Raw genomic sequence first — 57,671 nt, forward strand, 5'->3', positions numbered from 1 at the left:
GTAGTTGCCAGCAATCCTACGGTGAAAGCTTTTTACCAGGAAATGGAAATCGCCGAAAAAAACAAGAAAGTTGAAAAATCACTGGGGCTGCCAGATTTCAGTTTGGGATACACCAATCAGTCTTTGATAGGTATGCATACCATTAACGGACAGGAAAATTTTTATAATTCAGGAAAACGCTTTCAGTCGGCAACAGTAGGAGTAGCGATTCCATTGACATTTGGAGCGACGAAAGCAAGAATTCAGGCACTTGAATATGAAAAACAGGTTGCAGAAACCAATGCTAGAATGCAGCAGAAACAGCTTTCCGCTCAGTTGGAAAATGCTTTAAGCCAATATCAGCAGGATTTACAGCAATACGATTACTATACAGGCCAGGCACTTCCTAATGCTGAAAAAATTGTAAAAGCAGCTCAGCTGGGATATAAAACGGGGGAAATTTCCTATGTAGAATATCTTTTTGCCCTGCAGACTGCTACAAATATTCAATTAAAATACCTGGAATCTATCCAGCAGGTGAACCAATCTGTCGTTACTATTAATTCAATCATCAATAAATAACATGAAACTAAAACACAATATCATATATCTTACAGTCACGGCTCTTTCCATCATAAGCTGCGGAAAACAGGAAAAGGCAACGGAAAAGGCAGATATTAAAACCGAACAATCGGAAAAAGGACATGACGAGGAACCTCAAACCATAGCTTCTCTTACAGAAGATCAGATGAAATCTGTAGGAGTTGCTTTGGGAACTATAGAAATGAAAGAGCTGACATCCACGATAAAAGCTAACGGTTTACTGAGCGTTCCCAATAGTAATAAAGCAACCATCACTTCCCTGTATGGAGGAATCATCAAAACCATCAATATTCAGGTAGGAAGTATTGTGAAAAAGGGGCAGGTCATTGCCACCATTGCCAATCCGGAATATATCCAGCTTCAGGAAGATTATCTGACTACCAATAGCCGAATTACCTATGCAGAACAGGAATACAGAAGACAGAGAGAGCTTTTTGATAATGATGCAGGCGCAAAGAAAAATCTTCAGAGTGCTGATGCTGAGCTTAAAACCTTAAGAACAAAAAGAGCATCTCTTTTGAAACAGCTTCAGATGATGGGAATAAGCCCGGGAAAAGTAAGCAATGGAAACATGAAATCCGGTTTGGTGATCACAGCGCCCATCAGCGGAACAATCAGCAGTATTACAGCACAGATCGGAAGTTATGTAGATATTTCTTCTCCCGTTGCTACTGTGATTGATAACGGTTCTATCCATCTCGACCTTCAGGTGTTTGAAAAAGATCTTCCTAAAATGAGAGTAGGGCAGATTGTTCATTTTAAACTGACCAACAATCCGGAAACCGAATATGACGCAAGAATTTACAGCATAGGATCTTCTTTTGAAAACGAAAGTAAAACCATCTCTATGCATTGTGAAGTAATTGGAAACAAATCCGGTCTGATTGACGGAATGAATATCACCGGAATTGTCAGCCTTGATAAAAGCACAACCCCGGCAGTACCTACAGAAGCCATTGTAGAAGCAGATGGAAAATACTATGTGTTTATTCAGACCGATAAAAAAGTGGAAGAAGAACATGAAGAAAAAGGAAAACCACATCCGAAAACCTTAAACTTTGAGAAAATAGAAGTAGTGAAAGGAACGTCGGATATGGGCTATACCGCGATAACTCCGGTTGGAAATATTCCTGACAATGCAAAAATAGTAGTGAAAGGAGCATTTTTCGTGAATGCCAAACTGGTGAATTCAGGAGAACACGAACATTAATGAAGGCAGCCGGAACCAGTAGAATATCGTTTTTTATCCTTATATTAGAGCTGTTTACGGAATTTTTATTGAATAGAAACGGCAGAAAAAAAGCAAAGAGTATCTCACCGAATTTTTAATAAATGACCTGATTATGTTACTAAACAAAAAAATATCAGTCTGGTATTTCATCCGTGAAATAAAAACCCAAATTCTGTTCATCGGAATATTTGCCATCGCTATTGGTCTTCTGGACGAATTACCATGGTTTCGTAAGATCTCACTGCCTTTGAATATTCCCGCATTGCTGGGAACTGCGGTGTCATTACTGTTGGCATTCCGTACCTCCCAATCCTACGAAAGATGGTGGGAGGCAAGAACAGTTTGGGGAGCCATTGTCAATGATTCCAGAACTTTTGTGAGGCTTATCATTCAGTTTATGCCGGCAGGAGAAGACAAAGCAATAAAAGAGTTTGCTGAAAGACAGATCATCTGGACCTATGCCCTTGGAGAATCACTGAGAAAACTTCCATTTTCTGAAAAAGTTCAGCAGTATCTGGATCAACATCAGATCAAAGCTGTCAATATTCTCAATGCTATTCTGGATGAACATTCAAGACAGCTGAAAGAAATGGCAGTATCCAAAGGATTGACGGATTTCCAGCAAATGCAGCTGAATGACATCATCACAAGACTCTGCGACAGTATGGGAAAATGCGAAAGACTGAAGAATACCGTTTTCCCACGGTCTTACAGTGTTTTAGTTCATATTCTGATCTATGTTTTTGCGGCCATCCTTCCGTTTGGGCTTGATGATTCACAGCTGTTGGTAGAAATTGCCATTACTTTCCTGGTTCCGGTGACATTCATTGCTATTGAAAAAACATCTATCATCATGCAGGATCCGTTTGAAAATGGTCCTGTAGATACTCCAATGACTTCTCTGGCGCAGACCATAGAAATCAATATCAGACAGATGATTGGTGAGCAGAATGTTCCACCCAAAAAAGAGAATACATCTTATTATGAAATGTAATTAAACCATACCCAATATGGAAAGCACACCAACACAAACCGTTTCTGCAGGAAGCAGACATAAAAAGAATCTCCTGATTGTTCTCTGCCTTAGCGGAACCTATCTCATTGCTGAGGTAATAGGAGGAATCATTACCAATAGTCTTGCACTATTAGCGGATGCAGCCCATATGCTGACCGACGTGGTAGGATTATTGCTGGCATTTATTGCCATTAAAATAGGAGAAAGAAAAGCAGATCCATCCAGAACATACGGTTATTATAGAACAGAAATACTTGCAGCAGTAGTGAATGCTGTGGTTTTACTGGGAATTTCAATCTATGTTTTGTTTGAAGCCTATCAGCGTTTTCAGAACCCGCCGGAAGTACAAAGTAAATCCATGCTGATTGTAGCCGGAATCGGATTGATCGTTAATATTGTCGGAATGGTGATTTTAAGAAAAGATTCAGAAGGCAGTCTCAATATGAAAGGTGCGTACTTTGAAGTTCTTTCAGATATGCTTACTTCTGTAGGAGTTATGATCGCAGGAGTAATTATGCTGACCACAGGCTGGTATTATGCCGACCCGTTGATTTCAGCAGCAATCGGACTGCTGATCTTCCCAAGAACATGGAGACTTTTGAAAGAAGCTATTAATGTTTTGCTGGAAGGAACCCCTAAAGATGTGGATATTCATGCACTTCGTCAATCTTTGGAGAAAACTCCCGGAGTGAAGGGTATCCATGATCTGCATGTGTGGTCACTGACATCCAGTGTCAATGCGATGAGCGCACACGTTGTAAAAGAGAACGGGTATTCCCAGAATCAATTATTAAAAACATTGACAGATACAACGATGGCTGATTTTAAAATCAGTCATACCACTTTTCAGATCGAAGAAGAAGGCTATGAAGAAAATGAAGTCCATCTGTAACCATTTAAAAGCGTACAATGAAAAAAGATATAGAACACAAACTTATTGATAAAAACACCAAACCTACCAGCATGAGGATTTTGGTATATGATTTCTTAAGTTCTCAGGAAACGGCTTTATCCCTTTCTGAAATAGAAAATCATTTTGAAAATGCTGACCGAATCACGATCTACAGAACATTGAAAACCTTTGAAGAAAAAGGAATTGTTCACAGCATTCAGGAAAACACAACTACGAAATACAAACTGTGCGAAGATGATTGTGATGAAAAAACACACAAAGACTGGCATCTGCATTTCTACTGTAAAATATGCAAACAGACTACCTGCAAAGAAGATATTTCCTTCCCTGAAAATATCCAGACCAATTTCAGGATTGACGAAATAAGACTTTTTGCCAAAGGAATCTGCGAAAACTGTCTTGAAAGTTTGCAATAGCATTGCATCAGTCTCATCTTTACATTTGTATAAAAATATTCAGTTATGGAAAAATGCTGTAGTACAACCCCGGAAAAACCAGATACAAAAGGACACCAACATCATCACGCAGAAGGAGGCGGACATGACCACGATGGGCATGATCACTCTCACGACTCAGGAGATCAGACGGTTTTCCAGATGTTTCTTCCTGCCATAATATCCTTTATCATCTTATTATTGGGAATTGCTTTTGATAACTATATAAAACCTGCATGGTTTACAGGCTGGGTACGGTTAGTATGGTTCCTGGCAGCTTATATTCCTGTAGGATTTCCGGTATTGAAAGATGCTTATAAAAGTATCATTAAGGGAGATGTGTTTTCAGAATTCTTTCTGATGAGCATTGCAACCATTGGTGCTTTCGCTATCGGAGAATATCCTGAGGGTGTAGCAGTAATGCTGTTTTATGCCGTAGGAGAAGTATTCCAGTCTATGGCGGTAACAAGAGCTAAGGGAAATATAAAAGCATTATTGGATCAGCGTCCTGATGAGGTAACGATTATGGAAAATAATCAGCCCAAGACTATGAAGGCCAAAGAAGCTAAAATTGGAGATGTCATCCAGCTGAAACCCGGTGAAAAACTGGCGCTGGATGGGGAATTGCTTTCAGATTCCGCTTCATTCAATACCGCAGCTTTAACGGGAGAAAGTAAACCCGATACCAAAAATAAAGGCGAAGTGGTTCTTGCCGGAATGATCAATATGAACAGTATTGCTCTGGTAAAAGTAAATACAGCTTATGAAGACAGTAAACTGAGCAAAATCCTGGAGTTGGTTCAGAATGCCACAGCTCAAAAGGCCCCAACAGAATTATTCATCAGAAAATTTGCGAAAGTATACACGCCCATCGTTGTATTTCTTGCCATTGGAATCTGTTTACTGCCCTATTTCTTCGTGAACGATTACCAGTTCAGAGACTGGCTGTACAGAGCATTGATATTCCTTGTGATTTCCTGTCCTTGTGCTTTGGTAATTTCAATTCCGTTGGGATATTTCGGAGGAATCGGTGCCGCTAGCCGCAACGGAATCTTGTTCAAAGGAAGTAATTTCTTAGACAGTATTGCAGAGATTCAGAATGTAGTAATGGACAAAACCGGGACCATGACAGAAGGCGTATTCAAAGTTCAGGAAGTAAGCATAAGTCCTGAATTTAACAAAGAAGAAACCCTTCAGCTGGTCAATGTTCTCGAAAGTAAAAGTACCCATCCGGTGGCAACAGCAATTCACAATTATGTTGGAGAAATCAATCACAGCATTCCTTTGGAAAATGTAGAAGAAATTGCAGGTCATGGATTAAAAGCAACGGTTAACGGAAAAGAACTTCTGGTTGGGAACTTTAAGTTGATGGATAAGTTCAACATTCGTTATGATCTTAACCACTCCAATATTGTATATACGGTAATTGCGGTGGCCTATGATAAAAAGTTTGCAGGCTATATCACGATTGCAGACAGCATCAAAGAAGATGCTAAAGAAACCGTAGACAACCTGCATAAAATGAATGTAAAGGCTACGATGCTGAGTGGTGATAAAAGTACCGTTGTAAAATATGTAGCGGATCAATTGGGTATCGACAATGCATTCGGAGATCTGTTGCCTGAAGACAAAGTAAACAAGGTGAAAGAAATCAAAGCTAAAAACCAGACTGTAGCTTTCGTAGGAGACGGAGTGAATGATGCGCCTGTAGTGGCTTTAAGCGATGTAGGAATTGCGATGGGAGGCTTGGGAAGTGATGCCACCATTGAAACGGCAGATGTGGTGATTCAGGATGATAAACCCAGTAAAATCCCGATGGCCATCAATATCGGAAAACAAACTAAAAAGATCGTTTGGCAGAATATTGTTCTCGCTTTTGCTGTAAAAGCCGTTGTTCTTATCCTGGGAGCAGGAGGACTGGCAACGATGTGGGAAGCTGTATTTGCTGATGTAGGAGTTGCATTGCTGGCTATTTTGAATGCGGTGAGAATTCAGAGAATGAAATTTTAAAAAGCAAATAATAAACACAACTCAATTATATTGAATAAAGCTCTGCTGAATTTTCAGCAGGGCTTTTGTTTTTAAACTTTAATTTAAAAAAGGTAACAGATTTTTTGTTGGAGAAACGCAAAGGTGCAAAGAAGATAAAAATTGTAGTGTTTTTTAGGACGCAAGAAAATCAAAGATTTTCAGCAAAGTTACTTCTGAATGATCAGCTTTATTCAATCTTATTATTAGCCGTATTAAATTTTATCGGAGATAAAATCCTGGCGCCTTAAAAACAGTAAACATTGAAAAAACTTGCGTCTTTGCGTTTCCAACAAAAACAAGACATTAAAAAAATAAAAAACTCTGCCAAAAATATCAGCAGAGTTTTTATTAACAAGATTAAATTGTATATAAAGAACTAAATTGTATTCAAAGTTCGGGATAATATGATGGCAGCAACAGCCACAGTTTTGTAAATTTTAACGGTAACAGCTCAACTTTCCAATGACATTCATCATAAATGGAATATAAAACAGTTTTGAAGTAGTATATTTGTAACAGAAAAAAAAATCGTTGAGGTTATTTATTTCCATATTCGTCATTTTTACCATTGCATTACGCCCTGTTTTGCCATTGGTAAACTATGCCGTGAACTATGATTATATTGTAAAAAACCTTTGTGAGAAAAGGAATGTACCACAATCCACCTGTAAGGGAAAATGCTATGTGGAAAAAGAACTGGCAAAAACAGAAAAGCAGTCCAATAGTTCCCAAACTATAAAGATTGCGGGATTAGATGTTTTTATTTCTCATGATATTCTTTCATTTTCGTCACAGCTGAACTCAGAATTACTTATTAAAGTTCCGGACTCAAGCTACTTTAATTCTCATTCTTCAGAATACTTTTCAAGGATATTCCATCCTCCGTTAGTTTAGTTTTTATTTTAAACTATATTTTTAGTTTAATAAGTGGGGATTTTCAAAATCTTCATTAATAAGCCGTTAAAGAAACATTCTGCAGTTAAAATTAACTGTTGTAAGTATAAAGGATGCATCAGTTATTCTTAAGAAATGTTGTGCTTTTCCGACTTACATTGTACCATAACTTATTTAATAGTATTAATTCAATTTAACATTACAATGAAATCTCTCATTATTTCGGCTGCTGTGCTGTCGATATCATTGCTGTCGTGTGCGAAAGAAACGCCTAAGGTAAAGCATGCAAGCCACATGGATACCTCCGGAAAGAAAATAGAAAATATACAGGTAGTGAATAAAGAAGACCCTATCTGCCACATGAAAACTGCCGGATCTACTCAAGATACTGCGGTATATAAAAATAAAACGTACGGTTTTTGCAGTGTGTACTGCAAAGATGAATTCAAAAAAAATCCTGAGAAATATGCCCAAAAATAAAAAGACCGCAAATAAAAGTAAAGTGATCATACCCATTGCGGTATTTGCATTGCTTTTTCTGGGAATCGGGGTAGGAATGGGATATTTTAAAAAGAATCTTTATACTGTCATGAAAGTTCCGGATTTTGAACTTACAGATCAGAACAGTAAAAAAGTTACCAATAAAGATATGGTGGGAAAGGTATATCTCGTAGAATTTTTCTTCAGCAAATGTCCTACCATATGCCCGGTGATGAATACCAATATGAAGGCAATCCAAAACCAGATTAATGATCCCAACTTCGGCATTATCTCCATCAGTATTGATCCGGAAAATGACACGCCTGAAGCTTTGAAAGAACATGCCCAAAGAATTGGTGCAAAATCTCCCAACTGGCATTTCCTGACCGGAGATCGTGCCTATATTGGAAATCTCGCTGATCAGTTTAATATCTATGTGGGTGACAAAGAAGATGAAGGAGAAAGCCTGAACCACAGCGGAATGATTGCTTTGGTAGATCAGGAGGGAAATATCCGTTGCAGATACAACAAAGAGAACATGCCCATTCTCTATTATTCAGGACTAAATTATGAAGATCCGGAAGGAAAAACACCTATGCTGACAGGAAAATATCACCCGGACAGAGAAATTCTGATTGAGGATATTAAGAAATTATTGAAATAGGGAAGGAGGGAAGCCGGATGTCTGAAGCTGGAAGTTATTCCAGACGATGAAGCTCCAGCAGTTTTTTGAGATGGCTGTAAAAGGAAATAGAAGTTGAAAAAGTTAGGCTATAACATTAATTACTTCCAGCTTCCATCGCCCATCCTCTTGCTTAACAAGAAAACATTGTTCAACCATAAACAAAAAAGTTATGAAGATTATGAAAATAGCTGCTTTAAGTGCAGTTTTTGCGGCTCAGTTTGCACTGGCCCAGTTTAAGCAGACACCTTTGCCGTATGCTTATAATGCTTTGGAAGGGAATATTGATGCCCAAACAATGGAAATTCATTATTCAAAACACGGTGCAGCTTATGCCGCCAATTTGAATAAGGCCATTGCAGGAACTCCACAGGAAAAAGAAACTTTGTTTCAGATTCTTTCCAATGTTTCAAAACTGCCAGCTGCTGTGAGAAATAACGCAGGAGGACATTACAATCACGAATTGTTCTGGACGGTTCTTACTCCTCAGAAAAATACCCAGCCTTCAGCAAAATTAGCAAAGGCCATCACTGAAACTTTCGGAAGTATGGATGCTTTTAAGGAAAAAATGTCTAAGGCAGGAGCAGACCGTTTCGGTTCAGGATGGGCCTGGCTTTCTGTAGGGAAAGACGGGAAATTGTTTGTTTCCTCTACTCCTAACCAGGACAATCCTTTGATGGATGTTGTAGAAGAAAAAGGAACTCCGATCTTCGGAATTGATGTATGGGAGCATGCTTATTATTTAAAATATCAGAATAAAAGAGCAGATTATCTTACCGCCATCTGGAATGTGACCAACTGGAAAGAAATCAGCAGAAGATATGACGAAGCGATAAGCAAGAAATAATCTGATGAAAATATTGTACAGCATACTTTTTACCTTCTATATGGTGCTAAGACCTTTAGTGCCCGTGGTAGAGTATGCTGTAAATTATGATTATATTGTTAAAGTTCTCTGTATCAATAAAACCAGGCCGGAGGTTCACTGTAATGGAAAATGTTACCTGAGTAAAGAGCTCGCCAAAGCCAATGATTCAGAATCTTCACCTTTTCAGAAACTCAAAAACTCTGGGCAGAAAGTTCTGGATACCTATATTCTGCCGGAGACTGCAGAGATCAACACTACTGGAAAAATTTCGTTTTTCAATTTCAATTTTACCTACGAAACAGCCTATTCTTTTCTGTTTCTTACCCATATTTTCAAACCACCGGTTTTTTAAGTTAAACGATCACTAATTAACCACAAAAGTCACAAAAGCTTAGATAAATTAAAAGCTAAGTGCTCTTATTGTGCATAAAATTTACCACTTGATCAACTTAAGTGTAAGAACTTTTGTGCCTTTTGTGGTAAAAAAACAATGCTGTTACAGCCATTCAAATTAATTCAACTTAAAAAATCAACAATGAAAATTTCTCAATTTTTATCACTATTCTTTATTGCCCTTACTGTATTCTCTTTTACAGCCTGCGGAAGCAGCAGGGATGATGACAACCCACAGGATACTACGCCTGGAAAACTTCAGATCAAATTTGAAAACGGATTTAACAATGTGGGAGATATCGTTCTAAATCAGACGGTTCAGACTTCTGCTAACGGACAGAAACATAACTTTTCTGCTTTGAAATACGTCATCAGTAATGTCGCATTGATAGATGAAAACGGAAACGAATTTAAATACAACGAAAATAATCCTGACAAAGGAGCTTTTATCGTAGATCAGGCAGATGCTGTAGCCGGAATTGTTTATCTTAATCTGGATGGTATCCCGAAAAATAATTACAAAAAACTAAGATTCGGATTGGGTGTCAGCCAGAAAGCATATTTACTGGGACAGGACGGGCAGGCTGAATTCTGGACAAAAGCCAAGCAGAAGGGAATGTCCTGGTCATGGGCGGCCGGTTATGTATTTGTAAAACTGGAAGGGAAATACGGTACAGATTCTCCTTCTAAAGAATTCATGAATCACACAGGAAATATGGGAAATACTGCAGCCAACAATACACCGGATCTTTATCGCGAAATTACATTGAATCTTCCAACAACGGCCAGAGTAACAAGTCAAATCCGTCCTTCTGTTCACATTCTTGCAGACCTGAACCAATTTCTGAGCGGAGATAAGGCACTGACTCTTACCACATCCAATGATATGCTGATGGGGTCCAACCAGCACCTGGTAGACGTTACCAACAATCTTACAAAAATGTTTAAAGTAGACCATGTTCACAATGATTAATTTTTTTATTAAAACGATACTCGTTCTTCTTGTATTGGTCTTAAGCTTCATTTCATGTTCTGATGAGGTGATTCAGCCACTGGAAAAGGATGAAGCCTATAATCTCCAGTTTCCTTCTTATTTTCCGGAAATGACTTTTGATAAATCCATCAATCCGGTGACCAGAAATGGAGTGGAACTGGGACGGAAATTGTTTTATGAAGGAAGACTTTCAAGAAATAATACCATTTCATGCGGTTTTTGTCATATCCAGGAAAATGCTTTTACCCATCATGGTCATACGGTGAGCCATGGGGTAGACGACAGAATCGGAATCAGGAATGCACCCCCCATCCAGAATATGGCTTTTTTGAAAAGATATATGTGGGACGGAGTGATTCACAATCTGAATGAGCAGCCCATCAGCCCGATTACTGACGTAAATGAAATGGACAGTTCTATACCGGAAGCTATTTCGAAAATAAAAGATGATCAGAAATATAAAAAACTGTTCAGAGAAGCTTATGGAGACGAAACCATTACAGGAGAAAGAATTCTGAAAGCATTGTCGCAGTTTATGGCTTCTTTAATTTCTGCAGATTCAAAATATGACAGATTCAGACTGGGAAAAGAACAATTGACTTCAACAGAAGCTAAAGGGATGGCTTTATTCGGGCAGAAATGTGCTTCCTGTCATAGCGGAGAGCTGTTTACCGATGAGAGTTTCAGAAATACAGGACTCTATTACAATACGGAGTTCAAAGATGCCGGACGATACAGAGTTACTCTTAACCAGGTCGACTGGATGAAATTCCGTGTTCCCAGTTTAAGAAATGTGGAATATACCGCACCTTATATGCATGACGGAAGATTTTACACCTTAGAGGCGGTACTTAATTTCTATTCGGATCAGGTGGAAGATAATGCCAATCTTGATCCTCAGCTGAAACAGAACGGCCACATAGGAATTGCCATGAACAGCCAGGAAAAACAATACATCATTGCATTCCTGAAAACATTATCGGATAAAAGTTTCATATCCAATCCAAAATTTGCAGAATAATTTATAAAAAACATGAAGAAGATTATAGTGATAGTAAGTTTGATCCTGTTTAATCAGTATCAGGCGAAAACGATTAGAGACAGTGCGTATATTGCTCCCGAAACCTTTAGCAGATTCGATTTTGATGATGATTGTGATGCCTGTGGTTGTGCAGCAGGAAACGGATCTTCCGGTTTTGAATCTTTACTGAATCCGCAGTTTATCGGGATCAAATACTTTGCGCAGCATTATAAAGCGAAAGAGAACTTATTTGTAAAAGATCTTACCCAGGATCAGTATTTCAATACGCTGCAACTTTGGGGGAAAGTTCCACTGACTAAAAAACTGAGTGTTTATGCGAGCCTTCCATTCCATTTTCATGAAAAGAAAACCATGCAGGGAGATATCAGAATCAATGGAATAGGAGATTTAAACCTGATGGGAATTTACCAGCTGATGAGCTCTAAAGATAATTTCCATCATCTGAGCGGAGGTTTGGGTGTGAAAATTCCTCTCGGGAAGTTTGATGAAAAAGGGGCATCCGGTGTCAACCCAAGCTTTCAGCTGGGAACTGGCAGCTGGGATTATCAGGCGGCTTTGAATTATAAGTTTCAGAAAAATAAAGTAGCCGTACTGGTGAATACAGATTACACCATTAAAACAGAGAACAGGAAAAATTACCGTTTTGGAAACCAATGGAATTATGCAGCAACAGGTTTTTATCAGGTTGCAGGAAATGAAAAATCTATATTCTCTGTAAAAACTGGAGTTCAGGGAGAAGTTTATGCTCAGAATAAACAGTTTGATGAAGCATTGCCGAACACTGCAGGAAGTGCCTTGTATGGAAAATTAGGTTTTGAAGCCTCTTATAAAAAGCTGAGCCTGGGAAGTGAAGTCATGCTTCCCATGTACACGCGCCTGGCGGGAGGAGATATTGAAGCTCAATCAAGATTCAGTATTTTTCTGAATATTGGAATTTAAAAGGAAACCCTTGTTGAAATCATGTTAAAGCTCCTTCGGGAGCTTTAATTGTTTATAAATCATGATTTTAGTTGGGGATTAGGAATAATTATTTATCTTTGCCGGAATTTGGTGAGCCGTAAAAAGCTCTTAAAAGGGAATCCGGTGAAAATCCGGAACAGACCCGCTGCTGTAAGCTCCGCACCAAAGTTTTTGAAGAATATATCCACTGTTTTTTTAATGGGAAGGATTTCAAAAATGGAGTAAGTCAGAAGACCTGCCAGACAATAATCGTTTGACGCTTTCGTGGAATAAAGCTTAGGACATCAATGATTGTGTGCAGTGACAGCTGTGCTTTGTCGTTGTATTCTTATACCCATTAGCGTCTTCATTACCCTAAATGAGCTAATGGCGGCAAAACTAACTACTTCTGCAATTCAAAAAGCTGTTTTCACAATATTGGTGATCACATCTCAACTTTTGTTTTCCCAAACCAAGAAAAAAGATAGTCTTCAGGAAGAGACGATTAAAGGGATCAATCTTTACAAAAAGAATTTTAAAGAAATTATTCCTGCACAAATCCTGCAGGGTGAGCAGCTGGAGAGGCTTAACAGTCATTCTGTCGCAGATGCGTTGCGGTATTTTTCAGGAGTTCAGATTAAAGATTATGGAGGATTGGGTGGTTTGAAAACCATCAACATCCGAAGTATGGGAAGCCAGCATGTAGGTGTGTTTTATGATGGAATTCAATTAGGAAATGCCCAAAACGGGCTGGTGGATCTTGGACGATATTCTTTAGACGATCTGGAAGAAATATCATTGTACAACGGACAGAAAAGTGAGATTTTTCAACCTGCAAAAGACTTCGGTTCTTCAGGATCTATTTATTTACAGCCTAAAACACCCGTATTTAAAGGAAATAGAAAAACCAATTTGGTGATAAGGGCAAAAAGTGCATCTATTGATCTCTTTAATCCTTCATTCCGATTGGAACAGAAGATATCAGACAGAGTTTCTGCCAGCTTCAGCGGAGAATTTATGCAGAGTGACGGAATTTACAGGTTCCGGTACGCGAAGAAATATCCTGATGGGCAGCAGGCGTACGATACCATCGCTAAAAGACAGGACTCAGATATCAAAGCAAAACGGTTTGAAACTTCTCTCAACGGAACTTTAAATAACGGAAGCTGGAATATCAGAGGGTATGGTTATATTTCAGATCGTGGAATGCCGGCTCCCATTGTGAATGGCCGTTTTGGTGGAAGAGGAGCCAGACTTTCAGATGAAAATTATTTCGTACAGGCCAATCTGAGAAAAAAACTGTTCCCGAAATTTGAAACACAGCTGAAAGCAAAATTTGCCTACGATTATACCCATTTTATGGATACGGTTCGTTCGCAGTCTATTATTTATACTGATAATACTTATATCCAGCAGGAGCTTTATCTTTCCTCATCCAATATTTACTCAATCACTCCCAATTGGGATGTCAGTCTGAGTGGAGATTTTCAGTACAATAATCTGGATGCCAATCTGGATAATTTTTCTTATCCTACCCGTTACACTACCTTGGTAGCATTGGCAACGACCTATCAGTGGAACAGATTCAAAATTTTGGGAAGCCTTTTAGGAACTTTTACTTTTGAAGAAGTAAGAAAAAACAAAAGACCGGGAGATGCCAGAGAGTGGACGCCTGCTGTTTTTATGAGCTATCAGCCGGAAAAAATTCCAGAGCTTACTCTAAGGGCTTTCTATAAAAGAATTTTCAGACTTCCAACCTTTAATGATCTGTATTATACCAATATCGGAAATACTTACCTGAAACCTGAATTTACCCATCAGTATGATGTAGGATTTACCTATCAGAAGAATTATACCAACCGTCTCTTTAAGACCTTTTATGCTAAAGTAGATGGTTACTACAACAAAGTACAGGATAAAATTGTAGCGGCCCCTAACGGAAGCATGTTCCGCTGGCTGATGATGAACCTGGGAATGGTTGAAATCATTGGTGCAGATGTGAATGTGCAGACAGAACTTCAATTGGGAAAAGTTACTCTTAGACCGTTGCTGTCCTACACTTATCAAAGTGCAAGAGACATGAGTGATCCTGAAGATACTTTTTACCGCAATCAGATTCCTTATACACCATGGCACAGTGGATCTTTCAGTCTGATGGCGGATTATAAAGACTGGAGTTTCAATTACAGTGCGATGTATGTAGGAGAAAGATATGATGTGAATCAGGACAATATTCAATACAATTATGTACAGCCCTGGTATACTCACGATCTCTCTGTTCAGAAAAAATTCAACTGGGCGAATCATCAGTTTAAAGTAAGCCTTGAGATGAATAATATTTTCAATCAATACTATGATGTGGTCCTCAATTATCCGATGCCCGGAAGAAATTTTAAACTTATTCTAAACTTCACCCTATGAGAAAACTAAACTTTTATTTTTTATTTCTTGTCTTAGCTTTTCTTACGTCATGCCGTACGGATGATATTATTGTCCGTCAGGAAGTGGTGGAAGGACTTCCTTCAGAAAACACAGCAATAAAAGGCTTTTACATGCTGAATGAAGGAAACATGGGAAGTAATAAATGTACCCTTGATTTTTTTGATTACACCAAGGGAACCTATTACCGGAATATTTACGCAGAAATCAATCCCAATGTGGTAAAGGAGTTGGGAGATGTAGGAAATGATATCAAAGTGTACGGAAGCAAACTTTATATCGTAGTCAATGTTTCCAATAAAATTGAAGTTCTTGATGCCAAAACGGCCAAACGTATTACTTCTATTCCATTACAAAACTGCCGGTACCTTGCTTTCAAAAACGGAAAAGCTTATGCCAGCAGCTACGCCGGACCTGTTGCGATTAATCCGAAAGCACCGAAAGGGAAAGTCGTGGAAATTGATACCACTTCTCTTTCCATCCAGCGTGAAGTAGTGGTAGGATATCAGCCCGAAGAAATGGAAATTGTGGGAAATACCTTATTTGTAGCCAATTCCGGAGGATATAAGGCTCCAGATTATGATAATACAGTCTCCGTCATCGACCTGAATACTTTTACAGAACTTAAAAAAATAAATGTTGCCATCAATCTTCATCACATTAAAAAAGATAATTACGGAGATCTCTATGTAACCTCAAGAGGAGATTATTATAATGTTCCTTCCAGTTTGTATTTAATAGATGCAGCTACAGGAACGGTCAAGAAAGATTTCCATCTCTCCGTGAGTGAAATGACAATCGTGAATGATAAACTCTATTTCTATGGAAATGAATTCAATTACAATACCCACAGCTATAAAAAGACATTTGGAATCATTGATGTAAAAACAGAACAGATCATCGCCAACAGAATTTTTGACAAAGAATATGAAGATGCTATTAAAACCCCTTACGGCATTGCCGTAAACCCAATCACAGAAGATATCTACATGACAGATGCCAGAAATTATGTATCCATGGGATTTGTGTATTGCTTTGATAAAAACGGACACTTTAAATGGAAAACGGAAGGCGGAAATATCCCTGCCCACTTCGCTTTTTTATACAAATAACCAACCTTAAGACATGAACAGAAATACCTTTACTTATTTAAAAACCGGGCTTTTATCCTTTTTCCTTTTAGGAGCGATTGCCTGTAAACATGATGATGAAGACGAATTTACCTTTAACGGCCTTGATGATTCCTATACCATTGAGCGTTTAAAGGTTTTGAGTATTCCTACCAATGCATCAGGATCGGTTACTTGGAGTATCAACGATTCTATTATTTCCCAAAACTCAGAACTTGAATTTATCAGTGTGAATGCAGATGCTTATCCTCTGACTTTAAAGATCAGGAATAAAGGAAACGAGCAGGTTTTTCATTCTAAAATAATCGTTACCAAAGAAAAGACGCCATACAGTAAATATATTTCCAAAGTATTGGAGTTCCGCCCTGCCGTAGGACAGTTTATGAATGAAATCCCGGAATATTTACCAGGGAATACTGCCGCGAATATGCTTCAGAAAGCCAATGAATCTTTGGTGGGAGGTAATTCAACCATGATTAGTCTGGGAGGATATGGAGGATATGTAGTGTTCGGTTTTGATCATACCATTCCGAATTTAAATGGACGTGATTTTAAAATACTCGGAAATGCATTCTTTGGAAATGATGCCGCGGATCAACGTTCAGGATCCTGTGAACCGGGAATTATTATGGTGGCCTACGACAGAAATAAAAACGGAAAGCCGGATAATGATGAATGGTATGAAATTGCAGGCAGCGAGTATTTCAAAAATGCTACCGTAAAAGATTACAGCATAACTTATTTTAAGCCTGACGAAAATAAAACACCTGTAGCCGGAACTGAATTCTGGCAGACCGATGTGGAATATATCAAGTGGAGTGATAACCTCGGAAATCAGGGGTTTAAAACAAAAAATACATTTCACGTACAAAGCTATTATCCTTTATGGTATACTGAGAGTTCTTACGGATTTTCGGGAACAAGACTCGCCAATAATTTTTATGATCAGAACGGTGACGGATCCTATTGGGTAGGAAAATCATATGAGTTCGGATATGCAGATAATGCTCCGAATAATGATGAAGCTTCCAATATTGATATTTCATGGGCGGTAGACAGAAGTGGAAAATATGTAAAACTTCCGGGCGTAGACTTTATGAAAATATATACAGGAGTCAATCAGGAAGCCGGCTGGCTTGGTGAAGTTTCTACAGAAGTAGCAGGAGCTTACGATCTGCATTTCAAATAATAATACAATCTATTTAAATTAATAAAAAATGAAAAAGTTTTATCTTTTTATGATGCTTTTTCTGTTTGCATGCGTATCCAATGCACAGATAAAAGTACAGGGTGTGCCCAGAAATGATATTTCAGGGATCAGTAATCTTAATACCACTGCCATCAGTTTTTCTGATATTCAGTATTGGGTAGGGTCGGGAACCAATCAGGCTGCTTTTGTAGTACAGTGGAACGACGGTAAAAATCCTGATGCGATGGTTTGGGGATTCAAATGGAACGGAAGTGCTACCGGAGAAGACATGCTGAAAGCTATTGCTAAAGCAGACCACAGATTATATACGTTGCTTTATCAGGGAACACAATTTGGATCAGCAGTCGGAGGGATTGGATTTGATCTGAACGGCCAGGGGACCAATGCCCTGATCAAAAGCGGAAATACCACTTATCCGTTATATCCGGTCAATGGTTTTGTCAATACGACAGCTTATGATTTCGACAGCTACACCATTATAGATGCTGCGAACGATCATTGGCAGTCAGGTTGGACCGTGAACGGATATTGGGCGTACTGGGTAAAGAATCCGACGGATGCAGATTTCGGATATTCCAGTGTTGGAGCTTCCTCACGGACATTACAAAATGGTTCCTGGGATGTATGGAATTTCAATGTAGGATTTAATGAAACACCTGTTTCTTCTACCATGACTCCGGTTTCTCCCTATGTAGCTTCTACAAACTATACCAACGGATATTTTATGGTGAACGAAGAATGGTTTGGTCATACCAACGGTTCTGTAAACTTCATTGATAATAACGGCCAGATCAATTACCGTGTGTACAGTAATGCCAATAATAATCAGGCTTTCGGGGCAACGACACAGTACGGAACAATCTATGGTGATAAATTTTACTTCGTATCAAAGCAGGCTGCTGATGGGGGAGATACTCAATATACTCCGGGAGGAAGATTGGTTGTAGCCAATGCACAGACTATGCAGAAAATTGCTGGTTTTAATAACATCGGAGGCGGTGACGGAAGATCATTTGTAGGTGTTAATGAACATAAAGGATATATTGGTACTTCCACCGGTATTGTTCTTTTCAATATTGATAATTTACAGGTTGGTAATTTAATTACCGGAACAGGTGGAAACGGGCAGATCGGAAATATGATCCGTACTTCACAATATGTTTTTGCCGTAAAACAGGGAGTAGGAATTTTAGTGATTAATCCTGATACCGATACGATAGTGAGTACTATTGCAGGAGGCTTCTACTCTGTGGTTCAGGCTAAAGACGGAAGTGTATGGGGAATTCAGGATCAGAAGCTGATCAGCATTAATCCTACCACTTTTGCAACACAGATCTACAATATCCCAACTACAAAGTATATCGGAGACTGGGGAGCATGGAATGCCGGAAGATTCACAGCAAGTAACAAAGAAAATGCTTTATACTGGATCAATTCAATAAGCAGCTGGAGCTCAGGAACACAGATTGTGAGATTTGATGTTACAACGAAAACATTTAACGAAAACTTTGCTGCAATTCCAGGACAAACAGGTCAGTTTAAACAAATTCCGTACGGAGCGGCTCTTCGTGTAAACCCTGTTACCGGAGAGTTGGTTCTGAATACCACAGAAAGCGGATATGGAGCACACTACCAGAAAAACTGGATTCATACCTATGATATGACCGGAGCCCTTATCAATACAAAAACTCTGAACGACTACTATTGGTTCCCTTCACTGACGGTATTTACCAATAACTCAGTTCCTGTTGTAAGTAATGTTTTCCCTTCACAGGTTACTGCAGGAAACACAACGACAATTGATCTGAAATCAATAGTTTCTGATGCAGACAATATGACGGTATCTGTTGTGAAATCTATCAAATCAAACAGCAACCCTGCCACGGTTTCTGCGGTGATTAACAATAATGATGAGCTGGTTCTGACACCACTTGTTTCAGGCACGTCTGATATTGTGATCAGCTTTAACTCAAACGGTAAATTAGTTGAAAAAACACTTACAGTAAACAGTACTGCATCAACATTAGCAACTGCTGAGGTGAAGAAACTGGAATTCAGCATTTATCCGAATCCGGTAACTGATATTCTTACGATTAAAACTCAGGAGAAAATTCAGAATGTTTCTCTTTACGATGCTTCAGGCAGAGTAATCAATGTACAGCTGAGCAATGGTCAGATTAATGTAAGTACACTTCCAAAGGGTATTTATATTGTAAAAGCTGTAACCGATAAAGCGGTATATCAGCAGAAATTAATCAAAAACTAATACTATATTGCAGATAGTAATCTTGTTATTTTAACCCCTGATCAATTTTGGTCAGGGGTTTTTATTGATCCATCAATAGGAGATGATATTAAAAACCCGGCAAGCTTTTAAAGCTTGCCGGGTTCATTCTGTTGTTATATCTTCTTTATTTGATAATCACTTTTTTAGAGTATGTTTTTCCTTCTTTTGTCTGAAGTTTCATAATATATACCCCTTGTGGCTGTTTGGTATCAAAAGTATTTGATGTCAGCTTGGAACGGAATACTTCTTTTCCTGAAGTATTGGTTAAAGTAACTTCGGAACCTTCTGCAGAAACATTTTTGTCAAGAGTGAACTGCCCGTCCTGGCTGTGAGCCATGAAATTGATGAAAGGATCTTTGTACTGGTAAGCATAGTATACTCTAAGCTCTCCACCGATGTTCAATAATCCGGAATTCACATTTATTTTAATACGGTCAAAAGGGATGTTCATCGTCATCTCTATTTCTCCTTTGCTTGGATCTCCGCTTCCAAGAGTGATCAGTTTTGTGGCAAGACTTGTGTAATCGTTATTGGAAACATCTCCATTAAATGTTTCAATAGATACCCCGCCCAATAACTGTGCAGATAGAGGAGTCCCGTTTGAACCTATCGCAAGAACAAGTTTATTGGTATTGTTCGCAATATTGGTAGTTGGGAAAATCAATGTCTGTTCTGTTCTTGCAAGAAGACCCACAGAAACCTGTAGTGTAGAGTAATCGTTTTCGTTGCTTCCTACAGCATTCTCAGGATTCAATACACCGCAGCCCAGGCATACGCCAAGCACCTGATTGGTTTGGCTGCTTGCATAGGTTTTTACAATCTGAGCAAAAGACATTGTGCTGGTTAAAAATAGGAATGATGCCAAAACTGCAGCTTTCATCGTGCGTTGGCTCAATAATAAATAAGTTTTCATATGTAGAAAATTTTGGATTTTAGTTTTTTTGTAAATTTATAAATAAAATAATTATGTTGCATATTTTATTTCATAATTATGTGATTTGTTAATAATTTATTGATATTTACAATTGATGATTTATTATTATTTAATGAAGTGGTTATTTGTACTTGACTGAAAATGAATGTGAAAAATACGGCAGGCTTGAAAAAATCTACCGCATTTAATCTATCATTTATTAAATTATTTGATTACAATTTTTTTGGAATAGGTTTTACCTTCTTTCGTTTGCACATTCATGATATAAACACCTTCCGGCTGTTTCGGCTCAAATATATTTGAGGTCAGCTTGGAACGGAATACTTCTTTTCCTGAATTGTTGAACAAAGTAATTTCGGAACCTTCCACAGGAACATTTCCACCAAGAGTAACCTGTCCGTTCTGACTGTGAACCATAATATTCATTAAGGGATCCTGGTAAGAATAATAAACTCTGAAACCACCGCCAAGGCTTAGAACACCACCTGTTAATCCGATTCTTATCCCATCATAAGGCTTTGTAGGTTTGAATTCTATTGTACCTCTGTTTGGGGTTGCGCCCAGTTTAAGAAGGCTTACATCAATTGTTCTCCGGTCATCATTGGATGTACCGCCATTCATTGTTTCAAGCGTTACTCCGCTTAACAACTGTACAGATAATGGTATGTTGTCTGTTCCGATTCCTACTACCAGCCTTGTGTCAGATCTTAGGTCAGGAAAAATCAGAGTTTGCTGAATTCCTCCCAACAGGACTGTTCCCAACACCATTGTTGAATAGTCATCCTCATTATCTCCTACAGCGTTAAGGGGATTATCAATATGACATCCCAGGCAGGCTACTCCGAATACTCCGGAGCTTTGTGCGTGTGCATAAATTCTGTTTTGTGCCAAGGACATTGTGCCGGCAGAAAATAAAAATAAAGCCATCAATCCGGCCTTTAAAGAGGATGGGCTTCCCGAAAATAAATTGAATTTCATGTTATATATTTTAAAAATGAATAGTTTTATCCAAATTTAAGGATTAATGGAAGAAGTAAAAAAAATATTTCCATTATTGGTGATATTTTTAATGAAATTTAATATGACGTTCCTGTTGGGGTGAAAATTGTACAAGAGGTCTGGTGGATAGACTATTGTATCTGAAGAAATTATCGCTTAGTTCCTTAGGGTAGGTATAATGGAGCTATAGAAAGCTTAAACCTTGGGAAGAATCCCCGAAATCTATATATAGAAACGAAAAAAGGACTTTCGAAAAAGTCCTTTTGTAGCCCGTAGGGGAATCGAACCCCTCTTACCAGAATGAAAATCTGAGGTCCTAACCGATAGACGAACGGGCCCTCTATCTTCCATTACCGAAGTAATGTGTTAGCTTTTGTTTTTATAAGTGTCAACTCTTATTGTAGCCCGTAGGGGAATCGAACCCCTCTTACCAGAATGAAAATCTGAGGTCCTAACCGATAGACGAACGGGCCGGTTAGATTTATTTAAATATAGCTTTTTCTACAGTGATCTTTATAAAACCACCGTTGTTACAGTGGTCTTATAAGATGTAAGTAGCCCGTAGGGGAATCGAACCCCTCTTACCAGAATGAAAATCTGAGGTCCTAACCGATAGACGAACGGGCCAGCTATATTGTTACGCTAATTTATTAACGTGCTTTGTTAATTTGCTTTTCAAGTTAGCTGCTTTGTTTTTGTGGATAATATTTTTCTTAGCTAATTTATCCAATAAAGCGATAACTTTTGGCAATTGTTCTGTAGCAGCAGCTTTGTTCTCTTCATTTCTTAAAGCTTTTAAAGCTGTTCTAGCAGTCTTGTGGTAATATCTGTTACGAAGTCTTCTAGTTTCGTTTTGTCTGATTCTCTTTAGTGCTGATTTATGATTTGCCATATCGTTTAAATGTGAGTGCAAAACTATAAACTTTTTTTTAAACTACCAAATTTATTTTTAAAAATTTTAATTTTCTTCTGATAGATACTTTCTGAGTTTATTTATTGCCTGTTCTATTTTTAAATTTTCTTGTTCTTTCTCTAATTTTTTGATCGTATTTCCCAGCATGATCAGTGCATTATTCCATTCTCCAGTGGTATTGGTGAAAGTAAGTTCATCAATTGTTACTTCAAAAGCAACCCTTTCTCCAGTCCTGTAAAGCCTGAAACTGATTTTATCATCTCTGCCTGTAATCCCGCCTTCATTGATTTGTAAATCGTAACTTTTTGGGTTAGAGTGGATTTTCTTAAAAAGCAATTTCGCTTCTTGTATTTTTAAATCCGGCATGATATAAAATTTGATGGTCTGCAGAAAACTGCAAACAATGATTTATCAATAATATTTTTCATCAGTGTTACCATATTGGTAGAACCAACTATGGATAAATTTTTTGCAAATATAATGCTTTTGTGACATATAACATATAGGGATTGCCTTTTTCAAATAAAAGTAATGGACTTTTCAATAGAATAACAGTAATTCTCATGCTGTCAGTATATTAAAATTCGGATATTACTTCATCTATTATACTATAATCACAAAATTTGAAACATTCTTCCATACTGCTAATGCTCAAAAAGCTTTTTTTAAATTAAAAAACAGAATGAAAAAGCTTATAAAAAAACCTTCAACTGATCAGTTAAAGGTTTGTATTTTTGTAGCCTATAGGGGAATCGAACCCCTGTTGCAAGAATGAAAATCTTGAGTCCTGACCACTAGACGAATAGGCCAAATTTTGAGGTTGCAAAAGTAGGAATTAACTTTTAAACTTCAAAATTATTTTTTTTGATTTATCTGTAGACCTTTTGTATCACCGTATTTTTGATACCTTTGGCTTCAAGTTCCTTCTGAAGTTTTACAGCATCTTCCAATGTGTATACTTTTCCATATGTGTAGTAGAATACACCGTTGTCCTTATTTCGTTCCACATCTTTTAAATTCTGGAGGATATAAGAATTCCCGTTCAGTTTATCGCCTGCATACACTTCAATCGTATAATATCCCATGCTGATTCTCTGATTAGGCATAAATCCTACGGCAAATGCATTTCTGAAACCTGCATCTTTCGCTGTTTTAAGGTTAATATCTTTTACCGAAGCCATATTGGTGACAGCATAGTAATACTTGTACTGTCCGTTTTCTTTAAGCGTAAGAATATAGTTCAGGCCTTTCAGGGCAGGATCATTTTCATTGTATTTCGTAGGTGAACTCATTAATAGAATTCTGAAATCATTTTTCAAAGGAACCTCTGCAGGTTTTTCCGGCTCTGGCTTTCTTGTTGCAATAGAACCACCGGATTTTCTGTCAATCGCCTTTTTATAATCAATTATGGCATTGTAGATACTTTCTGCAATTTCAGTCTGCCCTTTATCTGAAGCGATGTAGTGACTTTCTTCAGGGTGATTGATGAACCCGGTTTCTATCAGTACAGATGGCATGGCATTCATACGGAGAACGTGAAGGTTTTTCTGAAATACACCTCTTGAAGATCTTTTATCTTTATTCACAAAGTTATCTTCTACCAATCCTCCCAAAAGAAGACTTGATTCGAGATATTTACTTTGTTGAAGTTTCAGGGCAATTAATGATTCCGGGGAGTCCGGATTATAAGAACCAAAGATCTGCTTATCTTTTTCATCCAGGAAAATTACGTCATTTTCTCTTTTGGCTACTTCCAGGTTTTCATTATTCTGGTTGGGTCCCTGCACATACGTTTCTGTTCCATACGCTGTAGGTCTCTGGGAAGAGTTACAGTGAATGGATATAAAAAGGTCTGCTTTGCTTCTGTTGGCCAGATTGGTTCTGTCAGACAGAGACGGATACTCGTCTATTTTACGGGTATAGATTACCTTAAAATCTCTGTTTTTTTCTAACATGGCACCCACTTTTAACGTAATGGCAAGTGTAATGTCTTTTTCTGCGACTCTTCCGATGTCCGAATAAGTCCTGTTGGCTCCATGATCACTTCCTCCGTGTCCCGCATCCAGAACGATAGTAAACTTCTTCTGGGAGAAAATAAAGTTGCTGATAAGGATAAGGAGAAATGATAAAATTATTTTAAAATTTTGTTTGTGCATCTTACAGTTATAAAAATTATATTAATTTTGGGCCTTAATTATATAGTATAAAATTGGCCAAAACCGTCTTCAAAAATATATTACAAATTTTAATTATCCTAATTTTTAACAATTTTTTAGCACAGAAAACTCCTGAAAAATTGCCTAAAAATGCGGTTAATGATACTATTTCCAAAAAGGATACCATAGTTGTAAAAAAAGAAACCCTCAATGATGTTCTCCGTACAAAAGCGGATGATCAGAGAAGAGACGTTCCGAAAAAAATGACATTCCTGAACAAAAATGCTCAGGTAAAGTATCAGGATATGCAGATTGATGCAGATTATATCTCTATTGATGATAATAAAAATCTGATCTATGCAAGAGGAAAACAAGACTCTTTGGGCAAGATTGTGGAGCCTGTAATCACTACGCAGGCCGGAAAAAAATACGAAACTAACGAATTCAGCTATAATACAAAAACAAAACAGGCCATTGCCTTCAATGCAAGAACAGAAGAAAGTGAAGGGGTAATTATAGCGCAGAAAACTAAAAAATATAATGATTCCGTATTTGCAATGAGAAAAGCAGATTATACAACGGATGATTATTTTATCAAGAAAAAAGATACGGCAGCGGATTATTTTATGAGAGCTTATAATATTAAGCTGATTAAAACCAAAATAAAATCCCAGATCGTGACCGGTCCTATTCAGATGTTTATCGAACAGGTTCCTACACCGCTTTATCTTCCATTCGCTATTTTACCATTCTCAGATAAAAGAGCTGCAGGTATTCTGATTCCAAGTTTCGGGGAAAGAGAAGATGTAGGTTTCTTCCTGAACGGAATAGGATATTACCAACCCATTGGGGAACATTTTGACCTTAAGGTTTTAGCAGATATTTATACAAAAGGAAGCTGGAATTTACGTCCGCAGGTGAATTACCAGAAAAAATACCGTTACTCAGGAAACTTTACGGCAGATATCGGTACAATGGTGAGAGGAATCAAAGGTCTGGACGATTATACTAAAAACAGTACCTACCGAATCAACTGGACTCACTCGCAGGATTCCAAAGCCAATCCTTTCCTTACATTCAGTGCTTCTGTTGATATTGTAAGTACCAAGTTCTATAACAACCCGCTTAACAACAATTACATTTTCAACCAGAATGTATTGAATACTCAGCAGAACTCTACGGTAACCCTTACCAAAAGATTCCTGAAACTTCCGATGACGATTACGGGAACTGCTTCATATTCCCAGAACTTTGCGACAGGATTGGCAGACCTTCGTCTTCCGCAGATGAACGTGGCCATCAACCAGTTCTATTTATTTAAATCAAGAACAGGGATCAGACAGGGATTGCTTGAAAATATTACAGTGAATACCGGTTTCAACCTTACCAATTTCGTGAATACTCAGGAAAATGAGTTGTTTAAAAAAGAAATGTGGGATAAAATGCAGACCGGCCTTAAAAATAATATCGCATTGGCTACCAATACAACTTTGGCGAAATATTTTACTTTCAGTTTAAGTGCGAATATTGACAATGCCCTGACAACAAAAACACTGAACAGATATTATGATCCGGTAAAGAATGTAACTGTTGATGAAATCAATAAAAACTTTACAGGATATTCTACTTTCTCCACTTCCGCCAGTCTCCAGACGACACTTTTCGGAATGATGAAATTTAAAAAAGGATCTGCTGTGGAAGCCGTAAGACATATGATGACCCCGAGTGTAAGCTTTACTTATTCCCCGGATTTTTCAAGTCCTAATTTCGGATATTACAGAAACTATTATAATGCAAACGGAGCGTTGACGCCGTATTCTATTTTTGAAAAAGGAATTGTCGGAAGCCCGTCAAGCGGTATGCAGGGAGCTTTAGGTTTCAATATCGGTAACAATATCGAAATGAAAGTAAAGTCTAAGAGTGATTCTACAGGGATGAAGAAAATCAAAATTTTTGAATCTTTAAACCTTGCAGGAAGCTATAACTTTGCGGCTAAAGATCACCCTTGGTCTGTGTTCTCCATCAACGGGCAGTCTTCATTTTTCAATAATAAGTTAACGGTAAATACCAGTCTTGCACTGGAACCTTATAAAATCGAGTTCTTGCCGGGACAGGATACAGGAATAAGAACAGAGCAGTTCGGACATTTCAGTGTACAGGGATTCAATGTTCAGCTATCGTATCCTTTAAGCAGCGAAATTTTTGGAGAAAAAACAGATTATGCCAAAAAGTATTCCTCGAAAGGAGAAATCCGAAATGAAAATTATTATTTTGATGATGATCATTATGCTCATTTTGATCAGGCCTGGACTTTAAATGTCAGCGCCAATTACGCTTATTCTAAAGGATTAAGCAGGTTTGGTAATAAAATTGCATCTTTAGGTTTGGATGGAAGCATCAAACTGACTCCATACTGGAATATCAACGGAAGTACCCATTATGATATGGTGACCAAAGAATTGGCATATACAAGAATTGGTTTTTCAAGAGATCAGCGAAGCTTTACGATCAATTTCAACTGGGTTCCTTTCGGACAATATAAAGTGTATGACTTCTTTATAGGTATCAAAGCCAATATCTTAAGTGATGCCTTGAAGTACAAAGACAGAAGCTTTACCCAGCCTAATGCACCTTTCTAATATCAGATTGGCATTTGAGAATATAAATTTTATATTTGCAGGCAGAATAAATTCTAATGAAATCACTGTTGGCAGAATTCAAAGACCAACGAATATGGCAGATAGTGATTGCTTATGACCCTTAGAAAAAAATTAAATATCCGCATATGAAACAAATAATCAACACAGTTAATGCACCTGCAGCAATCGGACCTTATTCACAAGCTAATATGGCCAACGGAGTTTTGTATATCTCCGGGCAGATTCCTGTAGATCCTGCAACTGGTAAACTGGTAGAAGGAATTGAAAAGGAAACGCACCAGGTAATGAAAAACCTTGAAGCTATCCTTACTGAAGCTGGCATGACTTTCAAAAACGTTGTAAAAGCTACTATCTTTCTTAAAAGTATGGATGATTTTGCTGTAATGAATGATATCTATGCATCTTACCTGGATTCAGAAAGCTATCCTGCCCGTGAAACAGTACAGGTTTCATGTTTGCCTAAAAATGTGGATATCGAAATTTCTATGATTGCACATCAGGATTAATGAATTTTATAAGAAATACAATTGCGGTTCTGATAGGTCTTGGTATTGCAGGGCTTATTATTACTCTTGGTATAAGGGCGTTTCCGCAATGGGTAACTTTTGAGGCTTTTGCTCCGTTTGAGCATTGGCAAAGGTTTCTTTTCAGTATGAAAGATGATAAGGCGTTTTTCGGCTTCCTTTTATTTATTTCCGGATTAGGAACCACGATTGGAGGAGTGGCAACAGCAATTATCGTTAAATATGCTAAAGTAGCCTATGCTATTCTGATTGGCTTTATTATGCTTTTTATTGCCATGTTGGATGTTATTATTTTTCCTTATCATCCTACATTTTATAAGATCTCCATTTTTCTTACGTTCTTTCCGTTTTCCTGGATTGGAGGGAAGATTGTAGAAGTGATCTATGAAAGAAATAAAAAGAAAAGTATTGCTGACAAAATGAACAAGTCTAAATAAACAATAAAAAAACGCTGCAGATTTCTGCAGCGTTTTTTGTTGAAAAGAGTTAGTAGATTTCCGTATTAAACATATTTCAAAAAATAAAGTGGATAATCCAGCTCAAAGGTTTCATGGAAAATGGTAAATCCATTTTGTTGATAGAACGTTCTGTTTTCTAATGTTGTTGTTTCAACATATATGAGTTCGTTCTCATATTTACTCATAGATTCTTGTAAAAGTTTTGTTCCAATTCCTTTTCCCTGTTCACCAGGAACTACAGCCATTAACCATAAATGAACAAATTTTTCTTCCGGATGAAATTTTGCTAAGAGTTTTTCTCGTTGTAAAACTTTAAAGATATTTTCAATTCCAATACAATTGAACAGCAATTTTATTTCAAGCCAGATTTTTTTTAAACTGATCGGGAATTTGTCTAAGTATAAAATGCACGCTTTGTGATCGTCGCTGAGAAATATACTTCCATTTAGCATTGATAAATCAAATTGAAACTCCATTAATGCTTTCAATCTCTTATATCTGTTGCCAGAATTCTTTATGACAAAATTGATAGAATTGGGAATAAGAACATTTATGAAGGACTGGCATAAAATAGTAACGACTTTCTCTCTATCCTCATAGGTAGCTTTTTTCATGCATTTTTGTTTTTTCAAATATATAAAAAATAGAAGTGTGTTTATCAGTGTTTTATATGGCTTGTGTTAGTTTCTGCATTGAGTTTAGTTAACTTTTTTTCATAAAAAAACCATTCTTAAGCAAGAATGGTTAAATTTTTAATGTGAAATCAAAAAAATTCAATTAAGGCATTTTGAATCCTTTCGTATAAATTCTTCCGTAATCATCCACGAATTTCACCTGTACATTCCCCTGATATTTCTCAAGGATCTTTTCTACATCTTTCTGTGAATTGACAGGTTTGCCGTTTACCTCGATGATGATATAGTTATCTACAATTCCGATTTTAGCCATTTCACTGCCCTCAGAAACGTTTTTAGCTACTACACCACTGTTCAGTCCATATTCTGTTTTGAAACGCTCCGTAAGAGGGTCAAATTCAGATCCGATTTTTTCTGTTACGCTAAGATCGGCTTTCGTTCTGGTTGAAGTTCCTCCTTTCTGGTCTCTGAGCGTTACCGAAGTAGTTCCTTCTTTACCATTTCTTGAATAGGTTACCTGAACTTTGTCACCAGGACGCTTGCTTCCGATAGACATGGAAAGATCAGCAAAGTCTGTAATATCGTAGTTGTCTACTTTGGTGATAACGTCTCCTTTTTTCAATCCTGCATCTTCAGCACCACTGTTTTCACCAAATCCTGTAATATAGATTCCTGAACCTACTTTCAGATTGGTTTTAAACTGCTTGTTGTAAGATGCTACTAACTGATCATTTGAAAGATCTAAAGACTGAACTCCAAGGAATCCTCTCTGTACGATTCCGAATTTCTTGATATCCTCAACAATTTTTCTCGCCAGGTTAGAAGGAACGGCAAATCCGTATCCCTGGTAATATCCTGTGGTAGACTGAATCGCAGAGTTGATCCCGATAAGTTCTCCATTGGTATTTACCAACGCACCTCCTGAGTTACCCGGGTTAATAGCAGCATCCGTCTGGATGAAACTTTCGATAGGATTAGCAGCTTTTCCCTGGCTTCCCAGGATTCCGATACCTCTTCCTTTAGCAGAAACAATACCTGCTGTTACCGTAGAGTTTAATCCTAGTGGATTTCCTACCGCAAGAACCCATTGCCCTACGTCAATATTGTCAGAATTCGCAAAATTCAGATAAGGAAGCCCTTTTTCTTCAATCTTTAATAAAGAGATATCTGTATTGGGGTCTGTTCCAACCAATGTTGCAATATATGATTTTTTGTTGCTTAGTACGACTTCCAGCTTATTGGCACCTGCTACCACGTGGTTGTTGGAAATGATATAACCGTCCGGAGAGATGATTACCCCTGAACCCATTCCCGATGGCATATTATCAGGAACCTGCTGCTTTTGTCTCTGCTGGCCTCTTCCCCCGAAAGGATCTCCGAAGAAAAAGTCAAACAAATCCTGCTCTGAAGCTCTGCTTGATGTTCTGCTTTGATAATTTTTAATAGTTACTACAGCGGGAACGGTTGTTTTAGCCGCCTTTACAAAATCATCACCTACGGCTCCCGTATTCATTCCTGCGAATGAAGTATTGGGTGCTGCTGTTGTGAAATAAGATTGATCTCCATTGTTGGAGCCGTGTCCGAAATATTGTAAAGCTCCAACGGTAGTAGCTCCGGAAAGGACTCCAACTACTGCAAATGGTAATAGTTTTTTTAAAGTACTCTTCATTGTATATCTTTCTTGTTTATTAATTAATTTTCTTTTTATGTTTTTGAGTAAACAAATTTAATGTTAAATAAGTAAGCAATTAGTATGCTATGTTTCAATTTTAACTAAAATTTAACGGCTATTATATGATTTTGTGCCTTATGTCATAATTGTTAATGCCACAGTTAACAAAACTTAAAAAAAAATTAAAGAAAATATGGCAGACTTATCATACATAGTGATCTGATTTTCATTGCTGGCAGGTTACTGCTTATTGTTCGTAATTGGTGTCATAAATATACTTAATTCTAAAATTATTATCTTTGCAAAAATTTTTATTCTCACTTAAAACGTTTATAGCATGCAACTGTATAACACCTTAAGCGCAGAAGAAAGAGCTCAACTTATTGATGAAGCCGGTAAAGACCGCCTTACCTTGTCTTTCTATGCGTATGCCAAAATCGAAGACCCCAAAAAATTTCGCGACGAATTATTTATAGCCTGGAATGCCCTTGATGCTCTTGGCCGTATTTATGTTGCTACAGAAGGAATTAATGCTCAGATGAGTGTTCCTGCAGATCAGTTTGAGGCTTTTCGTGATACGCTGGAAGTTTATGACTTCATGAAAGGAATCCGTTTGAATGTAGCGGTAGACCAGGACAATTACTCATTTTTAAAATTAACCATAAAAGTCAGAAACAAAATTGTTGCTGACGGTTTGAATGACGAAACTTTTGATGTGACCAATAAAGGAATTCACTTAAAAGCTCAGGAATTCAATAATATGCTGGAAGACCCCAATACCATTGTTGTAGATTTCAGAAATCATTACGAAAGTGAAGTAGGGCATTTTGAAGGTGCCATTACTCCGGATGTGGAAAATTTCAGAGAAAGTTTACCCATCATCAATGAACAGTTACAGGATTTTAAAGAAGATAAAAACCTGCTGATGTATTGTACCGGTGGAATCCGTTGTGAAAAAGCAAGTGCTTACTTCAAACATCAGGGATTCAAAAATGTATATCAGCTGGAAGGCGGTATCATTGAATATACACGCCAGATCAAAGAAGAAGGAATAAAAAGTAAATTCATTGGTAAAAACTTTGTATTTGACCACCGCCTGGGGGAGAGAATTACAGATGATATTATTGCACAATGCCACCAGTGTGGAAAACCTTGTGATAATCATACCAATTGTGCCAATGATGCCTGTCATTTGTTGTTTATCCAATGTGACGACTGTAAAGCTGCGATGGAAAACTGCTGCTCTACAGAATGTCTGGATACCATTCATTTGCCGTGGGATGAACAGGTGAAACTGAGAAAGGGATTACAGGTTGGAAATAAAGTATTCAGAAAAGGAAAATCAGATGCCCTGAAATTTAAAAACTCAGGAGATTTAACTGATAAGCCTTTGGCAAAAGCTGAGACAAAAAATATCCGTCAGAAGATTGCTGTCAAAAAAGAATTGATTGGTAAAGCAGAGCATTACTATTCAAAATCAAAAATTGCACAGTTTTTAATTGAGAACAAAGATCTGTCAATAGGTGATAAAGTATTAATTTCCGGTCCAACAACAGGAGAACAGGAAGTTACCATTACTGAAATCTATGCTAACGGAGGGCCTTGTGAAACGGCAAACATTGGAGATCAGATTACATTTGCACTGCCATTCAGAGTTCGTTTATCTGATAAATTGTACAGAATTGTGCAAAATGCATAATTCATAGCTGTCAATACAATTATTTCTGTTTTAACAACTTAATAATTCCAGACTTACAATGACAACAAGCGGAAAAATAGAACTGATGTCTCCTGCAGGAGATTTCATATCACTTCAGGCAGCTATAGATAACGGTGCAGACTCTGTCTATTTTGGTGTTGAGCAGCTCAACATGCGTGCAAGAGCAACAATGAACTTCACGATTGATGATCTGCCGGAAATCGCCAAAAGATGTGCTGAAAAAGGAGTAAGAACGTATCTGACCCTTAACACCATCATCTATGATCATGATCTGTCTATCGTCAGAACACTTTTAGATAAAGCGAAAGAAGCAGGTCTCACAGCAGTAATTGCAATGGACCAGGCTGTAATCTCTTATGCAAGGCAAATTGGTATGGAGGTGCATATTTCCACCCAGATTAATATAACCAATATTGAAACCGTAAAATTCTATGCTCTTTTTGCTGATACCATGGTGATGAGCCGTGAATTAAGTATCAGCCAGATCAAAAAAATCTGTACTCAGATTGAAAAAGATCAGGTAAAAGGACCTTCCGGTAATCTTGTTGAAGTGGAGATTTTCGGACATGGTGCCTTATGCATGGCTGTATCCGGGAAATGTTATCTGAGCCTGCATTCCCATAATTCTTCAGCAAACAGAGGGGCCTGCAAACAGAACTGCCGGAAAAAATATACAGTGATTGATCAGGAGTCAGGTTTTGAAATTGAACTTGATAACGAATATATGATGTCTCCCAAAGACCTTTGTACGATTGGTTTCCTGAATCAGATTGTGGATGCCGGCGTGAAAGTCTTAAAGATAGAAGGAAGAGGGAGGGCTCCGGAATATGTAGCAACAGTTACAAAATGTTATAGAGAAGCAATTGACAGTATTGCGGAAGGAACGTTTTCTCAAGAAAAAGTGGGTGAATGGATGAAACTTCTGGAGACCGTATACAACAGAGGCTTCTGGAGTGGATATTATCTTGGTCAGGAGCTGGGTGACTGGTCTTCAAACTCCGGTTCCAGTGCAACACAAAAGAAAGTTTATATTGGAAAAGGACGGCATTTCTATCCGAAATCCAATATTGCAGAATTTGTGGTTGAAGCCTATGATATTTCTGTAGGAGACAGTGTCCTTATACAGGGACCTACTACAGGATCACAGGAAATGGTCATCGAAAGTATGATTGTTGATGCGAAGACAGGGGCAGACAAGGCAACAAAGTCTGATGTGATTACTTTTCCTACGAAGTTCCGTGTACGGCCAAGTGACAAATTATATAAAATTGTTAAAGCGTAATGGTCATTGCTACACTTCAGAGAGAAAAATGTATTGGTTGTAATTACTGTGTCGAATTTGCTCCGGAATATTTTAGAATGTCTAAAAAAGATGGTAAATCGGTATTGCTTAAGACTATTGATAAAAAAGACTTCTACACGTTAAAAACACCAGACCACGAAGCGTTTGAATATTTGGAGAGAGCTGCCAACGCCTGTCCTGTGAAAATTATTTCTGTAAGAATCACTTAATCATTATGCTGAAAGCTGAGCTTAGAAAAAAATATACCCAAAAAAGGAAAGCCTTGTCTGCCGATGAGGCTTTTCTGTTATCTGAGAAGATTTTTGAGAATTTCATTCAATATTTTAAGCCAAAAGAATCAGAAAAAGTACACGTTTTTATCCCGATTCCGGCAAGAAAAGAAATTGATACCCAAATCTTCATTCAATATTTTTTAGCACAGAATATCCGGGTGTATGTTCCTAAAATTGTAGCGGATAAACTGATTAATATTGAAATTTCCGAAGATACTGCTTTTGAAACCAACAGTTGGGGGATTTCAGAACCTGTTTCCAATGAAGATTCTGGCGAAAAATACTTTCATTATGTGATTACGCCTTTGTTGTATTGCGACAAAAAAGGGAACAGAGTAGGCTATGGTAAAGGATTTTATGACGGCTTGTTTCAAACTATTTCTCCCGAGGCAAAAAAAATCGGAGTCAATTATTTTGCCCCCGATGAATATGTGGATGATGTCTGGGAAAATGATATTCCTCTTGACTATTTGGTTACTCCTACCGAAGTGCTGTCTTTTTGAAGCGGTTTGGAATAAAAATCTAAAAAGTAGAATTTAAACTCTTTTTTAAGCTTTGATGTAGACAATAAGATGTATTGTGCATTCTTTTCAAAGCTTCCCAGAGACTTGTTCTTACTATCAAAATATTCCACATTAAACTTGGCGTAGTCTAGTGTATCTTTTTTATAAAAATCTTTATATACATTCAGATTGCTGACTTTCGCTGTCTTTACTTTCATGCTGTCCAGTTCTTTCAGTAATCTTTTAAATGTCAGTGAATCCGGTTTGTGAAAATAGCTTTCCATCTGGGAATAAATGACAGTATCTATTTCCGTATTTCTGTTTCCACTGAGATATAGAGTAGATAGATCAAGAAGTTCCTGAACTTTCTGTTTGGTGATGGAATTAATCGCCTGCATGCTATCCATCTGTACGGCAGGGTAGCTTTTTTCGTTGGTGCTGTTTCGTAGCTTATCGAGGTCGCTTACCTCTGAGGTTTTATTATTACAGGCAATAAATAACGTCAGAAGCACGGTGAAAATTAAAAAATTACTTATTCTTTTCATCTGTGGTAGCAATTTTAAATTTGATGGATACAATTTTACCTTTGGTATCCTTTTTCATTTCTATTACATTCAGGTTTTTCAGAGAGGTCGTTGGAGTAGTTACCAGCGTGATATATTTCTGCTTATTCAGGCTTTCTATACCATACGTATCATTGTCATATACCTGATAAATTACTGCATTGTTACTGATCAGGTTTTCAAGCTGATTTCTTTTTTGCTTGATAAGAGCAACCTGCTCATCCGGATTTCCTCCCTTGATGTCTTTGATAGAGAAATAATAAACCGCCATCTTGTAATCATCCGGCTTTAATTCGATCTTTTCTTCTTCAGGAGCATTTTCAAGGTTTCTGTTCACTTCCAGTGGCTCATAGAAAGGGGCGCTGATTCTCATTTTTAAATTTTTATCCTTGGTAGAATAATAAAAACATTCGCCCGGCTTTATTTTATACATCAACGGAGATTCATTTTCCTTCACTACCATTATTTCTAAAGTATTGATCACAGAAACTCCTCTGTCCTTATCAATGAAACAATATTTATAAGTTTTTGAAAAAAGAACATCTTTAAAACCTAAAAGACCGGTAATGGTAATCAAAACTGAAGTAACAAGTGCCCAGGCATTCTTTTTGAAGAAATTTTTCTTTGCCGGAACAGATGAAATTTCAGTTTCGTGGGTAATTGTCTTGTTTTGATTAACTAATTGATTTTCAGTATTCGATTTTTGTAAATCAGTATTTTCTGGGGTCCTGATTTCAACTTTTTTAGGTTGAAATTCAGTTTTTGGAAGTTCAGGAGCTTCAGAAACTGTTTTTTCAAGTTCTTCGAGATCTTCGTCTTCAAAATTTTCATTTTCCTGAAGTAATTCACCCGCAAAAAGATGCTGTTTCTTGAAATCGTACCATGAGTTGTAACCTGCATAAATACTCAATAAATTGAGCATATCTATTCTTGGTAATTTAGTAACCGGTGAAGTTTTAAAATAAGTGTAAAATGACTTTTCACTGATGTTTCCTTTCGCTTTTTTTCGAAGGTCTTCCTGAAAATATATAATATCTATACCCTTCCACTTGGATATGTCATCCTGCGAAGGGGTATATTCTTTTAAGTATTGACCCTGAACATCCTTTTTTAGCTGTTCAAAGTGTAATAGATCCAAATCTGTCAATTTTTCAAAAAATAATTAAATTGTTGATTATCAGCTATGTTTTTTTGTAAAACTATTTTACAAAGGTATTACAATTATTTTTCATAGACAAATTTTCTAACTGCTCTACCTTTGTCTTGTTCAAATAACAGAACAGAAGAAAATTTTATAAAACAATATTAACAAAATTAAATTTAATTTATTATGAAAAAGTCATTATTCGTAGCTGCTATCGCTGCAATCTCTCTAGTTGCTTGTAAAAAAACTGAAGCTACTGCTACTGAAGGTACAACTGATTCTGCTGCTGCTACTGTAGCTGATTCTGCTGCTGTAGTTTCTGATTCAGCTGCTAAAGTTGTTGATTCTGCTGCAACTACTGCTGTAGAAGCTACTAAAGATGCTGCTGCTGCTACTACTGCTGCTGGTGCTGAAGTTGCTAAAGATGCTGCTAAAGGTGCTGCTGACGCTGCTAAAGGTGCTGCTGATGCTGCTAAAGGAGCTGCTGATGCTGCTAAAGATGCTGCTAAGAAATAATTCTAGCATACGCTTAACAATAAAAGAACCGTTTCACCCAGTGAAACGGTTTTTTTATGCTTAGTCATTGCGGGACTTAGGCGAAGCAATCTATTTACTATCAGAATAAGACCAACAGTTTATCCTTTCTTTTGTTTCAGAGATTCATAGCACGTAATTGCTACTGCATTGCTCAGGTTCAAAGAATCAATACTTCCGGCCATGGGGATCAGTGTGTTTTTTCCTTTTCCGATCCAGAAGTCACTTAACCCGGAATGTTCCGTTCCGAATAATACGGCAGAACGCTGTCTGAAATCTCTTTGATAAAGGTCTTCAGCACTTTCGTCCATCAGCGTAGTGTAGATATTGAAACTGTTTTTCTGCAGGAATTCCAATGTTTCCGTATTTTCAGCCTGATAGACTTCCATTCCGAAAAGGCATCCTACACTGGATCTGATCACATTAGGGTTGTAGAAATCGGTTTTCCCGTCAGCAACAATCAGCGCATCAATACCAAATGCCTCACAGCTTCTTAAAATAGCGCCAAGATTTCCCGGTTTTTCCACGCCTTCTACAATGATTATCGTAGCATCTTCTTTAGGAACAAATGATGAAAGTGAATTTTCTTTGGTATGGTAAATGCCGATAATTCCTTCGGAACTTCCTCTGTAAGCTATTTTTTCATAGACTTTTACACTTACATAATGGATTTTTCCATCGGGAAGAGTTCCTTTAAAGATATTTTCACAGATAAAGAACTCCAGCGGTTCAAAATCATACTGAATGGCCCTTTCATTTTCCTGCTGGCCCTCTACCACAAAAACTTTTGATTTTTTACGAAACCTGTTGTCAGTAAGGAGCTTAGTGACGTTTTTTATTTTATCGTTTTGAAAACTTTCTATCAACATGCTGCAAAATTATGCAAAATTTATGATTGAACTTCTCTGGTTTTGATAAAAAGGCTTTTCCATGTAACCTCAAATGGAGTTTTGTTTTTCCTTTTAGAATAGATGACCGCTAAGATCAGGACGATAATGGAGAGAAGTTTATAGAGATTTCCATAGAAGTTTCCGGAAACATTTTCCGATACATTAAAGATTTCCCAGTACAAATTCATAAAAAAATGAAGGAAAATGGCGGTCCATAAGTTGTATTCCGATTCAAAATATGCCCAGGCGAAAAATATTGATCCTAAAAATGTAATGGTAAATATTTCGGTAAGTTCTATTAAGTTCTGACTTTGATACAAATGTACTTGTGCAAACAGCAATGACCCTAATAATGCAGAGGATAAAAATCCAAGCCGCGTAAATCTGTATAGTATTCCGATAAGAAATGCTCTGAAAATAATTTCTTCAAAAAATGCTGATGAAAGAGTATTGATAAACAAGGATTCAAAATTTATTTTAGAGATTGTTTTAAAATGAATCAGGTATCCAATGAGCATAGGAATAGTTCCGGTAAGTGCTAACACAAATCCTATGGTAATGGGTTTGTTTAATGAGAACAGATCAAGGATATTTCTTTGAGGTAACAGAATTTTTAATGTGACTATCAATGGGATTAATGTTACCGAATAAGCAATTATATGGGCTATTGCTTTACTGTGAAACAAATCTTTTGAGAGAGTCTGTATGGTTTTAAAAAAGAGGAAATCAAAGAAATAATAGGCTGTAAATCCTAGAATAAAGATGAAAAAGAAGCGGATGTTTTTACTCATAACTGTTAATTTTGAGCAAAAATGTAGCTTTAAATCAATGTTTTCAAGTTAATGTGATGAATGACAAAGAATAGTGACGAATGACAAAATTTATAGATTTTGCTGCTGTAACTGAGGAATAATTGAAGGAATAAAACTTCTTGAAACAGGAATTTCAAAATCAATTTCCGGAAGAATTAATTTATAACCCTGAGCATTTCCTTTGAGTTTCTTTACCCTTCCAAGGTTGACAATATAAGAACGGTGGCATTTTTTGACAGAGCCTGTTTCGATTTGTTGTAAAGCATTGGCTAAACTTATTCTTATAAATGCTTTTTGTAAGCTGTTGTTCTCTAAGAAGTAAAATGTACAATAGTTTTCCATGGACTGAACGAATAGAAAATCGTTCTCATTGATGATAAGTTCTATATTCTGTGCCGTTATTTTTAACAGATTTTGTCGTTGTTCAGAAGCCGAAACGGGAAGATGTTGAGAAATATCGCGGGCTTTCTTTTCATGAATATTCTTTAAATAGATGTACCGTGATAAAATATAGATGATTGAAATAGGAATTCCGACAGCCAAAGTATACAGGAACATATAAAAGTAATTGACTATATCCAGCTTTACATGGCTCAAGAATAATGAATTGTAAAAGTAGGATAGAACAGAACCCATACATAGAATGAAAGTTATTTTTAAGAGTTCCAAACCAATATTCCAGTTGCTGAAACGGGAAGTTATAAGATTAGCGATTAAAAATGCAGTTCCAAAAATAATACAATAGGGGAAAAGTAGTAAAAACTTGTAAGGATGTTGAAAGTTTTCCGTACCAAAAGGCTGTAAAATAATCAGAAACAAATACACAGCAACTCCTGCTCCCAATGAAGAAACAAAAATTTCTTTGAAAGATTCGGATTTGGGGTATGGATGTGCTGTAAATGAAAACATAAAATCCAGATTTAACTTTCTGATGTTTCAATAAAATTGCCGTTGTCAATAAGACTTTGAGGCAGCTCTTTTTTATTTTTAATGCCTAATGATTTCAATTTCTGAGTCTGGATTACCAGGTTGTCATTTCCGGTATGAAGCTGCTTGTAAGCATCATTGAATACATTTTTCGCCTGATCCAGATTTCGTCCTACTTTTTCCAGATTTTCTACAAAACCTACAAATTTGTCATAGAGTCTGGCTCCTCGATCAGCAATTTCAATAGAATTCCGGTTTTGATATTCGCGTTTCCAAAGATCGGCAATCAGCTTAAGAGAAGTGATCAGATTGCTTGGATTCAACAACAGGATTCTTCTTTCGTAAGCATAGTTCCAAAGATTCTGGTCTGCCTGCATTGCTGCAATATAAGCCGGTTCACTCGGAATAAACATCATCACGAAATCCAATGATTTTCCATAGTCATCGTATGCTTTCTGACTGAGTTGATTAATATGGTTTTTGATAGATCCAAGATGCTGGCTCAGTTTTATGGCATAAACATCAGCATCAGTTTCATCTACCAATTCTGTGAAAGCGGTCAGAGATACTTTAGAATCAATGATGACATTTCTTTCATCCGGGTATTTTACAACAGCATCAGGACGCATTTTCTTTCCGGAAAATTCGGAGAATAAAGCTTTGTTATCTTCATCACGCAATTCATGCTCCAGGAAATATTCTCTTCCTTTTACCAGTCCGGATTTTTCAAGAATACTTTCCAGAATCATTTCGCCCCAGTTCCCCTGGGTTTTGCTTTCTCCTTTCAGAGCACGGGTCAGTTTTTTGGCATCCTCAGAAATCTGCTGGTTCAGTTCTGCCAGTTCTTTCACTTTTTCAGCAAGGGAGAAGCGTTCTTTATTTTCCTTTTCGTAGGCTTCGTTGACTTTGTTTTTTAAATCCGCGATTTTCTCCTGAAAAGGTTCAAGGATGTTTTTTAAATTATTTTGATTTAAAGCCGTAAACTTTTCTGTTTTTTCTTCTAAAATTTTATTGGCAAGGTTTTCAAACTGAAGTTTAGAATCTTCCTGAATCTTGACAATTTCTTCTTTCTGGGTGTCAAGAGATTGTTGAAGACCTTCATTTTTAGCAGAAAGCTCAGAGTTTTTAGCAAAAAGGGTCTGCTTTTCAAGAATGTGGGTTTCTATCTGAGAAGTCTGTCTCTGATTGATTTGTTTTAACTCCTGAAACTGGATGTTCAAAGAAGAATATTCGGCGGAGATTTTAGAAAATTCGTTTTTCAGATCATCCAGAAGGTCCTGCTGCAGCATATTGGCTTCTTTCTCTTCACTGATGATTTGATTAAGCTCCTGAATTTTCTGGTTGGAATTTTCAAGATCAGATTGATTTTTAATAGATAAGGTGTTCAGTGCATCATAAGAACTTCTTGAAACCATTGATGATTTCAGCGCAAAATATAAAATAACCGCTCCCAGTATGCCACCGGCAACCAATCCAATAATTAAATATATCATCTCCATGTTTCAAAATTATGAAAAAAGGCTGGAAGCTGGAAGCGGGATGTTGGAAGTTCCTTTTGGACCGATAAGAACTGACTGTTTTTTTAAAGGTAAATAAAATGAAACAATTGCTTTATAAAATTCTATTACTTCTCTCTTCCGGCCTCCATCTTCCTTTCTGAATTAGAATACCTATATTTATGGGAAATTTCAGAGACTTATGAATATTTTGCTGGTAGAAGATGATCAAAGAATCAGTAATTTCCTGATAAAAGGCCTTTCCGAGGCTGGCTATAATACGACCCTGGCAGATTCCGGTGAAAAGGCGCTTGAGCTTCTTCATACCTATGATTTTGATATTATTTTAATGGATATCATGCTTCCCGGACTGGATGGCATGCAGTTGACACAAATCATCAGATTTAAAGGAAATTATACTCCGATTTTGGTTTTAAGTGCTTTGAACAGTCCTGATGATAAGATCAAAATGCTGGATATGGGTGCTGATGATTATTTATCAAAACCGTTTCATTTTGAAGAACTGATTTCAAGGATTAAGGCGTTAACCAGAAGAAATAAATTAAGTTATCAGAAAGAAGACCAATTGTTATCTTGTGGTACTATCACCATTGATACCGATCTTCATAAAGTAACCCAGAACGGTAGGGAAATAGAGTTTTCACCGACAGAATATAAACTTTTTACTTTCCTGATGGAGAATAAAAATAAAGTATTGAGCAGAACCCAGATTTTGCATAAGGTATGGGGAATTGATTTTGATAATACAACGAATGTAGTGGATGTTTATATTTCCTATGTTCGTAATAAGATTGATGAGACAGAACAGAAAATTATTCATACAGTAAAAGGAACCGGATATTTGATCAAAGACTGAAAATGACGCTCAGAAACAGATTTACCCTTATTTCAAGCCTTTCATTCGGCATCGTTTCTATCATCACATCTGCGGTGATATTTTTTGCCTATTATGACAGTACCAAAATTTTTTATTTTGAAAAGCTAAGAAATACAGCTCTGATCTCTGCTATTTATTATCTTGAAAAAGACGAACTCCCGAAAGACCGACATGCCCAGATCAAAAAAGAATACAATCATCTGATTCAGAATAACAGGGTTGCGGTTTATAATCAGAATAATGAAGTGACTTTTGGACACAATCTGAATGATAAGAATATAAAACTTTCCCACTTGCAGGCTGTCCGGAATAATAAGGGAATTCAGTTTATGTCTGATAATCAATTCTACTACGGAATTTTTTATCCTGATAACCAGGGTGACTTTGTGGTTTTTGTAAAGTCTTCCAACGATTCTTTCCAGTCGCAGATCCTGAGATTGGCTATTATCATGCTTTCGGTATTGGTCATCGGCCTGCTTGCGATTTATTTCCTGAGCAGATATCTTTCCAAGGTAGTTTATAAACCTATTTCCAATGTGGTGGAACGGATCAATAAAGTGGAATATGATAATATTTCTACGGCAATTATTACTTCCACCAATACCAATGATGAAATTGAAGATCTCATTAAATCTTATAATAAACTGCTGGGCAGAATTTCCGAAAATGTGCTTTTACAGCAGAACTTTATCAATTATGTTTCTCATGAATTTAAAACTCCCTTAGCAGCCATTTCAGGGAATCTTGAAGTATTTGCCCAAAAAGACCGTACACCGGAAGAATATAGGGAAGTGGCCAAAGAGTCATTGGAAAACGTATATGAGATTGAAAATATTCTCAACAATCTTTTGCTGATGTCCGGAATGACCAAACTGGAATCTTCTCACAAATTAATGAGAGTAGATGAGCTGATCTGGAAGATTTATGAAAAACTGGAGCCCAAGGCAAAAGAAAATCATTCATCTATCAAAATACAGCTTCAGGTAACGAAACCTGCTTTGCTGGAATTCCCGGGAAACGAGATGCTTCTCTACCTGGCGTTATATAATATTGTAGAAAATGCCATCAAATATTCCTATGACAAACCTATAGTGATCACATTATCTGAAATGAACAGTCAGTTGTACATCGAGGTCAGGGATGAAGGAAGAGGAATTCCGGCTGATGATCTTGTGAAAATATCAGAGACTTTCTACAGAGGAAAAAATGTAGATGCTGTAAAAGGCAGCGGAATTGGTTTATCGCTTTCAAAAAGTATTTTTGATCATCATCATATTGTGATGAAAATTGATTCTGCGGTTAATGTGGGAACCAATGTTCTTCTGGAATTTCCTGCCCATTCCTGATTTTTCTTCCACAGATTTCGCAGATCTCACCAATTGATGATTTTAGCTTCATTTTAAATCTTAAAAATCTGTGTCATCCGTGAAATCTGTGAGAGATTTAAATTCAATAGGAGTGGGTTTTAACCCGCTTACAAAATACAATCAAAATCCTTCGGCTTTAGCCAAAACATACCAATTCAAACACAATTCCCAGGAATAAAAAAAGTTCTAATCAAACTCTAATGTTGAACTAACCGAATTTTAATTCTCTTTACAATTCCCTCTAATATTAGACAAATAGCTTTGTGGTCTTAAATAAGAGACCCTTGAAGAAGCTATTTTTTACACTATTTTATATTCCCTGTTTCAGTTTCTTTTCTGCACAGATTTCAGACACTATGAAAATCAGCAGAAAGGAGGCTGAAACTATTTTTCTGGCTAAAAACCTTGACCTTATTGCACAGAAACTTGAAATTTCACAAGCCGAGGCAAGAGCTGTCCAGGCTAAATACTGGCCTAATCCTACATTGAGTATCAGTGAGGTGAATCTATGGAGAACCTATGACATCGAAGAGCAGCCTGCGCTGATCAGAAACTGGGGAAAAAGTACCCAGATTTCTGCCGAGATCGAACAGGTGATTCAGACGGCAGGGAAAAGAAGAAAAAATATTGAACTTCAGAAAATAGAAGTGGAAGGAGAGAAGTATGATCTGCAGGAAGTTTTGCGTGAACTTAAAAAGACACTCAGAAATACGATTACTGAAATTCTATATAATCAGGAACAGCAAAAGATCTATCAGGGACAGATTGCTTCCATTGAGAAATTAACAAAATCCTATAATAATCAATTAAACCTTGGTAATATCAGTAAAGCTGAATATGTCCGCTTAAAAGCCCAGGAAATTGAATTCAAAAAGAAACTGGTTTCATTGAAGCAGGAAATCGAAGACCAGCAGGTAGAACTGAAAGCTTTATTAATGCTGCCTTCTCAAACCTATCTGGAGATTTCAGATCCATTGGTCATGCCCGAAAAACAACTGTCAGAGCTGGAAATGAATCAATGGATGGAAAAGGCAAAAGAAAACCGTCCCGATATCATGATCTCCAAAAATAAAGAGAAACACGCTGCCAAAAATCTGGAAATTCAAAACGCTATGAAAACACCTGATGTTGCAGTTTCTATTGGATATGACCGCGGAGGAAATATCATGAAAGACTTTATAGGATTAGGAGTTTCTATGGATCTGCCCATTTTCGACCGTAACAAAGGAAATATTCAGGAAGCTAAGCTCGAAATTGAGAAAAGTAAACTGGAGACCCGCAAAAACATGCTGAAATCTGAGAACGAAATTGTATCTGTTTTCAGAAACTATATCAGAACACAACAGGTGTCGGAAGAAATTGATGACAATTACGAATCTACGCTGGACGGACTGTTGATAAGCCATGAGAAAAATTTCAGACTCAGAAATATCAGCATGCTTGAATATATGGATTTTCTGGATACCTATATCGGAAATAAAATGATCATCCTGGATACTAAAAAAGAATTGAATCAATACTACGAAAACCTGCAGTATGTTGTAGGACAAGATTTATAAGATATGAACAAGAATATGAACCCATACATTGCTGCGGCTTACCTGTCTGCCCTCGTCATTTTTACAGGCTGTGCCGGAAAAGCAGAAAATAAAGAAACCCAAAAAGCCTATTGCATCAGCAAAGAACTTAAACAAGAGATTAAACTGGCCAAAGCAGAAATGCTTCCCATAGAAGAAAGTATTACGCTTACCGGGGAAGTGGAAAGTAATTCTGATAAAACGGTTCCTTTTGTAAGTCTTGTAGACGGAGTGGTAATAGATACTTATTTCTCTCTTGGTGATTATGTGAAAAAAGGACAAACGCTGGCTAGTGTAAAAAGTACAGCCGTTAACGAAATGCAGGATGATACCCAGACTCTGCAGGCGCAGCTGGCTGTTGCGAAAAGAAAACTGTCTTCCGTAGAAGCCATGTATAAAGATGATATTGCCTCTCAAAAAGATTTGCAGGAAGCAAGATCTGAAGTAGCCATACTGCAATCCAATATTTCCAAGACACAGAAAAATATGCAGCTGTATTCCGCCGGAGGAAGCACGATTCAGATAAAAGCGCCTGCGGACGGATATGTGATTTCAAAGAATATTTCAAAAGGAATGCCTGTTACTGCCGGAGGAGATCAGCTCTTTACCATTTCCAATCTGGATAAGGTATGGGTAATGGCCAATGTGTATGCTACCAATATGAGACACGTTTATGTGGATCAGCCGGTAGTGGTGAAAACGCTTGCTTATCCTGATGACAGTTTTTCAGGGAAGATTAATACTATTTCCCAGGTTTTTAATGAAAATGAAAGAGTACTCAAAGCCAAAATCATTATGGATAATAACGGGATGAAGTTGAGACCGGGAATGTCTGCAGATGTAGTATTGCCAGTGAATTCACAAAATAAAAGCGCATTGGCTATTCCTGCGAAAGCCTTAATCTTTGACAATAACCAAAGCTATGTAGTGGTTTACAAAAAAGACTGTGAACTGGAGATCAGACCCGTAACGGAAATTGCTTCCAACAGCCAGTATATTTATGTAGAAGGCAATTTAAAACCAGGTGAAAATGTCATTGCTTCCAACGGGCTGCTGATTTATGAAAACCTGAAAAACCAATTAAATAATTCCACGAAGTAATGCGAAAATTTGTACAGAATATAGTTTCCTTCTCTTTAAAAAACTCACTGATTGTTCTTTTGGGAACTTTTCTATTGCTCGCCGGAGGAATCTATTCCTATCTGCATACACCTATTGAAGCATTTCCGGATGTTACCAATACCAGGGTGAGAGTGATTACCCAATGGCCTGGAAGAAGTGCTGAGGAAATTGAAAAATTTGTCACATTACCCATTTCAAAGGAAATGAATGCCATCCCGAATAAAACATCGGTGCGTTCCATTTCCTTATTCGGATTGTCTGTGGTGACGGTTATTTTTGATGATCATGTCAATGATTTTTATGCCCAGCAATATGCTTCCAATAAACTGGGAAACGTAGAACTTCCAGCCGGAGCAGAATACAGTATTGAGCCTCCTTCGGGAGCTACCGGTGAAATTTACAGATATATTATCAAGAGTAAACTCCCGATCAAAGAAGTAACCGCTATTCAGGATTGGGTGGTAGAAAGAGAATTGCTGGCCGTTCCCGGAGTGGCTGATGTCGTGAGCTTTGGAGGAGAAGAAAAAACATATGAAATAAAAATTAATCCTACGGAATTACACAATTACGACCTTTCCCCCCTGGATGTGTATGAAGCAGTTTCGAAGAGTAATATCAATGTAGGAGGAGATGTAGTGGCAAAAGGTGATCAGGCTTATGTAGTGCGGGGGATCGGTCTTTTGGAGAAAAAAGAAGATATAGAGAATATTCAGATCGAGGTCAAAGGTTCAACCCCTATTCTGGTGAAACACGTTGCGGAAGTAAAAGTTTCTGCGAAACCGAGATTGGGGCAGGTAGGATACAACAAAGAAAATGATGTTGTACAGGGAATTGTGATTATGCTTCGGGGCGAAAATCCAAGCGAAGTCATTGCAAGACTGAAAGACAGAATAGAAGAACTGAATGGAGGAGAACTTCCTGGTGACGTTCAGATTGTTCCGATCATCGACCGTACAGAACTGGTGAACACAACGGTTCATACCGTTTCCAAAAACCTTATTGAAGGAGTTATTCTGGTTTCCATCATTGTATTTATTTTCCTTTACAACTGGAGAACCACTTTTATTGTAGCGTCAGTGATTCCTCTGGCTTTCCTGTTTGCTATTATTATGCTTAAAATTCAGGGTCTGCCGGCCAATCTGATTTCCATGGGAGCACTGGATTTTGGGCTGCTTCTGGAAGGAACGCTGGTTATTGTGGAACATGTCTTTGTCGCCCTCGAACTTAAAGCAAAAAAGATAGGGCTGCGGAGATTCAATAAAATTTCAAAACTCGGTATCATCAAGAAAAGTGCAGGAAGCGTAGCGAGCTATATTTTCTTCGCCTTATTGATTCTTATTGTTGCTCTGATGCCGATTTTCTCTTTCCAGAAAGTAGAAGGTAAGATGTTCTCTCCATTAGCATTTACACTTGGGTATGCATTACTAGGATCATTGATCTTAAGTTTAACGTATGTTCCGGCAATGTGTAAGCTGCTATTGACAAAAAATATTGAAGAGAAAGAAAACTTTATTTCAAGATTCTTCAAAGTCAATATCTATAGAATCTACGAGTTCAGTGACCGTCACAAAAAGGGATTCATCATTGGTTTCGTTGCCTTGCTTGCTGTTTGCGGATGGAGATTCTCCAATTATGGATCTGAGTTTTTACCCAAACTGAACGAAGGCGCAATTTATGTAAGAGCAACCCTTCCCAACAGTGTCAATCTGGATGAATCTGTACGATTGACCAAAGAAATGAAGGAAATTCTCATGAAGTATGATGAAGTAAAATTTGTCATGACCCAAACAGGCCGTCCTAACGACGGAACCGATCCCACCGGGTTCTTTAATATCGAATTTAATATTCAGCTGAAGCCGGAAAATGAATGGAAGAAAAAAGTATCCAAAGAAGAACTCCTTGAAGAGATGAGAGTCTCTCTTGAGAAATTTCCGGGTATCAATTTTGGATTTAGTCAGCCTATACAAGATAACGTGGAAGAATATGTGGCAGGAGTAAAAGCTCCGCTGGTGATTAAAATTTTCGGGAATGATTTATTTGAGCTGGAAAATTACGCCAATAAAGTAGCTAATTCCATCAGAACCGTTCCGGGAATATCGGATGTGAATGTTTTCAAAAATATCGGACTTCCTGAGTTGAGAATACAGCTTCACGATTCCAAAATGGCAAAATATGGAGTCTCCACAGCAGATGCACAGGCTGTGATTGAAATGACAATCGGAGGGCAGGCCGCTACCAAGTTTTATGAACAGGAGAGAATGTTTGACGTAATGCTCAGGTTTGAAAAAGATTACAGAGATACGCCTGAAAAAATGGGAAATATTCTGATCCCGACTCAGGACAATAAAAAAGTTCCGCTGAAAGAAATTGCAACCATTGATTATCATACGGGGCCATCATTTATTTACCGTGAAGGAAACAGCAGATATATCGGAGTTGGATTTAATATTGAAGGACGTGATCTGGGAAGTACCATCAAAGAAGCCAAAGCGAAAGTAGATAAAGATGTGAAGCTTCCGAAAAAGCATAAAATGACGTGGGCCGGAGAGTTTGAAAGTAAAGAAAGAGCCGCAAAACAGCTGGCTATGGTGGTGCCGATTTCTTTAGTTCTTATTCTGATGCTGTTGTACTTCAATTTCGGAAATATAAAAGATACGCTGATTTCTTCCATTACATTGGCATTTGCATTCATCGGAGGGTTTTTATCCCTTTGGTTTACGGGAACGATCTTCGGAATTTCAGCAGGAATTGGTTTCATTATCCTTTTCGGAGTGGCCACCATTGATGGTATCGTTCTGATCGGAGTGATGAAAGAAAATCTGCAAAACAGGATGTCACTTAAAGAATCCATAGCTCAGGGAGTGAAAAGCAGAATCCGCCCGGTGGTGATGATTGCCCTGATGGGTTCTATGGGACTTCTTCCGGCAGCCATGTCGAATGGAATGGGATCGGAAATTCAGAAACCTTTAGCCATTATGATTGTAGGAGGATTAATTATCTGTATGCTGCTTTCATTTACGGTGTTACCAATTATTTTTCATTACGCCTATCGCAAAAAGCATAAGGAAGCCATATAGTTTCTTTTATTTTGTTCATTATGAGGCCGGGGTCCGTGAGGAAGATCCCGGCCTTTTTTACGAATTTTTTGTAGATTCTAAAACCTCAATATTTTTTATCACATCACTGCTTTCACATTTTTTAAGCTCCTTCAGAAGAGCAGGAGTGAGGATCTTCGGGTTCAGAATTTGGGTGGCAACTTTTGCAGCGGCATAATCTACAATACCAATCACAGATTCTCTTAAGAAGTTAGGAGTATTGGAGGCAATGACTGCTGTTGCCCAGGAAGTATCTCTTGCTTTGGAAATGGCAAAATCAAGGACAGCATTGTCCTGTCCGTTGGAGAGTTTGTCAACAAGATCTACCGGATAACAGATTTTGTTTAAAGAATCCTGTACGTTCTGATTAATTGATGCAATGACATTATTAATGTTTTCAAAATCTTTTTTTAAAGGATTTATTTTCCGGTAAGGCATAATAGAAGCGGCAGAAACACCAAGGTCCAGGTTGATGTGAGCATTCATACCAAGAAATATATGCTGTAATATTAAAAGATTCCTGTTTTTAGCAGCTTCAAAAGCGATGTACCATGAGTTGGTGCATCTTTCATGTTTACTGTAGCTGTCCCATGCCTGAAGATATCTTTGTGCAAACGCAATGTCAAGTGAAGTCATCCTCGGATTGTCTTCAAATTTTTTCTGCTGAATTCCTTTCAGAACCTGTGCGGTCATGATTCTGTAGGTACAGGCAAAATATCCTGCCGGACTCTTGTTTTCTTTACACCAGATGATTATTTCATCCAGTTTTTTCAGAACTTCGTCAATGGTTTTCATGATGGTTTTTGTTTACTTAAAGATACTAAAAAAGAGGCGTCTCAAAATTGTCATTCTGAACGAAATGTAATGTAGTGAAGAATCTCATGTAGTTGTTTATCAATAAGATTCTTCCTTCGTCAGAAATCGAAGATTCGACGTAGTCAATGACAAAAGCCAATTGTTTGACTTTTGAGACAGCCTCTTTATGTATTTTTCATTCTGATTATGGGGTGATGATAACCGGATCAGTGATGATAATCGGATCAGGAAAAGGTTCAAGGATCAGGGGTTTGCACATGGCGGCCGGTTGACAGGTTCCTCCCATGCATATAAAGTTCGTCATGGTAGTAGTACCGTCAGGACATCTGATCATGCCTTCACCATGGCATCCTCCGGGACATTCTGCCGGGTATAGTGTTCCGCCGAATACATCTTTCAGTTCTGTTCTCGAAAGTTTTGTAATGTTTAATTTTTTCATGAGTTTTTTAATTATGGTGTTGATTGATGGTTAACTTGTTGGTAATTAGTTTAATAATGTTAATTATCAATAAGCTAAAATAGTTAAATTAATTCATCAAAACAAAGTTGATTAATTAAAATTTTTAATTTATTTATATATAATTGTTTGAAATGTAATGAATTAAAAAATAAATTGTATATTTATTTCCAGGTAAAGAGAAATAATAAAGAGGAATCCGAAAATCTTCAAGAGTAGGAAATCAAATTAAACTAAATTAATCATGAAAAATTTAAAAAACTTAAACAGAAAAGAGTTAAAGACTGTTTTAGGAGGTGCAGCATTAGCCTGTGAAGCACCTGTAGATGGGGGATGTCCGGCAGGGTACACATTCTGCAGCAACCCTTATTGCTGCTATCCACCAAAAAAACCATTTATCTGTTTCGATTAAGAAAAAATCCCTCAACTGAGGGATTTCTTATTTATTAAGGATTTTCTTTTGCAATTTCATCATGATGTTTAAGATACAAAGGCAGCGCTGCAGAGCCATACCAAGGGAAAATTTCATAGCTGAAGACACCAGCCTGAACTGCTGGATCTGTTTTTACCCACTGCTCGGCTTCTTCCTTCGATTTGGTGTTGAAAATAAACATGCCACGGTAGTTTTCTTTATTCTTTTCAAGGAAAGGTCCGGCAACAACAATTTTGCCTTCATTGGCCAGTTTACCGATATTGGCCATGTGCCCTTTCATGAGTTCGCCCATTTTGGCTTTGTCTTCAATTTTAGTAGTGCCAGATGTCAGCATAACAATCGTATAAGGTTTCATCCCATATTTATCAGCACCTAAAGAAGTAGCCAGTTCCTGATTATATTTAGGTTTTTCTGCTTTCTTTTCCTGAGCAAAAGAAAATGCTGAAAGAAAGAGACCTGCAAGTAGTAATGTTCGTGATTTCATCTTGTTTTTATTTTGATAAATATAATAAATCCTTATAGATTTCTGAAAACTGAATTTTTAATGGTAATATGAAACAAAAAAACCTCGATGAGTTCGAGGTTTATATCTAATTATTCTGATGAGGTTACTAGTCTTTAATTCTTAAAAATTCTTTCGCCAGTTCGATCATCTTTGGATCTCCGGTATATTTGCCATGCTCATCGGAAAGTTTTACTGTAGGAATCCATTCTTTATTGGGAGCCTGTACGCCAATAAGTTTCATTACGATATTCATGGGCTTCAATCCTACATCATTGGTAAGGTTGGTGCCGATTCCGAATGAGATACCAATTTTTCCTCTGCAATAATTGGTAATTTCCTCCACTTTTTCAAGATTTAATGCATCTGAAAAAATAATATATTTAAACATCGGATTGATCCCATTTCGTTGATAGTGAGCAATGGTTTTATCTGCAAATTCCAGGGCATCTCCACTGTCATGACGAACGCCATCGAAAAGCTTTGCAAATTTTTTGTCGAACTGCTGGAAAAATACATCTGTGGTATAAGTATCAGACAAAGCTACTCCAAGATCACCTCTGTACACATCTACCCAATGTTCCAGCGCCAATTCATTGGCCATTTTGAATCCATATTCGGCGGCATGGAACATAAACCATTCATGAGCATGCGTTCCGATAGGTTTTACACCATATTTCATTGCAAAATGCACGTTTGAACTTCCGATAAAAGTAGACTCTTTTTTCTGGGTTAAAGCTTCCATGACCAGATTTTGTACCTTATAAGAATGTCTTCTTCTCGTTCCAAATTCTGCAAATGTTACTCCAAGTCTGCCCAATGAATCTGCTTTTTCTATCGTTTTGCTCATGACCACTTCGTTGGAATCTCTTTCCATGTGGTTCATTTCGTAATGCAGTTCACTGATCAATGCCAGCAGTGGAACTTCCCAAAGAATCGTTCTGTACCAAAGCCCTTCCACAATGACGGAAAGGTCTCCTCCTTCCTGGTGGATTTTTACTTCAGACGGATCATAATGATAACCTTCTAAAAAATCAAGATAGGGCAGATCTATATAAGGACATGTTCTCGCCATGAACTTTTTTTCATCTTTCGTAAGTTTAAGCTCGGCCATTTTATTCACAGCTTCTCTTAAAGCAGCGTCAAACCCTTCCGGAAAGTGGTGTTTTCCCCTGTTGATAAATTCATATTTTACAATAGAACTCGGGAATAGCTTTACCACAGCATTCTGCATGGTTATTTTATAGAAATCATTATCAAGGATAGAGTTTAATCTGACGTCGCTCATAATATGTGTAATTTTAACGCAAATATAAAAATAAAAAATAAAATCGCCTAAATGTAAGGCGATTTTTTTGAAATATTTCCATGCTTTTAATGGAGTTATTTTCCAAGATAAGAATTGTACATCCAAACTTCTTTCTCCTGCTCGGTGATATAGTCGCTCATCTGCGAATTCGTACCTTCGTCTCCCGCTTTATCTGTAATGTCTAAAAGTTCTCTCTGCAGATCAATTACCACTTTGAATGAACTTAGAATCTGTTCAACACTTTTGGTACCGTCCGTTACTTCTTTGCTTTCTTTAATGGTTGCTACTTTTAAGTAATCTGAATAATTATGTGCAGGAGTAGCTCCTAACGTAAGGATTCTTTCTGCAATCTCATCAATCTTTAAGACCAGGCTATTGTACAATTCCTCAAACTTCGGGTGAAGGGTGAAGAACTGATCACCTTTAATATTCCAGTGAGAACCTCTTGTGTTCTGGTAGAATACTGAATAGTTAGCTAATAGTACATTTAATTTTTCTGAGATGTTTTTACAGTCGGCTTCTTTAAGACCGATAATACTTGCGTTTTTCATATGTATATATTTATTTTTTAAATGTGATACAATCACCACTTCGGTTCAATAGAATATGAAGCTTTTTAATGATGACTGCTGTGTTTATCATTGTATATCCCAAATTTACGAAATATCGTGCCGAACTCGTTGGATTATTCATAGATCATAACTATAAGAAAGTTTTTAAATATAGTTTGGATATATCGGGTAAGGGATTATGATTGTACTATGAATGAAAATTTTATAGATGTGATTTAGAATTATAAATTCACAATTATTTAATACCCATTTTTTAAACTTGAAAAAAATATTCTTTTCTATCTCTTTTCCCCGTATATATTATAGTTCTTTGAATGTTATATCGAAACGTCTTCTATTTTCGATGTAAGTATTTGATTTTAATTTTTATATAAGTGTTTGTAGATTAAAAAAATATTACTATTTTTGCACCCTAAAATAAAAAGCAATTAAATGCCTACTATTCAACAATTAGTAAGAAAAGGAAGAGCCACGCTTGCCAAGAAGAGCAAATCGGCTGCCCTTGATTCTTGTCCACAAAGACGTGGTGTATGTACGAGAGTATATACAACTACACCGAAGAAACCTAACTCTGCACTTAGAAAAGTAGCAAGGGTAAGACTTTCTAACGGTAAAGAAGTTAATGCCTATATCCCGGGCGAAGGACACAATCTTCAAGAGCACTCGATAGTATTGGTTAGAGGCGGAAGGGTGAAAGACCTACCGGGAGTACGTTACCACATCGTAAGAGGTGCATTAGACACCGCTGGTGTAAATGGAAGAACTCAGAGAAGATCTAAGTACGGAGCTAAGAGACCTAAACCAGGACAAGCAGCTGCTGCTCCTGCAAAAGGAAAGAAAAAATAATCATTAAATAAGGTACAAAAGCAATGAGAAAGACAAAAGCGAAAAAAAGACCGTTGTTACCAGATCCGAAATTTAATGATCAATTGGTAACGAGATTCGTAAACAACTTAATGCTTGACGGTAAGAAGTCAATCGCATTCAAAATTTTCTATGATGCATTAGATATCGTAGAAACTAAAAAAGGAGATAACGAAAAAACTGCACTTGAAATCTGGAAAGATGCACTTACAAATGTAATGCCTCACGTAGAAGTACGTTCTAGAAGAGTAGGTGGAGCTAACTTCCAGATCCCTATGCCAATCAGAGCTGATAGAAAAATTTCTATGGCAATGAAATGGTTAATCAAGTATTCTAAAGCTAGAAATGATAAGTCTATGGCTTTGAAATTAGCTAACGAAGTTGTAGCTGCTTCAAGAGAAGAAGGTGCTGCTTTCAAAAAGAAATCTGATACTCACAAAATGGCGGAAGCTAACAAAGCTTTCTCACACTTCAAATTCTAATCTGAAATGGGAAGAGATCTTAAATTTACAAGAAATATTGGTATCGCTGCTCACATTGACGCAGGTAAGACTACCACTACAGAAAGGATTCTATTCTATACAGGGGTAAACCACAAAATTGGAGAGGTTCACGATGGTGCTTCTACAATGGACTGGATGGAGCAGGAAGCAGAAAGAGGTATTACTATTACTTCTGCAGCTACCACTTGTTCTTGGAACTTTCCAACAGATCAAGGAAAAGCTTTACCAGAAACTAAACCTTACCACTTCAACATCATCGATACACCGGGACACGTTGACTTCACAGTAGAGGTAAACAGATCTTTAAGAGTATTGGATGGATTGGTATTCTTATTCTCTGCAGTAGATGGAGTAGAGCCTCAGTCTGAAACAAACTGGAGACTTGCTGACAACTACAAAGTTGCAAGAATGGGATTCGTAAACAAAATGGACAGACAAGGTGCTGACTTCCTTAACGTGGTAAACCAGGTTAAAGAAATGTTAGGATCTAACGCAGTTCCAATCGTTTTACCAATCGGTGCTGAAGAAGATTTCAAAGGAGTTGTTGACTTAATTAAAAACAGAGCGATCATCTGGGATGAAGCAGGACAAGGAGCTACTTTCGAAGTAGTGCCAATTCCTGAAGATATGAAAGATGAAGTTCTTGAATATAGAGAAAAACTGGTAGAAGCTGTTTCTGAGTATGACGAAACTTTGATGGAGAAATTCTTCGAAGATCCGGATTCAATTACAGAAGAAGAAATCAATGCTGCATTGAGAGCTGCTACTATCGATTTATCTATTATCCCAATGACTTGTGGTTCTTCATTCAAGAATAAAGGAGTACAGTTTATGTTGGATGCAGTATGTAAATACTTGCCTTCTCCATTGGATAAAGATGATATCAAAGGTACTGATCCAAGAACAGACGCTGAAATCACAAGAAAACCATCTGTAGATGAGCCTTTCGCAGCTTTAGCATTTAAGATTGCTACTGACCCGTTCGTGGGAAGATTAGCATTCTTCAGAGCTTACTCTGGAAGACTGGATGCTGGTTCTTATATCTTGAACTCTCGTTCAGGAGATAAAGAAAGAATCTCAAGAATCTATCAGATGCACGCTAACAAGCAAAACCCGGTAGAATATATTGAAGCTGGTGATATTGGTGCAGCGGTAGGATTCAAGTCTATCAAAACTGGTGATACGATGTGTGATGAGAAAAACCCAATCGTTCTTGAATCGATGGTTTTCCCTGATCCGGTAATCGGTATCGCTGTTGAGCCTAAAACTAAAGCTGACCAGGATAAAATGGGTAACGCTCTAGCTAAATTGGCTGAAGAAGATCCAACGTTTACTGTTAGAACTGACGAAGCTTCTGGACAAACGATCATCTCTGGTATGGGTGAGCTTCACTTAGATATCATTGTAGACCGTATGAAAAGAGAGTTCAAGGTTGAAGTAAACCAGGGACAACCTCAGGTAGAGTACAAAGAAAACTTAACAAAAGTTGCCAGCCACAGAGAAGTTTACAAAAAGCAATCTGGAGGTAAAGGTAAATTTGCTGACATTGTATTTGAACTAGGACCTGCAGACGAAGGTAAAGTTGGTTTAGAATTCATCAATGAGATCAAGGGTGGTAACGTTCCTAGAGAATTCGTTCCTGCAATTGAAAAAGGATTTAAAGCTGCAATGAAGAACGGTCCATTGGCTGGTTTCGAAGTTGAAGGTATTAAAGTGGTTCTTAAAGATGGATCTTTCCACGCGGTGGATTCTGATGCTCTTTCATTTGAAATGGCTGCTAAATTAGGATTTAAAGAAGCGGGACGTGCTGCTAAGCCAGTAATTATGGAGCCTATTATGAAACTGGAAGTTGTAACTCCGGAAGAATATATGGGTAACATCATTGGTGACCTTAACAAGAGAAGAGGTACTATCAGTGGGCAGGAAGAGAAAAACGGAGCTGTTGTAATCAAAGGTTCTGTTCCACTTTCTGAAATGTTTGGATATGTAACTACTCTAAGAACACTTTCATCAGGAAGAGCTACTTCTTCTATGGAATTAGAGAAGTACCAGGCTACTCCACAAAACGTTGCTGAAGAAATCATAGCTAAAGCAAAAGGTTAATTTTTAAATTAAAGAAATGTCACAAAGAATCAGAATAAAACTAAAATCTTACGATTACAACTTGGTAGACAAGTCTGCTGAGAAAATCGTAAAAACGGTAAAGGCTACTGGTGCTGTTGTAAACGGTCCTATTCCATTACCAACGAATAAGAGAATCTTCACAGTGTTGAGATCTCCGCACGTAAACAAGAAAGCAAGAGAGCAGTTCCAACTTTCAGCTCACAAGAGACTAATGGATATCTACTCTTCTTCTTCTAAGACTGTTGATGCTCTAATGAAATTAGAACTTCCTTCAGGTGTAGACGTTGAAATTAAAGTGTGATAAATGCATACTTTGCAATGATTATACAATCCGTTCCTTTTCAGGGACGGATTTTTTTATGTACATGCTATTTTATATAACCGCATCAGTGGCAAAAAGCAGATTTGTAATACATCAAATCTGCTTTTTTTTGAATTATACTTTTTGTAATCATAAAAAAACTTTAAAAGATTTGTCTTAATAATGGATCAGATCTGTTTGATGATTGTAATGAGTCTCCAGATGAGATTAATGATCTGATATTATCAGGGCTTTTCGTGGTGACATATGTCACACTGGTTTATTTATTTAGAATTAATAAAAATAATAATTTTGCAAAAAATTATCAGATGAATAAAGTAGTATCCTTTTCTCTGCTTGTATTGGGTGGGGTTTTTGTAAATGCACAGAAAGTTAACGATTCTATTAAAAAGTCGAAAGAAATTGACGAAGTAGAACTATTCGGTGAAAGAAAAAAGCAACCGCAAGGTTTGGAAGCGATTACAAGATTGCCTTTAAAAACCAGAGACCAGATCCAAAGTATATCTGTAATCTCTCATAAAGTAATTGAAGATCTGGGAGGGTTGACCGTTACTGACGTAGCAAAGAATGTTCCGGGAGTTACTCAATTCGGTAGCTATGGAGGGACTAGAGAAAGTATGTCTATCAGAGGATACAGAGGTGTACCGGTCTTAAAGAATGGAGTACAAATGGACTCCGATTTCCGTACTGCAGGAATGCTTACCGATATGCAGGGAATAGAAAGTATTCAGATAATTAAAGGTTCTGCTGCTGTTACACAAGGAATAGGAGATGGTTTAGGTTCTGCTGGCGGAGTAATTAATGTGGTAACTAAGATACCTAAATTTATTAATCAAACCAATGTTGGTTTCAGATATGGAAGCTGGGATTTTTATAGACCAACAGTTGACTTCCAGAGAGTGTTAGATTCTCAGGGGAAAATTGCTGTCAGGTTAAATGCAGCTTACCAGAATAATAACAGCTTCAGAAGATTTATTAATACCGAACGTATTTATGTGAATCCATCTATTGCCATTCGTCCGGATGATAAA

55 protein-coding genes, 4 tRNA genes and 1 riboswitch (2 of these 60 cut by a window edge) are annotated in these 57,671 nt (G+C 37.3%); of the genes, 37 read left to right on the forward strand and 22 right to left on the reverse strand.

Going from position 1 to position 57,671, the window contains the following annotated elements; translation table 11 throughout:
• The 18 genes from V0410_RS17430 to V0410_RS17515 form a co-directional block, all read left to right on the forward strand.
• Positions 1-561, forward strand: partial view of a CusA/CzcA family heavy metal efflux RND transporter gene (locus V0410_RS17430; RefSeq protein WP_330745058.1) — the 3' end only. The gene continues 3,801 nt to the left of window position 1, outside the view; only the last 561 of its 4,362 coding nucleotides appear in the window; its start codon lies off the left edge, out of view; its stop codon occupies positions 559-561.
• A 1-nt stretch (position 562) separates the two neighbouring features.
• The gene (locus V0410_RS17435; RefSeq protein ID WP_330745059.1) at positions 563-1,792 is read left to right on the forward strand and encodes an efflux RND transporter periplasmic adaptor subunit; all 1,230 of its coding nucleotides are present in this window, start codon (positions 563-565) and stop codon (positions 1,790-1,792) included.
• 133 nt (positions 1,793-1,925) lie between these two features.
• Complete coding sequence (locus tag V0410_RS17440; protein ID WP_330745060.1) at positions 1,926-2,807, forward strand: bestrophin family protein; 882 nt, start codon at positions 1,926-1,928, stop codon at positions 2,805-2,807.
• A gap of 16 nt (positions 2,808-2,823) precedes the next feature.
• The gene (locus V0410_RS17445; RefSeq protein ID WP_330745061.1) at positions 2,824-3,720 is read left to right on the forward strand and encodes a cation diffusion facilitator family transporter; all 897 of its coding nucleotides are present in this window, start codon (positions 2,824-2,826) and stop codon (positions 3,718-3,720) included.
• A 17-nt stretch (positions 3,721-3,737) separates the two neighbouring features.
• Entirely contained in the window at positions 3,738-4,157 is a 420-nt protein-coding gene (locus V0410_RS17450; protein ID WP_330745062.1) for a Fur family transcriptional regulator, read from the forward strand.
• A 45-nt stretch (positions 4,158-4,202) separates the two neighbouring features.
• Positions 4,203-6,185, forward strand: a complete 1,983-nt coding sequence (locus V0410_RS17455; protein ID WP_330745063.1) for a heavy metal translocating P-type ATPase — start codon at positions 4,203-4,205, stop codon at positions 6,183-6,185.
• 552 nt (positions 6,186-6,737) lie between these two features.
• On the forward strand, positions 6,738-7,100 hold the full coding sequence (locus tag V0410_RS17460; RefSeq protein WP_330745064.1) for a hypothetical protein: 363 nt from the start codon (positions 6,738-6,740) through the stop codon (positions 7,098-7,100).
• A 204-nt stretch (positions 7,101-7,304) separates the two neighbouring features.
• A complete protein-coding gene (locus V0410_RS17465; RefSeq protein ID WP_330745065.1) occupies positions 7,305-7,580 on the forward strand; it encodes a YHS domain-containing protein in 276 nt (91 codons plus the stop codon).
• On the forward strand, positions 7,567-8,244 hold the full coding sequence (locus V0410_RS17470) for an SCO family protein (RefSeq protein ID WP_330745066.1): 678 nt from the start codon (positions 7,567-7,569) through the stop codon (positions 8,242-8,244). The genes V0410_RS17465 and V0410_RS17470 overlap by 14 nt, the downstream gene beginning before the upstream one ends.
• A 190-nt stretch (positions 8,245-8,434) precedes the next feature.
• On the forward strand, positions 8,435-9,109 hold the full coding sequence (locus V0410_RS17475) for a superoxide dismutase (RefSeq protein WP_330745067.1): 675 nt from the start codon (positions 8,435-8,437) through the stop codon (positions 9,107-9,109).
• 4 nt (positions 9,110-9,113) lie between these two features.
• Complete coding sequence (locus V0410_RS17480; protein ID WP_330745068.1) at positions 9,114-9,482, forward strand: hypothetical protein; 369 nt, start codon at positions 9,114-9,116, stop codon at positions 9,480-9,482.
• A gap of 183 nt (positions 9,483-9,665) precedes the next feature.
• On the forward strand, positions 9,666-10,496 hold the full coding sequence (locus tag V0410_RS17485) for an MbnP family protein (protein ID WP_330745069.1): 831 nt from the start codon (positions 9,666-9,668) through the stop codon (positions 10,494-10,496).
• Positions 10,489-11,538: a cytochrome-c peroxidase gene (locus V0410_RS17490; protein ID WP_330745070.1), complete on the forward strand. Its 1,050-nt coding sequence runs from the start codon at positions 10,489-10,491 to the stop codon at positions 11,536-11,538. Before V0410_RS17485 ends, V0410_RS17490 begins: the two co-directional genes overlap by 8 nt.
• Before the next feature lie 12 nt (positions 11,539-11,550).
• Positions 11,551-12,498 carry a transporter gene (locus V0410_RS17495; protein WP_330745071.1) on the forward strand — a complete coding sequence of 316 codons (948 nt, stop codon included), beginning with the start codon at positions 11,551-11,553 and terminating at the stop codon, positions 12,496-12,498.
• A 92-nt stretch (positions 12,499-12,590) separates the two neighbouring features.
• A riboswitch (cobalamin riboswitch) is annotated at positions 12,591-12,776 on the forward strand.
• A 109-nt stretch (positions 12,777-12,885) separates the two neighbouring features.
• Positions 12,886-14,919 (forward strand): TonB-dependent receptor plug domain-containing protein, encoded by a 2,034-nt coding sequence (locus tag V0410_RS17500; RefSeq protein ID WP_330745072.1) that lies wholly within the window; start codon positions 12,886-12,888, stop codon positions 14,917-14,919.
• Positions 14,916-16,049: a YncE family protein gene (locus tag V0410_RS17505; RefSeq protein WP_330745073.1), complete on the forward strand. Its 1,134-nt coding sequence runs from the start codon at positions 14,916-14,918 to the stop codon at positions 16,047-16,049. The genes V0410_RS17500 and V0410_RS17505 overlap by 4 nt, the downstream gene beginning before the upstream one ends.
• A gap of 13 nt (positions 16,050-16,062) precedes the next feature.
• Complete coding sequence (locus tag V0410_RS17510) at positions 16,063-17,256, forward strand: cell surface protein (RefSeq protein ID WP_330745074.1); 1,194 nt, start codon at positions 16,063-16,065, stop codon at positions 17,254-17,256.
• Between the two features lie 28 nt (positions 17,257-17,284).
• A complete protein-coding gene (locus tag V0410_RS17515) occupies positions 17,285-19,543 on the forward strand; it encodes a DUF5074 domain-containing protein (RefSeq protein ID WP_330745075.1) in 2,259 nt (752 codons plus the stop codon).
• 145 nt (positions 19,544-19,688) lie between these two features.
• Here the strand turns inward: V0410_RS17515 and V0410_RS17520 are convergent, their stop codons facing one another.
• From V0410_RS17520 to V0410_RS17560, 9 genes are all read right to left on the reverse strand, one after another.
• Positions 19,689-20,477 (reverse strand): T9SS type A sorting domain-containing protein, encoded by a 789-nt coding sequence (locus V0410_RS17520; protein ID WP_330745077.1) that lies wholly within the window; start codon positions 20,475-20,477, stop codon positions 19,689-19,691.
• 225 nt (positions 20,478-20,702) lie between these two features.
• Positions 20,703-21,476, reverse strand: a complete 774-nt coding sequence (locus tag V0410_RS17525) for a T9SS type A sorting domain-containing protein (protein WP_330745078.1) — start codon at positions 21,474-21,476, stop codon at positions 20,703-20,705.
• Between the two features lie 287 nt (positions 21,477-21,763).
• Positions 21,764-21,835 (reverse strand) — tRNA-Glu (locus tag V0410_RS17530).
• A gap of 63 nt (positions 21,836-21,898) precedes the next feature.
• A tRNA-Glu gene (locus tag V0410_RS17535) sits at positions 21,899-21,970 on the reverse strand.
• Positions 21,971-22,052: 82 nt separating this feature from the next.
• Positions 22,053-22,124: transfer RNA gene (locus tag V0410_RS17540), tRNA-Glu, on the reverse strand.
• Positions 22,125-22,134: 10 nt separating this feature from the next.
• Positions 22,135-22,389, reverse strand: coding sequence for a 30S ribosomal protein S20 (gene rpsT / locus V0410_RS17545; protein ID WP_002983073.1), 255 nt, complete (start codon positions 22,387-22,389; stop codon positions 22,135-22,137).
• Positions 22,390-22,455: 66 nt separating this feature from the next.
• Positions 22,456-22,776: a hypothetical protein gene (locus tag V0410_RS17550; protein WP_105683297.1), complete on the reverse strand. Its 321-nt coding sequence runs from the start codon at positions 22,774-22,776 to the stop codon at positions 22,456-22,458.
• Positions 22,777-23,147: 371 nt separating this feature from the next.
• Positions 23,148-23,219, reverse strand: a tRNA-Glu gene (locus V0410_RS17555).
• A 60-nt stretch (positions 23,220-23,279) separates the two neighbouring features.
• Positions 23,280-24,566: an N-acetylmuramoyl-L-alanine amidase family protein gene (locus V0410_RS17560; protein WP_227940981.1), complete on the reverse strand. Its 1,287-nt coding sequence runs from the start codon at positions 24,564-24,566 to the stop codon at positions 23,280-23,282.
• Positions 24,567-24,619: 53 nt separating this feature from the next.
• On the opposite strand from V0410_RS17560, the gene V0410_RS17565 reads away from it, so the two are divergent.
• From V0410_RS17565 to V0410_RS17575, 3 genes are all read left to right on the forward strand, one after another.
• Complete coding sequence (locus V0410_RS17565; RefSeq protein ID WP_330745079.1) at positions 24,620-27,205, forward strand: putative LPS assembly protein LptD; 2,586 nt, start codon at positions 24,620-24,622, stop codon at positions 27,203-27,205.
• A gap of 146 nt (positions 27,206-27,351) precedes the next feature.
• Positions 27,352-27,732 carry a RidA family protein gene (locus tag V0410_RS17570; RefSeq protein ID WP_034694591.1) on the forward strand — a complete coding sequence of 127 codons (381 nt, stop codon included), beginning with the start codon at positions 27,352-27,354 and terminating at the stop codon, positions 27,730-27,732.
• Positions 27,732-28,187, forward strand: coding sequence for a hypothetical protein (locus V0410_RS17575; protein ID WP_034694594.1), 456 nt, complete (start codon positions 27,732-27,734; stop codon positions 28,185-28,187). The genes V0410_RS17570 and V0410_RS17575 overlap by 1 nt, the downstream gene beginning before the upstream one ends.
• Before the next feature lie 65 nt (positions 28,188-28,252).
• On the opposite strand, the gene V0410_RS17580 is transcribed toward V0410_RS17575, so the two are convergent.
• Together V0410_RS17580 and V0410_RS17585 are read right to left on the reverse strand one after the other, a co-directional pair.
• Positions 28,253-28,822, reverse strand: a complete 570-nt coding sequence (locus tag V0410_RS17580) for a GNAT family N-acetyltransferase (RefSeq protein WP_330745080.1) — start codon at positions 28,820-28,822, stop codon at positions 28,253-28,255.
• 163 nt (positions 28,823-28,985) lie between these two features.
• Entirely contained in the window at positions 28,986-30,512 is a 1,527-nt protein-coding gene (locus V0410_RS17585) for a trypsin-like peptidase domain-containing protein (protein ID WP_202840891.1), read from the reverse strand.
• 340 nt (positions 30,513-30,852) lie between these two features.
• On the opposite strand from V0410_RS17585, the gene trhO reads away from it, so the two are divergent.
• Genes trhO through V0410_RS17605 form a run of 4 tightly spaced genes read left to right on the forward strand, consistent with a single transcriptional unit; the run spans position 30,853 to position 34,313 of the window.
• Positions 30,853-32,214, forward strand: a complete 1,362-nt coding sequence (trhO, locus tag V0410_RS17590; protein WP_330745081.1) for an oxygen-dependent tRNA uridine(34) hydroxylase TrhO — start codon at positions 30,853-30,855, stop codon at positions 32,212-32,214.
• A 58-nt stretch (positions 32,215-32,272) separates the two neighbouring features.
• Positions 32,273-33,517 (forward strand): peptidase U32 family protein, encoded by a 1,245-nt coding sequence (locus V0410_RS17595; RefSeq protein WP_330745082.1) that lies wholly within the window; start codon positions 32,273-32,275, stop codon positions 33,515-33,517.
• Entirely contained in the window at positions 33,517-33,747 is a 231-nt protein-coding gene (locus V0410_RS17600; protein WP_330745083.1) for a ferredoxin, read from the forward strand. Before V0410_RS17595 ends, V0410_RS17600 begins: the two co-directional genes overlap by 1 nt.
• A 5-nt stretch (positions 33,748-33,752) precedes the next feature.
• The gene (locus V0410_RS17605; RefSeq protein WP_330745084.1) at positions 33,753-34,313 is read left to right on the forward strand and encodes a 5-formyltetrahydrofolate cyclo-ligase; all 561 of its coding nucleotides are present in this window, start codon (positions 33,753-33,755) and stop codon (positions 34,311-34,313) included.
• Here the strand turns inward: V0410_RS17605 and V0410_RS17610 are convergent.
• Both V0410_RS17610 and V0410_RS17615 read right to left on the reverse strand, forming a co-directional pair.
• Entirely contained in the window at positions 34,277-34,858 is a 582-nt protein-coding gene (locus tag V0410_RS17610; RefSeq protein ID WP_330745085.1) for a hypothetical protein, read from the reverse strand. The genes V0410_RS17605 and V0410_RS17610 overlap by 37 nt on opposite strands.
• Positions 34,842-36,023 (reverse strand): hypothetical protein, encoded by a 1,182-nt coding sequence (locus V0410_RS17615; RefSeq protein ID WP_330745086.1) that lies wholly within the window; start codon positions 36,021-36,023, stop codon positions 34,842-34,844. The genes V0410_RS17610 and V0410_RS17615 overlap by 17 nt, the downstream gene beginning before the upstream one ends.
• A 183-nt stretch (positions 36,024-36,206) precedes the next feature.
• Between V0410_RS17615 and V0410_RS17620 the strand changes: the two genes are divergently transcribed.
• Complete coding sequence (locus tag V0410_RS17620) at positions 36,207-36,536, forward strand: hypothetical protein (protein ID WP_034694620.1); 330 nt, start codon at positions 36,207-36,209, stop codon at positions 36,534-36,536.
• Between the two features lie 119 nt (positions 36,537-36,655).
• Here the strand turns inward: V0410_RS17620 and V0410_RS17625 are convergent, their stop codons facing one another.
• From V0410_RS17625 to rmuC, 4 genes are all read right to left on the reverse strand, one after another.
• Entirely contained in the window at positions 36,656-37,423 is a 768-nt protein-coding gene (locus V0410_RS17625; protein ID WP_330745087.1) for a TrmH family RNA methyltransferase, read from the reverse strand.
• A gap of 20 nt (positions 37,424-37,443) precedes the next feature.
• Entirely contained in the window at positions 37,444-38,235 is a 792-nt protein-coding gene (locus V0410_RS17630; RefSeq protein ID WP_330745088.1) for a CPBP family intramembrane glutamic endopeptidase, read from the reverse strand.
• A 90-nt stretch (positions 38,236-38,325) separates the two neighbouring features.
• Positions 38,326-39,165 carry a LytTR family DNA-binding domain-containing protein gene (locus V0410_RS17635; protein WP_330745089.1) on the reverse strand — a complete coding sequence of 280 codons (840 nt, stop codon included), beginning with the start codon at positions 39,163-39,165 and terminating at the stop codon, positions 38,326-38,328.
• Positions 39,166-39,176: 11 nt separating this feature from the next.
• Positions 39,177-40,682 (reverse strand): DNA recombination protein RmuC, encoded by a 1,506-nt coding sequence (rmuC, locus tag V0410_RS17640; protein ID WP_330745090.1) that lies wholly within the window; start codon positions 40,680-40,682, stop codon positions 39,177-39,179.
• A 199-nt stretch (positions 40,683-40,881) separates the two neighbouring features.
• Between rmuC and V0410_RS17645 the strand changes: the two genes are divergently transcribed.
• From V0410_RS17645 to V0410_RS17665, 5 genes are all read left to right on the forward strand, one after another.
• Positions 40,882-41,556: a response regulator transcription factor gene (locus V0410_RS17645; RefSeq protein WP_330745091.1), complete on the forward strand. Its 675-nt coding sequence runs from the start codon at positions 40,882-40,884 to the stop codon at positions 41,554-41,556.
• Positions 41,557-41,558: 2 nt separating this feature from the next.
• Positions 41,559-42,923, forward strand: coding sequence for a sensor histidine kinase (locus tag V0410_RS17650; RefSeq protein WP_330745092.1), 1,365 nt, complete (start codon positions 41,559-41,561; stop codon positions 42,921-42,923).
• Between the two features lie 305 nt (positions 42,924-43,228).
• A complete protein-coding gene (locus V0410_RS17655; RefSeq protein WP_330745093.1) occupies positions 43,229-44,503 on the forward strand; it encodes a TolC family protein in 1,275 nt (424 codons plus the stop codon).
• A gap of 3 nt (positions 44,504-44,506) precedes the next feature.
• A complete protein-coding gene (locus V0410_RS17660) occupies positions 44,507-45,622 on the forward strand; it encodes an efflux RND transporter periplasmic adaptor subunit (RefSeq protein WP_330745094.1) in 1,116 nt (371 codons plus the stop codon).
• Positions 45,622-48,720 carry an efflux RND transporter permease subunit gene (locus V0410_RS17665; RefSeq protein WP_330745095.1) on the forward strand — a complete coding sequence of 1,033 codons (3,099 nt, stop codon included), beginning with the start codon at positions 45,622-45,624 and terminating at the stop codon, positions 48,718-48,720. Before V0410_RS17660 ends, V0410_RS17665 begins: the two co-directional genes overlap by 1 nt.
• Positions 48,721-48,777: 57 nt before the next feature.
• Here the strand turns inward: V0410_RS17665 and V0410_RS17670 are convergent, their stop codons facing one another.
• A complete protein-coding gene (locus tag V0410_RS17670) occupies positions 48,778-49,533 on the reverse strand; it encodes a DUF5995 family protein (protein WP_330745096.1) in 756 nt (251 codons plus the stop codon).
• A 205-nt stretch (positions 49,534-49,738) separates the two neighbouring features.
• Positions 49,739-49,993 (reverse strand): hypothetical protein, encoded by a 255-nt coding sequence (locus tag V0410_RS17675; protein ID WP_330745097.1) that lies wholly within the window; start codon positions 49,991-49,993, stop codon positions 49,739-49,741.
• A gap of 262 nt (positions 49,994-50,255) precedes the next feature.
• Here V0410_RS17675 and V0410_RS17680 point away from each other — a divergent pair, with 262 nt between their 5' ends.
• Entirely contained in the window at positions 50,256-50,423 is a 168-nt protein-coding gene (locus V0410_RS17680; protein WP_330745098.1) for a bacteriocin-like protein, read from the forward strand.
• A 34-nt stretch (positions 50,424-50,457) separates the two neighbouring features.
• On the opposite strand, the gene V0410_RS17685 is transcribed toward V0410_RS17680, so the two are convergent.
• The 3 genes from V0410_RS17685 to V0410_RS17695 all read right to left on the reverse strand — a co-directional run bounded on the left by V0410_RS17685 (position 50,458) and on the right by V0410_RS17695 (position 52,806).
• Entirely contained in the window at positions 50,458-50,928 is a 471-nt protein-coding gene (locus V0410_RS17685) for a YciI family protein (protein WP_330745099.1), read from the reverse strand.
• A 127-nt stretch (positions 50,929-51,055) separates the two neighbouring features.
• A complete protein-coding gene (pncB, locus tag V0410_RS17690; RefSeq protein ID WP_110008537.1) occupies positions 51,056-52,234 on the reverse strand; it encodes a nicotinate phosphoribosyltransferase in 1,179 nt (392 codons plus the stop codon).
• Between the two features lie 95 nt (positions 52,235-52,329).
• Positions 52,330-52,806 (reverse strand): Dps family protein, encoded by a 477-nt coding sequence (locus V0410_RS17695; RefSeq protein ID WP_062673577.1) that lies wholly within the window; start codon positions 52,804-52,806, stop codon positions 52,330-52,332.
• 453 nt (positions 52,807-53,259) lie between these two features.
• Between V0410_RS17695 and rpsL the strand changes: the two genes are divergently transcribed.
• From rpsL to V0410_RS17720, 5 genes are all read left to right on the forward strand, one after another.
• Positions 53,260-53,673: a 30S ribosomal protein S12 gene (gene rpsL, locus V0410_RS17700; RefSeq protein WP_002983146.1), complete on the forward strand. Its 414-nt coding sequence runs from the start codon at positions 53,260-53,262 to the stop codon at positions 53,671-53,673.
• Between the two features lie 23 nt (positions 53,674-53,696).
• Complete coding sequence (gene rpsG / locus V0410_RS17705) at positions 53,697-54,173, forward strand: 30S ribosomal protein S7 (protein WP_062673583.1); 477 nt, start codon at positions 53,697-53,699, stop codon at positions 54,171-54,173.
• A 6-nt stretch (positions 54,174-54,179) separates the two neighbouring features.
• On the forward strand, positions 54,180-56,297 hold the full coding sequence (gene fusA / locus V0410_RS17710; protein WP_110008538.1) for an elongation factor G: 2,118 nt from the start codon (positions 54,180-54,182) through the stop codon (positions 56,295-56,297).
• Between the two features lie 16 nt (positions 56,298-56,313).
• Positions 56,314-56,619 carry a 30S ribosomal protein S10 gene (gene rpsJ, locus V0410_RS17715; protein ID WP_002661363.1) on the forward strand — a complete coding sequence of 102 codons (306 nt, stop codon included), beginning with the start codon at positions 56,314-56,316 and terminating at the stop codon, positions 56,617-56,619.
• A 329-nt stretch (positions 56,620-56,948) separates the two neighbouring features.
• Positions 56,949-57,671 carry the 5' portion of a TonB-dependent siderophore receptor gene (locus V0410_RS17720; protein ID WP_330745100.1) on the forward strand. It continues 1,449 nt past the right edge of the window, so 723 of the gene's 2,172 nt are visible here — the first part of the coding sequence; the start codon lies at positions 56,949-56,951; its stop codon lies off the right edge, out of view.

This window comes from Chryseobacterium sp. CP-77 (genome assembly GCF_036362765.1).
Taxonomy (GTDB): Bacteria; Bacteroidota; Bacteroidia; order Flavobacteriales; family Weeksellaceae; genus Chryseobacterium; species Chryseobacterium cupriresistens.

Bases quoted from the DNA above. Each gene is read 5' to 3' on its own strand.
- V0410_RS17435 (WP_330745059.1), top strand. From the start codon at position 563: ATGAAACTAAAACACAATATCATATATCTTACAGTCACGGCTCTTTCC.
- V0410_RS17440 (WP_330745060.1), top strand. From the start codon at position 1,926: ATGTTACTAAACAAAAAAATATCAGTCTGGTATTTCATCCGTGAAATA.
- V0410_RS17445 (WP_330745061.1), top strand. From the start codon at position 2,824: ATGGAAAGCACACCAACACAAACCGTTTCTGCAGGAAGCAGACATAAA.
- V0410_RS17450 (WP_330745062.1), top strand. From the start codon at position 3,738: ATGAAAAAAGATATAGAACACAAACTTATTGATAAAAACACCAAACCT.
- V0410_RS17455 (WP_330745063.1), top strand. From the start codon at position 4,203: ATGGAAAAATGCTGTAGTACAACCCCGGAAAAACCAGATACAAAAGGA.
- V0410_RS17465 (WP_330745065.1), top strand. From the start codon at position 7,305: ATGAAATCTCTCATTATTTCGGCTGCTGTGCTGTCGATATCATTGCTG.
- V0410_RS17470 (WP_330745066.1), top strand. From the start codon at position 7,567: ATGCCCAAAAATAAAAAGACCGCAAATAAAAGTAAAGTGATCATACCC.
- V0410_RS17475 (WP_330745067.1), top strand. From the start codon at position 8,435: ATGAAGATTATGAAAATAGCTGCTTTAAGTGCAGTTTTTGCGGCTCAG.
- V0410_RS17480 (WP_330745068.1), top strand. From the start codon at position 9,114: ATGAAAATATTGTACAGCATACTTTTTACCTTCTATATGGTGCTAAGA.
- V0410_RS17485 (WP_330745069.1), top strand. From the start codon at position 9,666: ATGAAAATTTCTCAATTTTTATCACTATTCTTTATTGCCCTTACTGTA.
- V0410_RS17490 (WP_330745070.1), top strand. From the start codon at position 10,489: ATGATTAATTTTTTTATTAAAACGATACTCGTTCTTCTTGTATTGGTC.
- V0410_RS17495 (WP_330745071.1), top strand. From the start codon at position 11,551: ATGAAGAAGATTATAGTGATAGTAAGTTTGATCCTGTTTAATCAGTAT.
- V0410_RS17500 (WP_330745072.1), top strand. From the start codon at position 12,886: ATGGCGGCAAAACTAACTACTTCTGCAATTCAAAAAGCTGTTTTCACA.
- V0410_RS17505 (WP_330745073.1), top strand. From the start codon at position 14,916: ATGAGAAAACTAAACTTTTATTTTTTATTTCTTGTCTTAGCTTTTCTT.
- V0410_RS17510 (WP_330745074.1), top strand. From the start codon at position 16,063: ATGAACAGAAATACCTTTACTTATTTAAAAACCGGGCTTTTATCCTTT.
- V0410_RS17515 (WP_330745075.1), top strand. From the start codon at position 17,285: ATGAAAAAGTTTTATCTTTTTATGATGCTTTTTCTGTTTGCATGCGTA.
- V0410_RS17520 (WP_330745077.1), bottom strand. From the start codon at position 20,477: ATGAAAACTTATTTATTATTGAGCCAACGCACGATGAAAGCTGCAGTT.
- V0410_RS17525 (WP_330745078.1), bottom strand. From the start codon at position 21,476: ATGAAATTCAATTTATTTTCGGGAAGCCCATCCTCTTTAAAGGCCGGA.
- rpsT (WP_002983073.1), bottom strand. From the start codon at position 22,389: ATGGCAAATCATAAATCAGCACTAAAGAGAATCAGACAAAACGAAACT.
- V0410_RS17550 (WP_105683297.1), bottom strand. From the start codon at position 22,776: ATGCCGGATTTAAAAATACAAGAAGCGAAATTGCTTTTTAAGAAAATC.
- V0410_RS17560 (WP_227940981.1), bottom strand. From the start codon at position 24,566: ATGCACAAACAAAATTTTAAAATAATTTTATCATTTCTCCTTATCCTT.
- V0410_RS17570 (WP_034694591.1), top strand. From the start codon at position 27,352: ATGAAACAAATAATCAACACAGTTAATGCACCTGCAGCAATCGGACCT.
- V0410_RS17575 (WP_034694594.1), top strand. From the start codon at position 27,732: ATGAATTTTATAAGAAATACAATTGCGGTTCTGATAGGTCTTGGTATT.
- V0410_RS17580 (WP_330745080.1), bottom strand. From the start codon at position 28,822: ATGAAAAAAGCTACCTATGAGGATAGAGAGAAAGTCGTTACTATTTTA.
- V0410_RS17585 (WP_202840891.1), bottom strand. From the start codon at position 30,512: ATGAAGAGTACTTTAAAAAAACTATTACCATTTGCAGTAGTTGGAGTC.
- trhO (WP_330745081.1), top strand. From the start codon at position 30,853: ATGCAACTGTATAACACCTTAAGCGCAGAAGAAAGAGCTCAACTTATT.
- V0410_RS17595 (WP_330745082.1), top strand. From the start codon at position 32,273: ATGACAACAAGCGGAAAAATAGAACTGATGTCTCCTGCAGGAGATTTC.
- V0410_RS17600 (WP_330745083.1), top strand. From the start codon at position 33,517: ATGGTCATTGCTACACTTCAGAGAGAAAAATGTATTGGTTGTAATTAC.
- V0410_RS17605 (WP_330745084.1), top strand. From the start codon at position 33,753: ATGCTGAAAGCTGAGCTTAGAAAAAAATATACCCAAAAAAGGAAAGCC.
- V0410_RS17610 (WP_330745085.1), bottom strand. From the start codon at position 34,858: ATGAAAAGAATAAGTAATTTTTTAATTTTCACCGTGCTTCTGACGTTA.
- V0410_RS17620 (WP_034694620.1), top strand. From the start codon at position 36,207: ATGAAAAAGTCATTATTCGTAGCTGCTATCGCTGCAATCTCTCTAGTT.
- V0410_RS17625 (WP_330745087.1), bottom strand. From the start codon at position 37,423: ATGTTGATAGAAAGTTTTCAAAACGATAAAATAAAAAACGTCACTAAG.
- V0410_RS17630 (WP_330745088.1), bottom strand. From the start codon at position 38,235: ATGAGTAAAAACATCCGCTTCTTTTTCATCTTTATTCTAGGATTTACA.
- V0410_RS17635 (WP_330745089.1), bottom strand. From the start codon at position 39,165: ATGTTTTCATTTACAGCACATCCATACCCCAAATCCGAATCTTTCAAA.
- rmuC (WP_330745090.1), bottom strand. From the start codon at position 40,682: ATGGAGATGATATATTTAATTATTGGATTGGTTGCCGGTGGCATACTG.
- V0410_RS17645 (WP_330745091.1), top strand. From the start codon at position 40,882: ATGAATATTTTGCTGGTAGAAGATGATCAAAGAATCAGTAATTTCCTG.
- V0410_RS17650 (WP_330745092.1), top strand. From the start codon at position 41,559: ATGACGCTCAGAAACAGATTTACCCTTATTTCAAGCCTTTCATTCGGC.
- V0410_RS17660 (WP_330745094.1), top strand. From the start codon at position 44,507: ATGAACAAGAATATGAACCCATACATTGCTGCGGCTTACCTGTCTGCC.
- V0410_RS17665 (WP_330745095.1), top strand. From the start codon at position 45,622: ATGCGAAAATTTGTACAGAATATAGTTTCCTTCTCTTTAAAAAACTCA.
- V0410_RS17670 (WP_330745096.1), bottom strand. From the start codon at position 49,533: ATGAAAACCATTGACGAAGTTCTGAAAAAACTGGATGAAATAATCATC.
- V0410_RS17675 (WP_330745097.1), bottom strand. From the start codon at position 49,993: ATGAAAAAATTAAACATTACAAAACTTTCGAGAACAGAACTGAAAGAT.
- V0410_RS17680 (WP_330745098.1), top strand. From the start codon at position 50,256: ATGAAAAATTTAAAAAACTTAAACAGAAAAGAGTTAAAGACTGTTTTA.
- V0410_RS17685 (WP_330745099.1), bottom strand. From the start codon at position 50,928: ATGAAATCACGAACATTACTACTTGCAGGTCTCTTTCTTTCAGCATTT.
- pncB (WP_110008537.1), bottom strand. From the start codon at position 52,234: ATGAGCGACGTCAGATTAAACTCTATCCTTGATAATGATTTCTATAAA.
- V0410_RS17695 (WP_062673577.1), bottom strand. From the start codon at position 52,806: ATGAAAAACGCAAGTATTATCGGTCTTAAAGAAGCCGACTGTAAAAAC.
- rpsL (WP_002983146.1), top strand. From the start codon at position 53,260: ATGCCTACTATTCAACAATTAGTAAGAAAAGGAAGAGCCACGCTTGCC.
- rpsG (WP_062673583.1), top strand. From the start codon at position 53,697: ATGAGAAAGACAAAAGCGAAAAAAAGACCGTTGTTACCAGATCCGAAA.
- fusA (WP_110008538.1), top strand. From the start codon at position 54,180: ATGGGAAGAGATCTTAAATTTACAAGAAATATTGGTATCGCTGCTCAC.
- rpsJ (WP_002661363.1), top strand. From the start codon at position 56,314: ATGTCACAAAGAATCAGAATAAAACTAAAATCTTACGATTACAACTTG.